Origin of the sequence: uncultured Brachyspira sp. (genome assembly GCF_949287625.1) — a bacterium.
Classification (GTDB): Bacteria; Spirochaetota; Brachyspiria; order Brachyspirales; family Brachyspiraceae; genus Brachyspira.
The window spans coordinates 1-57,671 of sequence record NZ_CASEGO010000002.1 but is presented as its reverse complement, the minus strand read 5'-3'; the positions used below and the strand labels follow the sequence as shown (position 1 = coordinate 57,671).

Genomic DNA, 57,671 nt, shown 5'->3' with positions numbered 1-57,671 from the left:
AATCTCCCTGTTGAAAATAATGTTAAAGAAACTGTGTTAAAAAATATTGAGCAAATTATAGGACAGAGAAATTGAGCAAAAATTATGATGTTAAAACTTATTTGATTGCCTTGAATCAAATTGATAAAGTAGGAGATAAAAGAATATCTGAACTTATAAATCATTATGAATCTGTAGAAAATATTTTTGATGATAAAGAAGAAAATATAAAGGAATTATTAGAAAAAAAATTTAAATCTCAAATAGGTAATTTTGATAAAAATGAGATATTAGATAAAGCAAATACAATAGTAGAAAAATCAAATAACTACGGTATAGGAATATTAAGTTTATTTGATGAAGATTATCCATTTAATTTAAAACAAATAGATAATCCGCCTTATATACTTTATTATAAGGGAGATTTAAAAAAGCTAAGAAGAAATGCTATAGCAATAGTAGGTACTAGAGAGCCTACGAATGAAAGCCGTAAATATTCTTTTGAGCTTGCTAGTAAATTATCATCTTTAAATATCACTGTAGTATCTGGAATGGCTAAAGGTGTAGACAGAGAGGCACATCTTGGGGCTATATCATCACTTGTGAATACTGCTGCTGTTTTGGGTAATGGAATAGATACGGTTTATCCTTCTGAAAACTTAAAGATATATAATAAATTAATAGAAAAGGGTGTAATAGTAAGCGAATTTGAAATAGGGAGAAAGCCAGATAGAATGAATTTTCCTAGAAGAAACAGAATAATATCAGGTCTTTCATATGCTGTTGTTATGGTAGAAGCAGCAAGCAAGTCTGGGGCTTTGATTACTGTTGATTATGCTCTTAATCAGGGAAGAGATGTTTATATAGCTCCTTATGATGAGAAAAATAATGCTTATTTTGGTAATCATAAACTATATAAAGACGGTGCTAAAATAGCTTATGGTGTACAGGATATACTAGAAGATTTTGATTCTATATTTTCAAATGATGATGATTATGTGAAAATGAAATTAAAATACTTTGAAGGCGGAGATATAAGCATTAAATCCAAAGATGAAAATAAAGATAAAAAAGAAAATAAAAAACATAAAGAGCATAAAGAACAAACTTTAGAAATTAATAAAAAACATGATAAGAAAGTTAAAGAAAAAAATAATGAACTTATCAGCAGTTTGAATGATGATGAAACTTCGCTTTACAATATAATAAAAAAATCAGATAAAATACATATAGATGATATAGTAGAAGAGAGCAATATAAAAGTGCATACAGCAGCATCTATTTTAATGCAGCTTGAGATTAAGGGTGTTATAAAGCAGTTATCTGGAAAATTTTATACTATAGAAAATAGAAATTAATTATATATAACTTTTTAGGATATTAAAGGAGATTTAACTATGTCTGATACAACAACAGAAGAAAAAGTAAAAAAAACAGCAAGCAGAAAATCTAAGGATAAAAAAGAATCTAAAAAGAAAAAACTTGTTATCGTAGAGTCTCCTGCAAAAGCTAAAACTATTAACAGATACTTAGGCTCTGATTATCTTGTAATGTCATCAATGGGGCATTTAATAGACTTGCCTAGAAGCAGACTGGCTATAGATGTTGATCATGGCTTTGAACCAGAATACATTACAATAAGAGGAAGAGCCAAAATATTAAATGATTTAAAAAAAGAAGCTAAAAAGGCAGAAGAAGTTTTACTAGCAGCCGACGATGATAGAGAAGGAGAGAGCATTGCTTGGCATATAGGAAATAAAATCAGAGGTGTTAATTCTGCTGTACCTATAAAAAGAATAGTTTTTCATGAGATAACTAAAGATGCATTAAAAGAGGCTATTGATCAGCCTAGAGATATAGATATTTCAAAGGTAAATGCCCAAAAGGCAAGAAGAGTATTAGACAGACTTATTGGTTATAATCTTAGCCCTTTGCTTTGGGAGAAGATAAAAAGAGGACTTTCAGCAGGACGTGTACAGAATGTTGCTTTACTTATCATATGCAACAGAGAAGATGAAATTGAAACTTTTGTACCAGTAGAATATTGGACATTCGGAGTATTTTTAAAGCATAAAAATAAAGAGTTTTTAGCAGACCTTCAGAAATATAAAGGTGAAAAACCAGATTTAAAAACAAAACAAGATGTTGAAGATATAATGGAACACCTTAAAGATAAAACATATACTGTTTCAAGCATAGAGGTAAAAGACAGACTAAGAAATCCAACAGCTCCGTATACAACAAGTAAACTTCAGCAGGCAGCAAGCAGTGCATTAGGATACAGTGCTTCAAAAACTATGCAGGTAGCTCAGTCGCTTTATGAAGGGGTGGATATAGCAGGAGAGGCAACAGGTTTGATAACTTATATGCGTACTGATAGTGTAAGAATATCTCCGGTAGCACAAGAACAGGCTAGAGAGTTTATTGGAAAAGAATATGGAAATAATTATTTGCCAGCAGAACCTCCTACATATTCTGTGAAAAAGAATGCTCAGGATGCACACGAAGCTATAAGACCTACTAATGTATTTTTAACTCCAGACAGCATTAAAGAATATTTAAAAACAGATCAATATAGACTCTACAAACTTATATGGGAGAGATTCGTATCTTCTCAAATGCTTCCAGCCAAAATGAAAAATACAAGGGCAATTATAACAGCAGGAGACTGCGAGTTTTCATTATCCTCATCAAAAATAGAGTTTGACGGATTTATGAAAGTTCTTACAATAGATAAAGAAGATAAAGAAAAAGCTTCAAAAATGCCTAATTTGTCAAAAGATGATGTTTGCGATTTTGTAGAAAATAATCCGCAGCAGCATTTTACAACTCCTCCTCCTAGATATACCGATGCTTCTCTTGTTAAAATATTGGAGGAATCTGGTATAGGAAGACCTTCTACTTATGCTCCTACAATAAAAACTATAATATCAAGGCACTATGTACAGAGAAAAGGCAAGCAGTTAGTACCTACAGAATTAGGTAAATTGGTTAATGAGCTTATAAGCGAAAACTTCCCAGAACTTGTTAATATCAACTTTACAGCAGATATGGAAAGTAAACTTGATAAAATAGAAGACGATAATATAGAATGGAATAATATATTAAAAGAATTCTATCCTCATTTTTTGGATACATTGAAAACAGCTACTGAAAATATTAACAATATGAAAGACTTTTTCAATGAAGAAACAGACTTTGTATGTGAGAAATGCGGTAAGAAGATGATTAAGCGTTTGGGAAGATATGGGTATTTTATTGCTTGTTCTGGATTTCCTGAATGCAAAAATACTAAAGGTATATCATTCGGTGTTTGTCCTAAATGCGGAGGCGATATAACTTTAAAACGTTCAAAAAGAGGAAGAGAATTCTACGGCTGTTCCAATTATCCTAAATGCGATTTTGTAAGCTGGGATAAACCTCTTCAAGAACCTTGTCCTAAATGCGGAGGACTTATGGTTGAGAAGAATATTAAAAACAAAGGATTGTTTAAGGTTTGTATCAAGGAAGATTGCGGTTATTCAGAGGAGATAAAAGAAGACGAAGAATAACATTAATTTTTATTTTGGTATTAATTCTATTTAATACATGCTTTTTATACAGTCAGAATAATGATAAAATAAAATTAAACAATTTAAATATAAAGCCTGAAGATTTAAAAAATGCTTTTAATCCTGCTGTAAATAAGTTTAATGAAAAAACTATATCTACTATCATAATAGATCCAGGACATGGAGGAAAAGATCCTGGTGCTATTGGTGTAAATAAATTGTTTGAAAAAGATGTAGTTTTGTCTTTTTCGCTTGAATTAAAAGAAGAGTTAGAAGAGCTGCTGCCTGATGTAAAAATAGTTTTAACGCGTACTAATGACATATATCCTACACTTGAAGAGCGTTTTAAGATAGCAAATGAGGCTGCCAAAATAAATACTGATAAATCTAAAAATGCATTATTTGTAAGTGTGCATGCCAATGCATCATTTAGTACCAGTGCCAGAGGTTTTGAGGCTTATTTTGTAAGTGCTCAGGAATCAAGCGAATATGCTAGGGCAGTATCTATGTTTGAAAATAATGCTTTGGTTAAGTTTGATAATATTGACACTTCAAGATACGAAAATGCTTCCTCGCAGATAACGCATAATTATATGCTTATAGAACAGTATCAAAAAGAAAGCCGATTATTAGCTGAATCAATTACAGATGAAGTGCTTAAAGTATCTGGAGTAGCAAGAAGAACTAAACCAGTACAGAATGCTTTATTTTATGTTTTAAAAGGTGCTATCATGCCTTCTACTTTAATAGAGTTAGGTTTTATTACCAATCCAGAAGATGCCAAACTTATGAATACTAAAGAGACAAGACTAAAAATGGTAAAAGCAACTGCTAATGGTATAAAAAAATATATAGAACTCTTTGAAAAAACTAAAGGTTTTACAAAATAAAATATTAAGACTTCTCAAACTCTTCAAGAACTTTTTTGAACCTTTCTAAATCTATAGAAAAATTATATTTGTCCCTATCCTTTATATTGTAAAAATAATGTATATTTTTAGGATTATCTTCTATATATTCAAAATACTTCATACCCTTTATAGAACATATGTATTTATGACAATCCTCATAACGAACATCTGCTACTATACCAAACAGCGAAGTTTTCTCATCACAGCATATTATGTTGGTTAATCCGCTTCCCAAAACAGATATTATTTTTTTAGCTTTATTAAATAAACAAAATTGTTCTGCTATAGAATAGTCTTCAGGATATATAACCTTATATCCTAAAGGTATAAGTATATCAAGTAATTCTTTCTCATTTATAATGTTTCTAGTTTTTACTTTTTTACGGCTTATATATATTTTATCATAAAAATCAATATTGCATTTATTTAACAATCCTTCAGTAAACTCTAAAAACTTATCACATTCCCATTTAAAAGGTTTTGAAACTTCCAAACATGGAAAAGAACTAAAAAATAAATTTTCACATTCTATCCTTTTTTCATCTGGAACATTAATAACATTTTTAATCCCAAATAATTCCAGACTTTCTTTATAAAATTTAGCTTTACAGCCTTCACTTATTATAAAGGTATCTATTTTATCAAATAATCCGGAATCTTTTAATATAAACAATCTTGACAATATATCATGAATCCAATGACCATAATAATTTTGCCATTGAGATTTCAATAGAAAAACATTTCCTTTAATTTTTAATCTTCTTCTAAATTTAGAAAACAAAAATCTTCCTGTTAATTCATTTTTATAATCTAAGACATTAGGAGGTAAATTATCTTTTATAAACTTACCTTCTTTTGTAAATATAAATCCCCAATCTGAATAAACTACAGCATTCTTTATATAACATATATAATCAATTTTATTAGATGAGCTATATTGTATAGGTATATAGCTGCTATGTTCTGAATCTTTAGCTTCAATTTCTGATTTTTTTAAATTATCATATATATTTTTTGATAATTTATTTCTTATACTAGAATGCAATAATTTATTAAATATAGGCATTATCTCTCCTAAAAATTTTATTAACACTATTTAAATTGATAAAACTACTAAAAAAATATTTTATATAATTTTCCAGATTAATAAAATATTTTACAATTAGGTATTGTATGATATGACAATTAATAATATAAGAAATTAATTTATTTAGATGCGATGCGATGCGATGCGATGCGATTAACATACAAAAATCCTATATATTAATTGTTTTTTAAGAATTAATTAATATATACATTATATTTTAGAATTTGTCAATAAAATACATTATTTTAATATTTTATTTATTTTACTTTTCTATAAAAAATTATTAAAACATATTGACAAATATATAATTAGTTATATATTATTTCACGTTTTTATTTATCAGAATAATGTTTTTTTAGAGATTATATTATGAATTCTATTAATAAAAAGAAAACACTTTTTGGAAATTTTGACTTTTATAAGTTATGCATATCTATTGCAGTACCAGTAATGCTTCAGCAGCTTACAATGGGTATGGTGTCATTAATAGATAATTTCATGGTGGCAGAACTTGGCGATATAAAAATGGCTGCTGTAAATGTATCTAATCAATTAAACTTTATATATCTTGTTATACTTAATACCTGTTATGGAGCAGGCGGTATATATATGGCTCAAAATAATGGGGCAGATAATAAAGAAGGTATGCAGCAGGCTTTTAGATTTAAAGTGATACTTCCGCTTTTTATTTCTATTATTTATATGGTACTAATGCTTATTAATCCGGAAATATTTATGCGTTTGATGACCAAGGGAAACACTTCTCAGGAAGCTATACTTGTATCAAGCACAAAATATATGAGTATAATAGCTTTTACATTTATACCAATATCTATATCTGGTGCTATAGGTTCTTCATATAGAGAAATAGGAAAACCTCATATACCGCTTATAATATCTGTAATAGCTACATTATGCAATACTCTTGGAAACTATATATTAATATACGGTAATTTTGGAGCTCCAAGGCTGGAAGAGAGAGGTGCTGCTATTGCTACACTTATAGCAAGAATAATAGAGATGATACTATTTATAGCTTATATAAAATTACATAAAGAAAAATTTTATGTGAGAACTAGAGAAATTTTAAAAGTAAAATTAAATGTATTTTATTCTATGCTCAAAAAATCTAGTTTGATATTTTTAAGTGAGATAAGCTGGGGGTTAAGCGAGATGTTTATGACAGCACTTTATAATAGTAGGGGAGGGGCTGAAACTGTAGCAGGCATGGCTTCTGGTTTTACAATAGCTAATATATTTTATCTTGTGTTTCAAGGAATATTTGTTTCTACTATGGTTATAGTAGGCGGTACACTTGGAAGAGGAGAGCTTGAAGAGGCTAAAGATAAGGCAAGATGGATTATGAATGGAGCTATTATAGCCGGTTTGATTGTAGGACTTGTGCAGATGTCATCAGCTTTACTTATACCTGTAATATTTTCAAAACTTACAGCGGATGCTCAAGTTATTACTAGAAATTTAGTAATATTAATAGCATGTTATATGCCGGTATGGACTTATCTTAATTCTCAGTTTGCGGTTTCTAGGTCCGGAGGGGATACTGTATTTGGTTTTGCTGTGGATGTACCAGTATCTTTGTTTATGTTCGCCCCTTTGGCTTTGATACTAGCTAAATTTACTTCTGTAGGTCCTGTTGCTATGTTTGGCATAGCAAAATTAACCGACTTTGCTAAAATTACAATAGGGGTAATAATGCTTAAGAAAGAAAGATGGGTTAGAAAACTTACCGAATAACAAATTTTTACTTATATTCAAAAATAATGATAAAAATATACAGTATATAGCGTTAAAAATTGATGCATACAAAGTAAATACTTAATAAACTAATTCCGATTATATAAACGATATTTTATTTTTTAGTTAATTTTATTTTTTTCATACTTTTAATATCTTAAAATTAACTTATAATATATTGTAAATTGACTTAATTGTAGAGGATTTATGAATTACAATTTTTCTCTTATAACATTAGAATTAGGAATCCCAGTTATAGCAACTATTATATCTATTGTAGGTATAATATTATATGCTTATATATATTTTCAACTCTATGAAGAAACTCAGGCTATTATATTGTCTTTAGGTTTTTTATGTTTTATATTTTCTGCTTTGGAGGCATTAAATATAATAATATCATTATATAGTCCTAATCACCCATTATCATTAAATTTTTATAAATTTGAGCAATTGGCATTATCTCTTACCATTATTCCTTGGCTTTCATATATAAGGACCCAGCTTGAATTAAGCGATAAATTCCATTTTGTATTGGATAAACTTTATGTGGCAATTGTGTTTATATTTATATTGTTGGCAGCTATAGCCTTGTTATATCCTCAGGCTTTTATATCTTCTAGTGATCCTATAACTACTTTAAATGAAACTATGAGACGCAGTATAAAAAGCAGAGGAGAATTAGGTCCTGTGTATGTTTTCAGGGATTTTATATTTACAATATATTGTTTTGTTATTATATGTTCTTTTATATATGAAATAACAGTAAATAAAAAAGTTAGGAAAAATATACATTTACTTGTATTGATATCACTAATATCTTTAGCATTTTTTGATGATTTTAACGGAGTTTCAGTATATAGGGAATATTCAAGTAATTTCTTATTTTTCCCAAGTTTAACTTTTTCAAGAATTACATTAGTATATGCTATATTTAATATTATAATGATATATTTCTCTGTAAGCAGATTTATTTCAGCAATACATAAAAAAACTACTCAGTCTTATGATTTAGAAAGCATAAAAGCTCAGGATTCTATTATTATTAATACAGCAATAAACACTTCTGAAAAATTGTCAGAACTAAAGGATAATTTTTCAGATTCTGTAAATAATTTGGTAAATAGGGTAGAAAATACATATTCAACAATAAATAATTTAAAAAATGATATTAATAAAGTAATAGAGTATACTAATGAATTTATAACTATAGAAAATTTCCAAATTAATGACGGAAAAATAAATGTGGATAAAATTAATGAATTAGTAGAAACTTATCCTAATTTGCAGGTATCTGTAGAATTACAGAAAAAGGCACTTGAAGAATCAAATTTAAAACTGCAGGAATCTGTAGAAAAAATATATAAACTTCAGTCAGAAAGCAGAGATATAGTAAGTTCATTTGAAGATTTCCAAAAAAAGTTGGAGGAAGAAAAAAATAATTTTATTAGAGAGTTCAGCAAATCAGAATCTTTTAATCAATTAAGTTTCCAAATTAATAGAATTATTTCTTTTATGATGAATATGTCTGATAAAACTAAAACTCTTGCCATAAACTCAAGTATACAGGCTTCAAAGGCAGGAGAATGGTATAATAACTTTTCGGTAGTATCTAAAGAGGTAACTGAATTGGTATCTGAGACTTCTGATGCCACAAATAATATGCAAAAACTATTGTTTCAAATAGAGGATATATTTAAAAAGTTTAATTATTCAAGCAACAATATTACAAATAATGTATCTTTGCTTATAGAAGAAATGAAAAACCATTATGACAGACTTAATAAGTTTAATAAAAATATGGAAAAACAAAATGATTACAATATGAATATAATCAAAAATACTGATAAGATGTATAGTTCTATATCAAATATGACTAATATTATAGTTAATGAAGAGAATGATTTTCTTAATATAAAAGGCAAAATAGAAGAGATTAATGATTATATAATGGATATATCTGAAAAAGCATATATAGAAAATAATGAAGTAAAAAATCTTATGAGGGATATGAATAAATTACTTGCTACTTCTAATGATTTAGAATCTGTTACGAGCAAACTTAATGAGGAAATGAAAAGATTCTTAGAATATACTAATGATTTAGAAGATAAAGTTGATGAATATTCTAAAGTAATGTAAAAGGAATAGATATGAATATATTATCAAATTTAATATTAGGATATAATATAACGATACTCAAATTGTTAGTGCCTATTATTGGTATTTCTTTAATGTCAGTATTTATTATGCTGTATCTTTTGCTTTCTATCAAAACGAAAAAGGCTATATATATTACTATTTCTGTTACACTTACATTTATACTTATTTATAATATTATATCTCTGATTATAATATTTTTTGAACTTTACGGCATTAATAAAACGGCTGCTTTAAATATGTATACTATAGACAATGTACTGATACTGATTGCTGTAATGCTTATGCCTATAAATACAAAGAGTTTTATATCTGGAAATAAAACTTTATCAAATTTGAATAATGTGGTATTTGTAATAGGTATAGTTTTATCTGTTGTATTAATAGTGTTTACGATAATATATCCAAGCAGATTTTTGTCAGTTACTATTAATTATTATGATTCTTCAAGTGTATCATATTTCTTAAGACCTAGAGGGCTGTTTTTCTTGTTAAGATCTTATATTATTTTATTCATAATTTTTGTAATGTTTATATCTGCTTTATCTGATATGATAATGAATTATAATTATAAAGTGAATATTCCTATGATTATAGCTAATTCAATATCATTAATTTTAGTAGTAAGATATTTATATGTAGACAGAACTTTAAATGGGCTTGATTTTGATAGAATAGGTCTTGCTATAATAATATCATCTTCTTTCAGATCTATATCAATATTTTCTTCATTTGCAAAAAATGCTCTTGATTCCATAAAGAAAGAAAGTGTATTAAATAATAGACTTCATCTTAATTTGAGAACTTTAAATAATATAGATAAAATATCAGAAGAATTAAATAATATAGATAAGAATTTGATGGATACATCTATGTTTGTATTTGAAATAGATAAAGAAACCAAAGATGCTTATAATATTATTAGTTCTAAGATAGATTCTATATTAGAGGCTAATGATAAATTAATAGAAGCAAAAAATAGTAAGAAGAATCTTATAAAAGACGGATTAAAATATACAAATACTATCTTTACATTTTTTGATAAGTATAAAGCCCAAATGCAGGAACATTTCAGAGTATTAAATCAGACAATATCAAATTTGAAAGAATCTGATTTTTCTAATGAACAAATAATGACTTTGAAAAATGAATTAAGACTTATAAAAGAAAGTTTAATTGAAACATCTAATAGGTTTTTAACTATTATATTAGAATCAGCAGATCAATTTAAAGATGTAAGTACAATAACAGAAGCAATATACAGCACAATAGAATATATAAAATCTATAACAAATAAAACAAATCTTTTATCTATCAATGCTGGAATACAGGCATCTAAAGCAGGTTTTTACGGAAAGAGTTTTTCTGTAGTGGCAAAAGAGATAGGTGCTTTATCTTTTGAAATATCTAAAGGCACAGAAGCAATAGAAAAAATGCTTACAGATATATTTGCAGGATTAGTAGTAATAGAGAACTCTTCATTTTATATACATGATCACTGTAAAATCATTTCAGAAGAGGTGAGCAATATTACAGCAAATATTGACAATCTCATTAATAAAATAGAAACTGATATCAGCAGCGATTCTAAAAAATTAAGTAATTTTAAATCTTTAGAGCAGTATAATGAGGTTATGTCTAATATTTTGATAAATCAAAACTTGATAGTATTATCCATAAAAGAAAATATTGCTGCTATGCTTGATGTTCAGAATAATTTAAATGCAAAAATAGAATATCAGAACCAAGATATTTATAAAATATTTAATAATTTTAACAATATAATAAAAACTAAAGATGAACTTAATGATATAACTAAAAAAATAGGAAGTTATTCTTCATTCTCTCATACTGATATAGAGGCATTATCAAATATTATAAATACACATAGGAAGAAAAGCAGCTTTACATTTGCTCCTATTATAGCTTTATTAAAGAAATCATAATGATTACTATTGATACATTATTGATTATAATATTGGCTGTATTATTTATATATGGTTTTGCAAAGGGGCTTATCTCTATTATTATACCTATTGCAGCTGTAATATTTTCTTTTATAATAGCACCTCTTATATATAATCACATGTCAAAGTATTTTGATCATTCTATTATTTTGAAGATTATATCTTTAATAGTTACTTATTCTGTTATAAGGATAATACTTTCAAAGGTAGAAAAAAGTATAAAGGATATTTTGAAAATGATATATTTATCTTGGGTTGATAGGATTATTGGTGCTGCTATAGTATTATTTGCCGCCTGTATTATTATTTATTTTTTATCTTCGATAATTATGTATTATTTTCCAGAATATTTTAACTATATAGAAAAATCAAAAGTGATTAATTTAATATTCGGATTATTTAAGAATAATTATATATCAGATTTTATCAATAATAGAGATATATTATAAAATTAAATGCTTATTTTTTATTACTAAAAAACAAGCATTTAAACATTTTTTTAATTTTCAGTATCTTTTACCTTTACAACTAAACCAGCCGCCTCAAGTAATGACACTATATATACTTTGTCATTATCTTCTATATCTATAGCCATATTGCATACGCCAAATACAGGTTCAGGTGCTGGTCTTACAACCACTTCTATTCCAGCATCAAGTAAAATTTTCTCTGCCTTAATTAAATCTCTGGGTGTTTGTAAATAACAAAAACTCTTTACCATAATTCATTTCCTAATGTATTAATTAAATATTTTAAATCTTCTTTCGTAGTATATGGGGAGAAAGAAAATCTTATAGCACCATTACTATTTTTATAAAAATTATGTGCCAAAAAAGCACAATGAAAACCATATCTGCATTCTATATTATAGTCTTCATATAGTTTATGAGCTAAATCCGACATACTTATAGAATTAGTAGTTATAGAAAATACAAATCCTTGCGTATCTTTATTTTTAGACCATACTGTTTTATATTTATTAAGATTTTCTATTTTGTTTATTGTGCTTACTAAATCTTCTATTGTAATATTCCAAACAGGTCTGTTTTTCAGTGCCGCCAAGAGTCCTATAATTCCAACAGTATTTGGAGTTCCTGCTTCATATATTTCAGGCACACTAAAAGGAGTTTCATATCCATCTCCAAAACCGCCCCCGAAATATGCGGGATTTAGTTTTTCTGGATTTTTAACATAAAAACCGCCTGTTCCAGTAGGTCCTAAAAGCCCTTTATGCCCAGTAAATGCTATAAAATCAGCATTCCACTCATCAGCTTTTACTTCATGCACTCCCACAGCTTGAGTAGCATCAACAAGCAGAGGTATATCACCTATAGCTTCTTTAATTTTAGCTATAGGCTGTATTGCCCCGCTGATATTACTCTCCATATTAACTATAACTAATGATATTTTATCTTTTTTTATTATATTTTTTAGAGCATCTATATCTATTAAACCGCCTTCTAATGAAGGTATTATTTCATATTCTACATTTTTATTTTTATTTAACTTATATACTGGTCTTAATGTAGCATTATGCTCTAAGGTTGATATCAATATTTTACAGTCATGCAAGTCCAAACCTATAAGTATATCGTTTACAGACCTAGTTGCCCCAGAAGTAAATATTATATTGGCATCATTTTTAGTACCTATGAATTTTTTAGCTAATATTTCTCGGCATTCTTCTATTTTCTGAGTTGTTTCTTTACCTCTTTGTGTATTAACTCTTCCATAGGTACCGCCTACATTCATTAAGAAATTATACATCTCTTCGGCAACTTCTTTTGGTTTAGGAAAACTAGTTGTAGAGTTATCAAAATAATAATTTTTCATAATTAAAATAAGTTTTATGCTCTTATTACAGCAGAAGCATTAGCCATAGCTTCTATAATTCCAAGCATATTAGTTTGTTCTTCTACTTTAATTCCTTCTAATTCATAAAATTTAACACAAGTACCGCAGAAAAATATTTTAATTCCTGCATCTCTTAATTCCTGAAGTAAAGTTTTATAAGGTTCATCAATACCTAGATAAACACCGCCGTTATAACAGTATAAAGCTTCAGGTTTTGGATTAGCATCTTTTAATGCTCCCAAAAATGATTTTAATAATAATTCTCCAAGTTCATCATTTCCCTGTCCCATTAGTTTTTTATCAACTACTGCTATTACAGGTCCTGATGATTTTTCTTTGCTGTTATTCAATGACAATTCTTTATTTTTTACAATTTTAAAGTTTTTACCTTCATTAGTGTATGTTATACCGTTATTTTTTAAGAAGTCTGTGATATTGTGGAAAGCCACATCATCATCTATAAGTACTTCTATTTCTTCGTTTAATGCTGCATTAGTTAGTGCAGTTTTAGTTAGAATTAATGGTTTTGGGCAAGGCACGCCTCTAGCGTCTATAGTTTTCATAGTCTTACTTCCTTAAATAATTTTGTACTATAATAATATATTAAAATCGTTTTATTGTCAATTATGTATTATAAACTTATATTATTTATTAAAAACTTTTGATGATTTTATTGAAAGTATAGCTATAAAAGTTATTATACTTATCAAAACTATAGTAGCACCTGGTTTTAATCCTTTATAGTATGAAATAAATATTCCAAGTATTGTAAAAAATAAATTAAAAAGCACAGCATAGATAATAGTTTTTTTATAGCTGTTTGCAATCTGCATAGAGCATGCAGCAGGAACCACCATCATTGAAGATACTATTAAAGATCCTATAGTTCTTGCGGATATTGATACGGCTGCCGCTGTAAGTATTGTAAATATAAAGTTTATTCTATTAACTGGAACACCTGATAATTTAGCTAATCTTTCATTAAATGTTATATAGAAAATTTCTTTATATAAAAAAATAAAAATAAGTATAGATATTGAACTTATTAATATTATTAACTTTAATTCAAAATCACTTATAGCAACTATACTTCCAAATAAAAAACTGTTAAAATTAGAATTGTTTGAAACAAATCCCGAGAGTATGCCAGCAATTCCTATCGATAAAGACATTATAATTGATATTGACATCTCTCCGTATTTTGATATTTTTTTTCTGATAAACTCAATGGATAAAGCTGCCAATATACAAAATATGATTGAAGCTGCTATAGGGTTAATATTAAATACAAGTCCAAAGGCAGCACCTGCAAGAGATGTATGAGATATAGCATCTCCTATCATAGAAAGCCTTTTTAATACAACTACTACACCTATGCATGGTATAATTACAGCAAGCATAATACCTACTATAAAAGCCTTACGCATGAAATCATACTGAAATATTTCCATATAAGTTTTCCAAAAAATAATGATAATTTAAGATATTATACTATAATTATTTAAAAATGAAAGTTTATAAAAGGGCTTATATAAGCCCTTTTATAATAAAATTATATTAGATATTTATTATTCATTGCCAAAAGAAGGTAAATACCAAGTGATACCAGTAGTAGTTTCAAAGTATACAGGTATAGAATTTCCATCTGGGGCATAATCTCCATTAACGTCCATTTCAAAGTACCATTCTAAATCTTCAACAGGTGTGATATAAAGTTCAGTGTATGCAGACCAAGCTAATGCATGAGTAAGAGAAGAACCTTTTAATCCGTCATCAATAATAGAATATCCTAAACCAGGTTCCATATACAAAGTAACTATATCGCTGCTTGCTTCTAACCCTAGAGTAGGAAGTATTGATAATTGATAAGTTTCTCTTTCAAGTAAATCAGCACCTGTATTCATAGGTATTATTACACTGTCTGAATATACTTCATAACTGCCTAAAGTTTTTCCTTTAGCACCTAAAGAAGTATCATAAGTAACTTTAATAAACGGAGTAAGAGAAACGTTTCCAACTACTGCTCCAAAGTATAGTCTAAAATCAAAACCGAATGATGAAGAATTATATTTACTTACAGCATCTCCTTTTGCTGTTGTTTCAACTGTACCGTATTTTAATGTTAATCTTAATTCTTTAAAAATATCCATACCTGTATAATATCTTATTTGAGGATCAAGACTTATTCCTTTATGTGTATAATCTTCACTTCCATATAATTTATCAGTAATGGCAATCTGTACTGGAACTACTATTCTTAAATTATTATCTAAAGCATTAACAGCCAAAACAGGAGTATGTATATCCAATTTTTTATCTACAATGGCAAAGTCTTCTGATATTCCAGCATAAGTATAATTATATCCAATACCTACACTTATTAAGCTTGATGTATAAGCTATTCCAGCAGATATAGTTGCATCCAAAGTAAAATCATTATCAGAAGAAGATAGTATTGAGCCTAAATAACCAGTATTAGCCCTAAAGCCAAATGTACCTTTAATAGTATTGTTTCCTAATGTAAATCCTAATTGATCCATTCTAGCTCTGAATTGGTTTCCATCTGTAAGAAAATCAATCCAATCATTATTATTGCCGTACATACCAAAAACTAATGCATTGCTTATAGATAGTACAGCAATTACAGTAAATAAAACTTTTTTCATAATTAAAGTCTCCTAAGAAAATTTAGGAAATTATATATATTATATACTAAAAAATCAAATTTATTTTACATTAGAATATATTTTGTTAATTAATATAAAAAAATATATAATCAAAATCAGCATGAACAAGCATCATCACTATTTGGGTGTTTATGCTTATGTGAAAGCTCTATATCTATTTGATTTTTTTCAAGCTCTATTAAAGTCCCGTCTTCAAAACAAAATATTCTATTGGATATTTTTGATATTCTTTCCACATCATGCGTAACCATTATTATAGATACATTTTCATTTTTATTTAAATTATAAAGTATCTTGTATATTAGTTCTGTAGTATCTCTGTCAACTCCGTTAGTAGGTTCATCTAGTACAAGTAAATCTGGTTTAGATATTAGGGTTCTAGCTAAAAATACTCTTTGTACCTGACCGCCTGAAAGTTTGTATATCATTCTATCTTTATAATTTTCCATACCTAAAAGTTTTAAGGCTTCTATAACTTTATTATGATGTTTTTTATTAGGAAACCTAAATAAACCTATATCAGCGAAATTATTAGACATAACAATTTCATAAACTGTAGCTGGAAAATGTACTATTTTAGAATATGCATTTTGTTCTAAATAGCCGATTTTGTTCCAATCTTTAAAATTGTTTATATCTTCTTCATACAGTTTTATACTTCCTTTATATTGATGAAGTTCTCCTAGTATAAGTTTTAATATAGTGCTCTTTCCAACTCCGTTAGAGCCTATTATAGATACAAAATCTCCTTTATTTATATCAAAACTTATACATCTTAATATATCATCTGAAGTATATCCAAAATGTACATTTTTAAACTCTATAACTTTATTCATAATATTATTCTTTTATATTAATATCTTATTGATTAAGACCATTAGTCAATGATATGAGATTTTTTTCCATCACAGAAAAATAATCTTCTCCATTTTTTATATCTTCTTCGCTTAAAGATTCTATTGGGTTGAGAGTGTATGTAAGAGCATCGGTTTCTTTAGCTATAGAATCCACCAATTTTGAACTTGAAAACTCTTCATAAAATATAGATTTTATATTATTATCTTTCATAAAGCTTATTATTTCTGACATAGCTTTAGGATCAGCCTCATCTCTTGCAATAGCCGCTTGATTTAAAGAATATTCTTTACAGAAATGTCCGAAAGCAGGGTGGGTTACTATAAGATTGGTATTTTTTACATTAGATAAATTATCTCTGAAAGTTTTATCAAGTTCATCTAAACGTACAGCATATATATTGTAATTGGAATTATAATAGTCAGCATTATCTTTATCTATTTCTGAGAGAGCATTTTTAATATTTTCCATTTGTTTTTTTGCTTTTATAGGAGAAAGCCAAAAGTGAGGGTCTAATTCTTCTTTTTCTATACCATATGAACTTTCTAAATAATTTAAATCGTTTATACTTTCTTTTACAGTATCGACCCAATGTTCCATTCCGCCGCCGTTATATACAAAAAGGTCTGCTTTGGTTAAATTACCCATATCTTTTGAAGTTATTTCAAAGTCATGCGGTTCTGAACCAGAGGACGTCATATTATAAACATCTGCTTTTTCTCCGCCTATTTTTTTGGCAAAGTCATATATAGGGTATATACTTGTATAAATCTGAAGTTTTTCAGTATTTGATTTTGGCTTATTGATTACAAGATAATCTTCCTGTGATTGACTGTTATTATCTTTTGTAGTATTATTATTACAGCTAATAATTAATATTAATATAAAAATAGTTGTTATAATTTTATTCATATGTTAAAAATCCTTTAATAAAGTAATTGATAAATATAATTTTAATATTATAATACTATAATTGTCAAATTTCAATATGTTTTACTGCACTAACATTTGGATAATATATAAAAATACATATTCAAATATAAAAACTTTTTACCGACAATAATAAAGGTATTATAAATTAAATAGGATAATTATGAAATATATTGTACAGGTTTTAGCCATATTATTAATTATATTATCTTGTTCAACTACAAAATCTGCTGCCCATACAGAAATTAATACGGATAGTCTTAACGGCAGAAAATTTAAATTGGTAAGTATATATCCAGAAATGAATATTACTATAGAGTTTACTCCAGATACTATTTTTGGATTTTCTGCTGTTAATGATTATTCATCATCATATATGCTTGACGGTGATATATTTAATGTATTATCTATAACTATGACAAAAAGAACTGGAAGCAGAGAGGAAATTGCAGCTGAAATTGAATATCTTAATATGCTTAAAAATGCCACTTCATATGAGATTAAAGGAAAAAAATTAACAATATATACATTGTTATCAAACAATAATTTAGTGTTTGAAGAAATATAATTATTATTGGGATATTTTAATGGTGAGAAATTTTGTATTAATATTTAGTTTTATTATGATAATTTTTATAAGCTCCTGTGCTTCATCAAAGAAATCAATAACCGTATCTACAAGTACGCTTAATGGAAAAACATTTCAGCTTACTAATATGTTTGAAGGAAGAGGTATTACTATATCTTTTTATAATGAAGAGTTTTACGGATACAGCGGTTTTAATACTTATTTAGGAAAGTATGAAATGAGAAGAGGCAACATGATTATATTTAAAGATATGGTTGTTACAAAAATGGGCGGAGAATCAGAAGCTATTGAGACGGAAAAACAATATATTGAGCTATTAAACAAGGCATCTTCTATAGAACTTACAAGCAATATGCTTACCATAATAACATTAGATGAGGAAAGGCTTGTATTTAAAAGAATAAAATAAAAATGAAATGAATAATAAAAAAATTATATATATATTACTTGGTATAATTATCTTTATTTTATTATGGTGCTTTATTTCTATTAAAATTAATTCTGAAATAATATTTCCAAATATATTTACAATAATAAAAAAGTTAGGCGATATTGTATTAGAAAAATCATTTTATAAGGATTTGATGTACAGTATATTTAGAGTATTTGCGGCATTTATTTTATCTTTTTTTTCTGCTTTTTTATTTGGGGTATTATCAGGTATATTTTTACCTTTAAGATATGTACTTATGCCTATAATAAATTTTATACGTACTATACCTACAATACCTCTTATATTGGTTGCGGTAATATGGTTTGATAATAATACAGTTCCTATATTTGTTTCTATGCTTGTTATATTTCCTATAATATATGATTCTATTACTAACGGCATTATAAATGTTGATAAAAATCTTATAGAAATGTCTTTATCTTATAATGTTTCTTTAAAAAATCAGATAATCAGTCTTTATATACCTTCTATAAAACCTTATGTATTAACCGCTCTATCACAGTCTATGGGTATTACTTGGAAAAGTATATTAGCAGCTGAAATATTGGCTCTTCCCAGCTTTGGTATAGGAAGCAGACTTTATGAATCGCATTTATATTTAGATACTGTAAGTTTATTTGCCTACTCTCTTATTGCTGTAATATTTAATGCTGTTTTTGAAATCATTATAAGGATTACTCATGACAGATAAAATATTTAAATTAGAAAATATAAATCTATCATATAAAGATTTAATAGTATTTAAAAATTTTAATATAGATTTTCATTTAAATAGTATAAATATAATATTAGGCTCTTCAGGTTCTGGAAAAACTTCTCTTTTAAATATAATCTCTTCAAATATCGCTAAAGATGATAAAGCATTTGTATATCAGGAACCTAGACTTCTTAATTATTTAAACTGCTATAAAAATATAGAATATGTGCTGAAAGATAAAATAAAAGAAAAAGATAAGAAAGACAAAATAGCTGAACAAATAAAATATTCTTTAGAAATGGTAGGGCTAACAAAAAATATATATTCAAGACCAAGTGAATTAAGCGGCGGAATGAAGCAGCGATTATCACTTGCAAGGGCTTTAGCTTATGATTCAAATTTTATACTTATGGACGAGCCATTGCAGGGTCAGGATATAAAAAAGAAAAAAGAGCTTATTGATATAATAAAAAAAATACAGTTAAGTACAAATAAAACTTTTTTCTACGTTACGCATGATGTATCTGAGGCTGTTATGCTTGGAGATTATTTGTATGTGCTTTCAAATAAATCAGGATATACTAAACTTATATATGAGAGAGATATAAAAAATAATGATTTAAATAGTGTATTACAGTCAGAACTAATAGAGGTTTTAATTGAGGGCTAATTTTATATATACCTAAACAAGTTTGTCAAAAAATAAATTTTTAAATTTAGTATTTGTGAAGCACACAGTCGTGCCGCACCCCAGTTCTTTTGTGACGCTGTCCGCCTTCGGTGTGCCGCAAATAAGCAAAAAGGCTATATATTATTCTAAATTTAGAAATTTATAATACATGTAATACGTAATTAGTACGATTTGATAATAATTTCAATACTTGCACTTTTTGCAACTTTTTGCGGCGGGAAAAAGTTGAATAAAAAATTGACAAACTATATTTGTTAAGGTATATACTGCAATATTTACAATAAAGAAGCCCTGCTGTAATCTGTTATATCTGTGCCTATTTTCTGTGCTAATTCTTTTACTGTAATTTTTTTGTCATATATTGCATTAAGTTCACTGTCAGTTGCTCCAATAAGCTCAACAAAAATAACTTTTCCGTTAGGTGTATCTATTTCTCCTGCTTCATCTGGTATTGTTATAAAGCCTGTTATTTGAGATTTTTGCTTTGAGTCTATTCCTTCTTTCTGCTTAGTCCATATATATTGGTACGGATTAAATATTGAGCCGCTTTCAAATACATATCCTGCTAGTTGCTGTAAAAATCCTACTGCTGATTTTATTTCATCATCTGATGCATCTTCATCTTTGGTATTATTAGCTTGTTTTTCATTCATTTTTAATTTAAAAGTAAGTTCAAAACCAAATCCGCTGTATTCTTTATTTTCTGATTCTTTTTCATAAAGCTCACTAAATCCATAAGTAACAAAATGATAGTATCCATTTCCTCTGTAAACGCTTACTCCGTCAAGTGGATCTTTTCCTCCAAGTTCATAGCTTATTATAGGTCTGTAGTGTAAAGGATCTTTTTGTTCTTTATATATTTTTTCAAAAGTTTTAGTTATGGCATCAAAACCAGAAGTGTTTATTTCTTCGTTATTTAAATCATTATTGTTTAAATTTTCTATGCTCATAATGTTCTCCGATTATTATGTTAATTATTAAAATTTAGTATAACAGAAAAGATACATATATCAAGATATTTTAATTATTACTGCTTGAAAAATTATAAAAATATTCTAATATACAAATTATAAATTGATATTCAGGATAAATGAATGATAAAAAAAGAAATACAGCAATTATTTGAATTAGGAAAAAAAGATTTTATAGAAAAAAGATATGAAGATGCTATTTATAGCTTAGAAAAGATAATTGATATTTACAATAAAGATTTAGTTTTTTATTCTGATAATGAATATATTATTTATAATGAAGATGATACTGATAATATACATGCTCTTTTGGCTAATACTTATTATAATATAGGGGCTTCCAAGCATAATCTTAAAAATTATAATGAGGCTATAGAATATTTTAATAAGACTCTAGAATTGGATTCTTCTTTTTTTGATGTTTATTACAGTAGGGGAGTAGCTGAGTATCATTTGAAATTTTATGAAAATGCCGTTTCTGATTTTACTAAGGCTTTAGAAGTTAATCCTAATTTGCAGAATGCATATTATATAAGGGCTTTATGCTATGCTAAGATAAATAAACATAAAAAGGCTATTGAAGATTTTGATATATTGCTTAACAGTTTCGATTAAATAAATTATATTTACTATTATTACAGAGGACTTTCAAAGTTTCATTTGAATTTATTTGAAGAAGCTGTAAAGGATTTTGATGTTGCTGCCTACTATTTACCTAATGAAGGATATATTTATTATGATAGGGCATTAAGTTATTCTAAATTAAATATGTTTGATAAGTCTATAAGAGATTATACAAAGGCTATAGAAATAAATAAAAATGAGATAGATGCTTATTATAATAGAGCTTCATCATACTGTGAAATAGAAGAATATGACAAGGCAATAGAAGATTATAATAAAGTTATAGAATTAAATCCTGATGATGATGAGGCTTATTATAATAGGGCTTTAACATACTCAAAAATAGAAGAATATGATAAGGCAATAAAAGATTATGATAAAGTTATAGAATTAAATACTAATGATAAAGAAGCTGTTTATAATAGAGCTTTATGCAAACAGAGCGTGAATTTATTTGAAGAGGCAATAAAAGATTTTAATGCTATAATTAATTATGATAATATATTTGTTTATTATAATTTGGGTATTTGTTATTTGGAATTAGAGAGATACGAAGAATCTGTTAATAATTTTGATATATTTATAGAAGTTAATCCTGATTTTGCTGATGCATATTATTATAGAGGAAATGCCAAGTATGGTTTAGGATATTATGATGAGTCTATTGAAGATTATAATAAAACTTTGGAATTAGATAATATACATATAGATGCTTATTATGAAAGAGCTAAGGTAAAAATTGAGCTTAGCATGTATGATGAAGCTATGAAAGATTTTGACGAAGCCTTATTTTATATAGAATCAGATTCTGATAGAGCTTATTTATATACTTTGAAAGCAGCTTTAAATGAAATATCAAAAAAATATGATGAGGCAATCGAAAATTATACTAATGCTATAGAGCTTGGATATGAATGCTATCATAGTAGGGCTTTGGTTAAACATAATATTGGGCTATTAAAAGAAGCTATTGAGGATTATGATAAGGCTATAAATTTTGATAATAATAATGATAAAATATATTATGATAAGGCACTTGCCGAACTTGATTTAAATTTGTATGAAGAGGCTGTAAAAGATTTTGATAAGTCTATTGAACTAAACTCAAATTTTGATGAGGCATATTATAATAGGGGTATTGCTAATGAGGCATTGAAAAATTATGATGAGGCTTTTAGAGATTATGAAACTACTGTGAAATTAAATCATAAACATGATTATGCTTTTAATAATTTGGGAAGCTGTTATGTAAAATTAAAAGAATATGACAAGGCATTAGAAAATTTTTATAAAGCATTAGAAATAAATTCTGAACTTGCCCTTCCTACTAACAATATAGGAGAAGTGAAATCAAGATTGGCTTTAAAAGAAAAAAACAATATAGAAAATTATAATAAATTAAATAGTGAAGCATTAGAATATTTTAATAAATCATATCAAACAGCTTTAAAAAATAATGATGAATATGAAATAAATGCAATTATGGATAACATGAAAGAATTAGCTCTTGAAAATATAGAGCCTGCAATAGAGTTTTTAAAAAATAATAATATTGATTATTAGAACATTTCTGTTAATCTTAAATCCCATATTAAAAGTATAAGCCAAGTATATATAAATCTCTTACTTGCATTATTAAACTCTATATTAATTTTTATTTTATCATTATAATTGGTTTCAGTATTGATAATTTTTGTTTTTATATAAAAATCTTGATTATTGTATGAATCTTCATAAGAATATCCGTTTATTTCGTAATAACTTTTATGTTCTGTATTCATATCATATCTTTGAGAAAATGCTTTTATTGTACCATAGCTTATTTCTATATTTTGTAATTTGTTTAATGCTTCTTCTAAATTATTTATTTGTATATTTGTAAACTGCATTATCGGCTGTGATAATTCATAGTCTTCAAGCTGTTTTTCCCATTTTGATATGATACTCTCTTCCATTTCTATGGGGCTTGATAAACTTACAAAATAATTATCATTTATATTTACTGTATTATCATCGTAGTTTGTATAACTTCCATCGCCTGAATATCTGAATGTTGTTATGAAATTATTATTTTCATCAAATAAATTCCAAACTAAATTAATAGCAAATTTATTCATTATTGGATTATCAATAAATATTTCTTTGAAAAAATTGAAATAGTACTTTTTTCCTGTTAATAATATTTTTATTAAATTTCTGCTTTGATTTTTTATAATATTTGGAATTTCTTTTTTTATGTATTTAATTTCTTCTTTTGTACTATCATCAAAATCTTTAGGTATTTGTTTTAATATTTTATTTTCTTTAATATCAAAATAATCTATAGTATAATCATTTTTCAAAATTATTTTATACTGATTATTATTTATTTCAATTATTTTCTCTCCGTTTCTATCAAATCCGAAATTTGGTATAGCTTTTAATCCAAATTCATAAACATTCAAATTATTTTCTTCTGCTATATCCTTAATTATTATTTCTGTCATATCTTTTACTTCAGATTTTTTACTTTTTCTAAATGAATTATAAAGCATGTTAATAGCATATTTACTATTTTTATTTAAAGAAAATATAATCAAACATAATTTTGAATCTTTTTCTTTTTTATAAATCTCTCTTAATGCTTCATCGCCTCCATATATTCCATAGATAATAGCTGAGGTTTCTTTGTTGGTTTTTGCGTATATTGTTTTTACTGCCTTTATAAAAGATTTTTCATCAATTAAATTTATAATACAATCTATTTGTTTTATCCTGTAGACTTCTCTTTTTAATTCTAAATATGATAAGTAAATATATTTTATTATTCTTATATCTATATTTTCGAGTTTTATATCATCTATAAATTTTACTTTTTTATCATCTTTTTTATTGTAGTTTTTATCTATATAATTATAAACTTCTTCTATACTATTAAAATTTTCAATATAGTTTGGTATTAATTCTTTTAATTCATTATAAAAATTATTTATTAAATATCTTTTAAGAAGATTAATTTTTTTATTTTTATGATTTTCTATAATTTTATATATATTTTTTACATTGTTTTTTATAAAATCATTTAAATTATTTTTTTCTTCTTTATCTAAAGTTAAAGCATATAAATAAGTCTTGAATTTAAATGTTAATTCTAATTTAGAATCTTTATTAAAATTACTCATATCCGAAAGATTATCAATATTCCAATCATCTAAATTCTGATTAAATGCTGATGTATTTGAAAACATACTTCCAGCATCTTTTAATTTTTTTGTATTCCAATTATTAATAGGCCGATTAAAATCTCTTGCAAACATAAACATGCATCTCATATTTGTAACATTGCTTACATTCCAATTATTAAGAGACTGATTAAATGCATAAGCCAATGAAAACATACCAGACATCTCTTTTACTTTAGAAGTATCCCATTTAAATAAAGGCTGATTAAATTTATGAGCAGATGAAAACATATGATTCATACTTTCTACATTACTTACATTCCAATCATTTATATTTTGATTAAAACTTTCAGCACAATGAAACATATCGCTCATACTTTGAACATTGCTTACATTCCAATTATCAAGAGGCTGATTGAAACTTTTAGCATTCATGAACATACTATTCATATTTATCACATTGCTTACGTCCCAATCATTCAAAGGCTGATTAAATTTGTCAGCCAAGAAAAACATATAAGCCGTATTTTTTACTTTAGAAACATTCCATTTACTAATATCTTTATTAAAATTCCTATTAGCAGAAAACATACCAGCCATATTTTCTACATTAGAAGTGTCCCAATTCTCTATACCGTCATAATTATCTCTATTAAAAAAATCAAATAAGTTTGCCATATCAGTTATTAAGCTGGTATCAATATCGCCTAAATAAATATTTTCATCTGTTACTAAATATTTTAATTCTTTTTTGGAAGCAGGCTTGTATTTCATATTTATTCCTAATAGTGTATTATTTTAATAATTAAATATTCTTTTTGAAGTATTGTTAATAAAGTCAATTATGTATTTATCTTGAGGCTCATTTACTTTATAATATTCTAATAATTTTTGATATTCTGTTTTTATTGTGTTTATTATTTCTTTTTTATATTTTTTATTATTTTTTAAAATATTTTCTAAGTATGATGTTGTATTTCTTATTTTTTCTGTGTCTTTATTTGAACAGGCTTTTATAAATTCGTCTATATAAATATTGAATATATTATCATTTTCTAAACTGCTGGTAGATAGAAGATACAATATAGTATAGTTTCTGTTATTAATAAATATATCAAACTCATTAAAATCAATTAAATTATTTTTATATAGATATAAAGCCATGTATATAAAAAGACTAAAGTTATTTTTTTTATTTTCTTCATTAGTTAATTTTTTATAATATTCCAATGCTGATTTTATTTCATCTGTCCAATCAAAGATTTCTTTTTTAAAATTATTTATATACAAATCAGTATCTGTATGAACTTTGAAATATAAAACTTTAACATAAGAATCTATAATATCTTTGTTTTTAAATGCTTCTTTTATATGTTTTTCTATTTTTTTGTAATTATGATTTATTAATAAAACAGCAAATAGTAGTTTATAATTTTCATCTTTTTCTAAATTGTATAAATTATATATTTCATTTAGATATTTTTCTTCTAATGATTTGTATTTATGCATCGTTGTTATTATACTTTTTTTATTTATAAAATTTTCTTCTTTTGTATTGTTATTTAATATATCATGATAGCTTTTTATTAAATCATCAATTTCAAGTTTTAGTCTTATTCCAAAAGAACCCATATTATAATTAAGAGATGTTTCCAAAGCCCAATTTTCGTAATAATCTACAAAATTATCATAACATGTTATAAAAGGCTCTTCATAAAACTCCTCATCATAATAAACAACTTTTCCTCTATTTTCTCCAGTTACTATTAATCCTATAGAAGATGAACAGCCCAAAGTACCAAACCTCAATATACCGTAATATTCAAAATCTGTATCTTCTATATCATTAGCATTTCCTTCATTTACTTTTTTTGAATATTCTCTCATCAAATCAATTCTGTTATCATATTTCAAATAATTAAAATACATATCTTCAAATTTATCCATACTGTAGCCATGACAAGCCCCACCGTTTCCTACTTCTGTTATAAACCAAAAATAATCTTCTGGCAGTTTGAATTCATATTTGTTTTCTAATTCTATAACTTTATTTTTATCTATAGGAGGATTTAATTTATATTCATGGCTTTCTGATGCAAATTGTTTGAAATTTTTATCGGTTTCTTTGCATTTTTTTAATAGATTAAGAATGTTTTGTTTTCTTTCATTATTGAGTTCTTTATTAATTATCATGTTTTATTTGTTTTCCTTTTTTCACTTATTTATATTTATTAAATATGTGGTTTTCAACTTTGACAAAGTCATATGTGGTGTAAGAAATAAGAACTTAAACATATATAAAATATATAACTATTATTTTTTATTGTACACTTATTCACATAGCATAATACCGCCTTCATATTTTAATGCCTTTGCAATAGTAAGTTCTTTTTTGTTTAGAGAGGTTTCACTGTGAAGTTTGCATTTTAAGTATTCGGCACTTGTACCTATATAGTTATTGTTTGATAAAGTTTTTTCTATGACTATTTTTAAATCTCTTCCTTCAGCATTTTTGTAGTATAAATCTTTTAATTTGCTGTTTAGAGTATTTAATATTTTAGCTCTTTTTAATTTTGTTCTGTATCCGACTTGAGAGTCCATTTTTGATGAAGGTGTGTTTTCTCTGTTAGAATATCTAAATATGTGGATTTTTATGAATTTTGACTTTTCACATAAATCATAAGTATCATTAAAGTCAGTATTTTCTTCATGAGGAAAACCCACCATTACATCGCTGCTTATTGCCATATTTGAATTAGTTTTATATAGTTTTTCTGTAACTGAGAGATAATCTTCTCTTGTGTATCTTCTATTCATGAGTTTAAGTATTTTGTTGCTTCCAGACTGAAGCGGTATATGAGCATGCGGACAGAGAACATCATCATTTTTAAACAGGCTTATAAGGCTGTCATCAAAATAAAGCGGTTCTACAGATGAAAGCCTTATTCTAATGCCGTATTTTGAAGAATGTTCTAATATTTGAGTGAGTATATTATAGAAGCTAATTTCATTATTGTAGTTGTATGAACCTAAATTAAGACCAGTGAGTACTATTTCTTTATATCCGTAATCATTAGCCATTTTAACAGCATCAAATATTTTTTGAGGTTCTACGCTCCTATGAGTACCTCTTACTCTTGAAACTATGCAGTATGTACAGAATACTTCACATCCGTCCTGTATTTTTAAATATGCTCGGCTTTGCTCCTGAGGAAAAAATATTGGATTATTTATTTTATTTTCAGAGTTATTATGCATAGTATTAAATATTATTTCGGAAGCCTCTTCTTTTTTCTCATTTGGTATAAGGATAATATTATCCTTTATAATAGAAGAATCTTTATCTTTTTTTGAAACATAGCATCCTATTAAAAATACCTTTTTTTGAGATATATCTCCAAGTTTCTCTAAATAGGCGATGAGTTTTTTATCGCTGTCATTAGTAACAGTGCATGTATTTATAGCTATTGCATCGGCATTATCTAATTCGGTGATATTTGCCCCCATATTTTTTAATTCATATGAAATTTTTTCGCTTTCATATTGATTTAGTCGGCATCCGAAAGTATGTAAATGTATGTTCATAAATTTCTCTTTTATTTTAAATAGTATTAATTCTCTATTAGTATATATTAAAATCTATAATAACTCAAATATTTTAAAAATATTTAATTAACATAATAATTTTTTGTTATAGAAGAGCAGAATATTCCGATTAACATAATAAGATATTTTTTTATTTTTGCTACTTGCAGAATTTGACAATTATGTTAATATAATTATGTTTATTAAATAAAATATGAGTATAGTATCAATTTTCTAAATTTGATAAATATATATTATAACTTTTTAGGAGTATGCAATGAATCCTAACTATCGTATAGAGTTGGCAGATAACAATAAAGGGAGAGAAAAAATGACATTTAATAATAGTCCTTCTTTGGATACAGTAATAAAAGTAATAGGAGTCGGAAACGGCGGCTGTAATGCTGTAAACAGAATGATAGAAGAGGGATTAGAAAATGTTGAATTTATTGCTATGAATACAGATGCTCAGGCACTTTCCCGTTCTAATGCTCCTACTAGAGTGGTTTTAGGTGATAGAATAACACAAGGGCTAGGTGCAGGTACTGACCCAGAAAAAGGTGCAGAGGCTGCAAGAGAAGATATTGCTAAAATAGAAGAACTTGTAAACGGTGCTAATTTGGTATTTATAGCAAGCAGTTTCGGAGGCGGTACTGGAACAGGAGCAAGCCCAGTTGTTGCGGAGGCTGCTAAAAAGGCTGGAGCTTTAACTATAGGCGTAGTTACTAAACCTTTTGATTATGAAGGTAAATTAAAAATGAATAGAGCTGAGTCTGGCATAGATAAAATGCTTACGGTAGTAGATTCTCTTATAATAATACCTAATGAAAACCTATATGATATGGTTGATATGGACAATTACAGCTATGAACAGGCTTTATCAGTTGTAGATGATATACTTCGTCAGGGAGTTCAAGGAATATCTGATATAATAACTCAGACTGGATTTATCAATGTAGACTTTGCCGATGTAAAAACTATGATATCTCTTTCTAATGGAAGGGCACATTTAGGCATAGGAGTTGGAAAAGGTGATGACAGGCTTCAAAAAGCTATTACTAATGCATTTGAAAATCCGCTTTTAGATGTTTCAAGTATAAAAAATGCAAGAGGTATACTTGCAAATATAGTATGTCCTAAAGATTTTGCTATGAAAGAATACAGAGAAGCAAGCAAAATCATTAATAATTATGCTAATGAAAATGCTAATATAAAAATAGGTGTTTGTCCTAAAGAAGAACTTAAAGATGAAATTATTGTTACTATAGTAGCTACTGGTTTTGATGCCAATAGACAAAAAGATTCTGATGAAAAGGATAATGATGAAAATGCTAATGACAGATTCAATATATTAAAAAATACATCTTCTAATAGTAATTCTTCTGTTAATAATTCTTCTATGAAAGATAATAATTCATTATCTTCTAAGTCTTCTAATAGCGAAATTGTTAATAAAAAGGAAATTGATACAGAGATTAAAAAAGAAGTTAAAGAAATTAAAGAAAATAAAATAGAAGAAAATGAAACTTCCGATAATATAGTAAATACTGATAATAGAGTAAATACATTATCACAGGAAGAAAACAAAGAAAATACTAAAAAAATAGCTGTAGAAGATAAAATTGTAGCTGAAAGTAAAATATTATCAGATAATAGAGCAGAAAATATAACTGAAATAGATAGTATTAATACAATAGTTAAAGAACCAGAGGCAGAAAAAGAAGTTGAATTAAATACTTCTAATAATAATACTCTTGAAATAAAAGAAGAGATTAAGAAAGAAGAAATTAAAGCAGATACAATAAAAGAAGAAATAGTAAAAGAACAAATAATAATAGAGGAAGAAAAACCAGAACATTATAGTTTTGAAAATAAGATAAAAACTCTTAGAAAGCCTCTTATAACTAAATCAAATAGATTTAATAATATAGAAGAGGAAGAAAATAATATTAGAGAAGAAGTTGTAAAAGAGGAGTTTAATAGGACAGTTACTGATAATACTCAAAGATACGAAAATAAAAGATCTGCTATTCATATTAAAGCAAGCGAAAAAATAGCAGAAGAAATGCGTTTTGAAGATGAGGAAAAACATAATAACCCTCATTCTGATTATAAAAGACCATTTGACATAGTATCAGATGAGTATATGGATAAACATAATAAATTGGGTTCAAAAATGGCTATATTTGGAGAGACAGCAGTAACAGATACAGATTTGGAAAAACCTGCTTTCTTAAGACGCCAAATACAGGCAAGAAATACTATGAGATAAGGTGTTATTTTTGATATGAATAAAAATATTATGAAGAAAAATAAGAAAAGATTATTAATAAATCTTTTTATTTTCTGTGTATTTAGTTTTTCAGCTTTTTCTCAAAATACTGTAGAAAATGCTTTAAAACTATACAATGAAAGAAATTATGAAGATTCTATAAATATATTAGAAGCTCTTAATGTTAAGCCGAGCGATTTAGATGCTTATTTGCTTTTGATAGATAATTATATAAAACTTAATAATTTCTCTATGGCAGAAACTCTAATAGCAGATGCAGATCGTTATCATTCAAGAAATTACAGACTCTTTGAGAGAAAACTTACCATAGAACTTATAAATAATAGAAACTCAGAAGCCAGAACTACAGTTAATACAATAAAAAATTTAGACAGTAAAAATTATCTTGCAAATTATGCGGAAGGTTTATTAAGCGAAAGAGCAGGATATTATAAAACAGCTATGAGTATGTATGAAAGGGCTAGGGTTATAGATAGAGTAAGACCTGAGGCTACAACAGCTTTAGCATATTTATACCTTGCTATAGGAAGCAATGAAACAGCTTTGAACCTATTTAATGAAAATATGACTAATAATCCTAGAATGGCAGAATCATATTATCATTTGGCTAATTACCGTTATTTAAATAAACAATATAATGCCGCTTTAGATGAAGTAAATAATGCACTATTTTATTATACAAATTATAATGACGCTAAAATATTAAAAGCTAATATATTGATTTCTTTAAATAGATACGATGAAGCTATTGCTATATTAGAATATATGCCTGATACTAGTTTTAGAAATAACTATAAATATTATTATATAGGCAGTGTTTATGAAGGAGCGGACAATTATGTAAGGGCTAAAGGGGCATATATAAATTATCTTAAAGCAAAACCAGAAGATGAGCTTGGAAGACTTGCTTATGAGAGAGTACTTCTTCATACCAATCCTACTCCAGACTATGAGAGAGACAGAGCTGCTTTATATTATGGTAATTTGGCCTCTTATTATACAAGACTTGCAGATAATGTTAGAGCTCAGGCTTATTTAAAGCATATGTTAAGATTAAATCCAGCTAATACTTATGCAAGATTAATGCTTTCTGATGTATACAGAAGAATGGGGTTGGAAGAGAAATCTTTGGAAGAATTGGAAATAGCAAAAAATGTAAATCCAGAAGAGAAATCAATAATATACAAATATGACAGCTATAAAAGAAGATTAGACAAAAACATAGTATCAAAATCTTGGGGTATAGAACAGTACAATATAGAAACATCAGGTTTTACTGTTGCTATAGCTGATACTATTACTGCTCAGAAAGACAGCCCTATGTTTTTGAATACTTCATTATATCAAACTTTATCATATGTATTGCCTCAGTTTGGAAGGTTTAAAGTTATTGATATGTATACTAATTATTATGAAACTAGGGATTTATACAGAGAATTAAATGCAAGAAATGCTGATTATTTTTTGAGAGGTTCTGCTTTTCAAAATGATGATACTTTCACTATTATGCTTGATTTAATTGATGTAAAAAGTGAAAAGTCTATTACTAATTTTACTATCACTACTAGAGGAAGAGAAAAAATGATGGGTGCGGCTGTTATGGCTGGAAGAGTTATTAATAATTCTATACCTTTCTACTCTAAAATAATAAAGATTCATAATGATAATATATATATAAATGCAGGAAAACTGCAAGGCGTAAGCAATAATATGAATATGCTTGTATATAATACAACAGAACCTAGAACTGATTTAGCAGCTAGAGGATATAACAGTTCTATAGGTATGATAAAAATTATAACAGCAGATGAAAATGTATCTTTGGCTAAACTTATAGACGGAAGGCTTTTAAATAAAATTAATTTAAATCAAATAGTTATGCCTTATATAACAAATACATCTGCTCAAAGTACTAATATGCAGTAAAATGGATAATAATAAAAATATTATAGGTGTATATGGGCTTATATGTTCCGGCAAGAGTTCTTTTTCTAAAATGCTTGCTAAAGAGATGAATGCTTTGTATATTGATGCTGATTTAATAGGTCATGAGGCATTAATAAATAATAAAGATAATATAGTAGGTGAGTTTTCATCGGATATATTAGATGGCAGCGGTAATATAGACAGAAAAAAATTAGGTGCTGTTGTATTTAATAATTTTAAAAAATTAAAAAGATTAGAAGAAATTAATTATCCCTATATAGAAAATAGAGTAAAGGAATTGATAGATTCTTCTTGCAAAGATGTTGTTATAGAAGCAGCACTTATTATGAGAAGTAAAATACGCTTTATGTGCACAAGTCTTATATATGTTAATTCTAAAACTTCTGATATCATTAATAGAATGAGAAAAAGCAGAAATATTTCTGAACATGAAGCAAGAAAACGTCTAAAAATGCAAAGAGATGTTAAAAATAATAAGTTCAATGCCGATATTCTAATAAACAACATGAAAGATTATAATAATCTAATTATAATCTCAAAAAAATTAGGAAGGCATTATGGAGTTAAATCAAAACACAGAAGAAAAAGGCTCTTCTACTAATAATATTAATCAATTTAGCAGAAGGAAAACTCTTTATATAGTCAATTTTACCCCTATAAGATTATTGGTATTTTCTATTAGTGTTGCAGCTTTGATATTATTTATTTTTGTATTAGGTTTTCATTTGGGCGGATCTAAACCTGTACAAGTAAGTAATAGTTCAAGCGATTCTATTGAAGCATTAATGAGAGGTGCAGAACAGTCTGAAAGTATGTCTGCAGATACCAGCACTGCTGATGTTCCTAATAATGATACTGCTGCTTTAAGCGAATATGACAATTCAAGCATTATAAGAGAGGGAAATACTTCTGCTGACAGATATAATGAGTATACTCAGAATTTAGCTTCAGAATTAGATGCTATTAACGAAGATATTAAAGAAAAAGAAACAGCAGGTCAGGCACCTAATACTACATATACGCCGCCTCAGCAGTTTGCAAGCATAGCTCCTGTTAAACAATCATCGAGCTCTGCTTCTACTACTAGAGTACCTTATACAAGATCATCATCTGCTGATTCTATATACTTTATACAAGTTGCAGTTGGCTATGATAAAGATAATACTTACTCAGCAAGAGATACTTTGAAATCTAAATTTCCTAAGGCTTTTATTAAAGAAGAAACTATGTCTGACGGTAAGGTTATGTATAAATTAAAAGTTGGAAGATATGATACACGCGAAGAAGCTCAGAAGGCTTTGGCAGAAATAAAAAAGATACCAGCTTATAAAGATAGTTATATTTATTCCGATAAGAAAGTAAGTTAAATAAAAATATCCTAAAAGTTATAGTGGTGCCCTTATAAGTAAATATTTATAAGGGCATTACTATTTTATACTATTTGCTGAAATACAGTATTTTTTGCATCTTCTTTATTTATATCAATATTTTCAGTTTTATATTCATTGCCATTGTTATAGTATGAGGTATTTATAGAAAGAGTATCTTTATCCTCTTTTGAGAAATATCCCATTATCATAGCTGATTTTAATACATCATCATAATTTACATTTTCAATATTATCATAAACTTCCAAATATCCAAAAGGTCCTTTATTATAATTAGGTTTTAATACAACGCAGTTTTCTCTTTTTCTTTTTTCTAATGCATCATTTTCTTTTTCATTTCTTCCTAGTATAAGTTTAAGATTTTTATTTATTCTTATATGCCTTCCTATAGCAAGATACTGCATAAGCTCTATATTTAATATTTCCTTTCCATTATTTGAAATTAAATCATTGTATCTCCTAGCATATCCTTTATCTACTATAGAACAGCCTGCTCCTGCTGGTTCAGGATAATCAGTTATACCAAACTCTTTTGCTAACTTCATCTGCATATGTCTGGATCTTCCATATATATCATATAGATTTTCTCTGTTTATAAGTCCTTCTTCTTCAGCTTTTGTTATAGGGAGCAGTTTTGCCGATAATGGTCTTAATAATCTGCCTTCAAGTCCGCTTTCTCTTATTGCATTTATAAGGTCTTGAGATTTCTGACTCATAGGTCTTTGTCCGCTTACCTCTCCAGTTGCTATAAAATCGAATCCTTCTTCCTCCATAATCTTTTTTGCAGTTTTAAGCATTAATATATGGCAGTCCAAACAAGGATTAATGGCACTTCCGTAACCATATTTAGGATTTAAAAACATATCCAGATAAACATCTTTTAATGAAACAAATCTTATTGGTATATTAAGAAAATCTGCAGCCTTTTTAGCAGGGTCTTCATTATATATATTTAAAAGCTCTTCTTTTATAACAGAATATTCCAACCCAGTAACAAATCTCAAAGCAAGAACATCAATATTTTCTCTTTTTAATATAGCACCCGCAAGCATACTGTCTAATCCGCCCGATAATAGTAAAATAGCCTTTGCTTTTTTATTCATTATATTTTCCTTTTGCATATGTTATTATTTATATATAATAATATAATAATAACTATAAAATTAAAATTGTCAAAATAATTTGAATGTTATTCTTATTGCATAACTAAACAAATTATACTTTGTCAAAAATGAATTTTTTTAATTAGATATTTGCATTGACTTACAGCCAAACAGATAAAAGTATATGTACAAAGCTGCAGTTACTAGAGGTGTAAATATCATTTAAAGCTATTATCTATAATGCTGCGGATACAAAATTGAAATAGGTTAAAAAACAAGTATAATATTTTAACTGCGTATGCTGAACTCACACCCGCAGTAATTTTGTCTGTAAAGTCCTGCATTATTCGCTATTATATTTGTTTTTTTGAATCCGTCTTTTTTCTTAAAGTCAAAGTGAAGATATTTTATTTCTTTATATTCATCTGCTAAGGAATTGCCTATCATCTCTATAACCTTACTATTTTTATGCGGGCTTACAGTCATTACAGTAGTAACATATTCAGCATTGATATTTTTAGCATATTCAAAAGCTCTTTTTATTCTATGTTTAAAACAAATACTGCATCTTGCTCCTTTTTCAGGTTCATTTTCAAATCCTTTTATATCATTATACCAATTTGAAACAGCATTATCCTCTTCTTCTACATAAGTTTTTATTCCCAAACTATCAGCATAATTGATAAACTCATCTCTTCTTCTTTTATACTCTTCTATAGGGTAGATGTTAGGATTATAAAAATAAAATATACTGTCATAATCTTCAAGTATAGTACGCGGATATGACATACAAACTCCGCAGCAAGTGTGAACTACTAATTTTTCTTTCATAAAATAATTATTCTACCTTTTATTTGCCTTTAAAGTAATAGTTTTATCATCAAAGCTGCTTATTATAATCTGATATCCCATACTTCCAGCCTTTGAATTGATATCAACAGCCAAATCTCTGCTGCTTCCTATATAAGTAACAACATATTTAGATGAAGAACCAGATACTCCTCTATTATAAACACTTTTTAAATTTCCTACATTTTTCTTCAATGCCTCTTCAAACCCTATAGAATCATTAAAATCAAGACCATTAACATATATAGTATACTCTGTTCCGTTTTGAACTTCACTCTGCCATTTTTGTACTATCTGATTAACAAAATCATCGGATATATAGTCAGCAGATTTAACTAATGCAATAGAATGAGCATCTTTATCGCTTCCTCCAACACCTCCAGCCTGATGGGTAGCACGAGCTATTGTACTGTAATCGGATATATTAATAGCGGTAATCGCAACATCGCTTCTGTAGCTTTTCATAGCAGTACCTTTAATAGAAGTAAAGAAAGAAGCACCAGCTTTTCCTAATATTACTATTTGTGCACCTGTGGCATTAGCTATTTTTTTTATGGAGTCTGAAGAGCTTGAAGTATCTTCATAGCTGATATTCTCTTTTCTCATAGCATTTTTTAGAGATGAAGCACTTACAAATTTAAATCCTTTTTCGCTCATATTTTTTTCCAGCTCTGTATTAAAAGATTCGCTTAAATTTCCAGTTTCATCTACTACAAGCGTAACTATCAAAGGCATATTTTTTCTGTCCATAAGTATGCCCATAGCCTGCAAATTGTCCTGAAGCATATCTACACCAACAGTAGCCTCTATTTTTGAATACCATACACTTCCAGATTTGGCAATATTAATAACTTTATACTCTGATATATAGCCAGTGGTATTATCATATATTTTTGAACTTATAAGTTTATTATTTTCTACTAGTGTAGTTCCCTGTACTATAGATCCCACCGCCTGTTCTACAGCATTTCTTTTAGCACTTTCTATTGATCTTTCTATGGCATCAGCTTCTCCTCTTCCGTCAGCAGAAGCGAAGCCTTCAGCAGTTATCTTTGTTGTTTTTCCGCCTTTGAAATCCGGATTTTTCCAGTTATTAACTATTCCTATTTCACCTGTATCTTCTCCTACATATACACCGCTTGATGAACTGTTTGATGTTGTAGCACAGGATATAAAAAATGATGATATAGCAATTATCAAACATATATTTATTAATTTTATTTTCATATTTCATAAGCCTCTTTTAATATAATTTTATACTTGCTACTATTTTATAATAAAGTAATATTTTTTCAAGAAAGAATTTATTATTGCTGTATGATATATTAATGAATAAAACTGAATTATTATATTATTATTGAGGGGAATTATCCCCCCAATATAAAAAATAGTTAAAAAACAGAAAAAATAATTAAATGATACTTCCATCTATAGAAATAGTATATTCTTTTATGATGATATTTTTTTGAGCTATTTCAAGAGCCTTTCTTACAACTGTTTCTACACCTCCGCAGCAAGGAACTTCCATTCTAACTATGGTTATAGAATTAATATTTTTATCAGTAAATATGCTAGCTAATTTGCTTATATATCCGTCAATATCTGAATCTAGTTTTGGACAGAACATTAGTAAAGTTTTATCTTTTAAAAATCTTGAATGAAAATTTGGATATGAAAAAGGCACACAATCAGCCACTATTAATAAATCAGCATTATCAAAATAATTAGCATTAGGATTTATCAATTTTAACTGTATAGGCCAGTTTCTTAATTCAGAATGCATTTGAATATTACTGCTGTTATTTTCTCCTCTAAACTTATTTCTTAAATCTCTCTGCATACTTCCCGGACATCCGCAGGCTTTATTTTCTTCCATATCAGGCACCTCCAAATTATTATCTTTTAAGTATTTTACAGCTTCATCAAAGAGCTTATTTTCTCCATGGTCTTTTAAATGTTTTAAATGTGCTTTTATAACATTAACTCCGCCTTTAACTATATTTACCATAACTTTACTTTCATTATATTCTTCAGCTTCTCTTTCTTCTATTTCCATAGCATTTTCAGGACATGCTTTTATGCACGCTCCCAATCCGTCACAGAATAAATCGCTTATAAGTCTCGCTTTACCGTCTATTATTTGCAAAGCTCCTTCAGGACAGTCTGGAATACATATACCGCAGCCTGTACATTTGTCTTCGTCTATCTTTATAATTCTTCTTTTCATTGAGCTTCCTTAAACTTCCTTTTAATATTGAATTTTACAGCATAATAGTAGATCATTCTAACAAAAAAATCTATTGCTATGGCAACAATAATCTGCAATTAATAATTCTATATAAAATTATTAATTGTATTACATTAAATACATATTAATGGTTATTTATATCAAAATGATACTATTGATATTATACTAAATATAAGTATAATATTACAAATTTAAAAAATGGAAATATAATGTTTTTTGGTGATTTTAAATTTATAGTTTTATATGTATTAATACCACTGCTTATAATATTATTTGTTATATCAAGAATGAGAGTGCATAAGGTATTATCTTTATTTACAAGAAATTTAAATTTTCAAAATGATAAAGCTTATAAAAGAATATCAAATTTGAGAATATTTTCTATAATATTTATGATACTTGCTTCTGCTGTACTAATATTTGCATTGATGCAGCCTAAATGGGGTATAATAGAGCAAAAAATAAAAACCGATAATTACATGATAACAATAGCATTAGATTTATCTAGATCAATGGATGCTGATGATGTGTGGCCTTCAAGACTTGAAAGGGCAAAATTAGAAATAGAAAAATTTGTAAAAAATACTGATAATTTGGCTGTTTCATTAGTAGGTTTTGCAGGAACTAGTTTTATAGCTTGTCCTTTTACTCAGGATATGGAAACTTTTTCTTATATACTTGATAATTTGAGTACAAAGTCTGTCACTCTTCAGGGTACTAGAATAGCAGATGCTTTGGTTACTGCCAAAAATACTTTTAATGTAGATGCTGTAAGCAAAAAATCTATAGTACTAATAACTGACGGAGAGGATCATGGCGGTTATTTTGATGAGGTATTAAAAGAACTTAAAGATATGAATATAAGTGTATATACTATAGGGGTTGGAACTTCTCAGGGGGCTGCTATAAGTACAGATTTGGGTGTGAGAGAAAAATCTGTTATTTCAAAAAGAGATGATAATACATTAAAATTAATAGCAGATTCTACACTTGGAAAAAGCTATATTGCAGAAAATGTTTCATTAGAAAGCATATTTGACGATATGAAAAAAAATATGGATAGTGTTTCTGCTGTGAGAAATAATAGAAGCTATAAAGAGAGATTTCAAATATTTTTGGGTATTTCTGTGCTTTTTATAATGATATCGAGCATACTTAATATATTAACACAGATAAGAATAAAACCTGAAAAAATTAGTGATAAAAAAGCAAAGTTATATCAGTAGTATTTTATTATTATTTTTTATTATATTTTTTAATTAGGATTTGTATAATGAGAAAACATGCACTATTAATTTTTATTATATCTGTAAGCTATGCATATTCATTTTCATTAAATGAATTAACAGCAAAGTTTGATGTAGACAGAGCAAACAGACTTATGAGAAAAGGAGATTATGATGGAGCTGTAAGTTTGTATGAAAAGGCTTTAAGCAAAGTACCTAATTCTCCAGAAATATTTTATAATATGGGTACTACTATGTCTTCTATTGGTGAATTGGACAGTGCCTTACAATTATTTGATATGGCTAAAAAAAGTGCCACAGAAAATACAAGCAAAGATATAAAAAGTGCCATTTATTATAATTCTGGAATAACAAAGATAGAAGGACAGGATTATCAAGGTGCTATAGATGAATTAGTAGAATCGCTTGTTAATACTCCCAATGATAACAATGCAAAAAGAGCTTTAGAATATGCTTATAAAAAATTAGAAGAACAGCAAAATCAAAATAATACTGGTCCCAGCAGTCAGCAGAATAATGAGCAAAATCAAAGCGGTCAGAGTGATGATAATAATGGAAGCTCTGGCAATAATGATGAGAGTAATCAAAACAATAATAATCAGGGAAATCAAAACAATCAGGATAATAATCAGAATAATCAGAATGATCAAAACAATCAGGATAATCAAAATAATCAGAACAATCAAAATAATAATGATAATCAAGACAATCAAAGCAGCAATAATAATCAGGATAATCAGAATAATAATAACAACAGCAATAATGATAACGAGGAAAGCAAATCCGATATTGACAGGCTGCTTGAATCTTTAAGACAGCTTAGAAAAGATAAAGATAATGGAGATCAGTACTATGGCGGAGGAAGAATTGATAAAGATTGGTAATAATATTTATAAATATATATTTGTAATATTTTTTATTATATGCCTGCCTCTTTTTCCGCAGACTAGTATTACAGCGAAATTCTCCGATGAAAAAATAGGTGTTGGAGAAGTATTTAGTTTGTCTGTAACTATTAACAATAATTCTGGAAGAGTTACAGTGCCTGATATAGATGGTTTTACATTGAGGGGTACATCTCAGAGCGTTAATATGATGTATTCTTCAGGATCATTTAAAACTATAAAAACATATAGTTATACATATGTGGCAAATAAAGAAGGGGTTTATAATATAGATAATATAAGAGTGAGAGTAAATAATAATACTTATGTTGCAAATCCTGTAAAAATAGAAGTAGTTGACGGACCTATAAGAAACAGAGATGATAATTATACTCCTAATGGAAATCAATTTGAAGATTTCATGAATTACGGAGATGATATATATGTTGATAATAATATAAATAAAAAAGAAGTTTATTTGTATGAGCCTATATATATAATACAGAAAGCATATGTTCATGTTCCTGTAAATGTTTTAGGATTTTCAAAAATACCAGATAGAACCGATTTTATTTCATATTCTGAAACTTCAGAGTATAACTCTTTTACTGAAATAATAGACGGAAAAAGAGTAACTGCTATACCTTTGAAAACTGAAGTGTTATATCCTGTTAAAACGGGTGATAAAAGAATATTAACCACTCCTTTTGTTTTTGAAAAAGAGGGCAGATTTGTTTTCAATGAACGTGTAGAATACGGAGAAGATGAGTTTATTATTAAAGTGCTTCCGCTTCCTGAAAGAAATGGCTTCGATAATTTTTCTGGTGCTGTAGGTGATTTTAATTTTAATACCAAAGTAAATAAAACCAATATTTCAGTAGGAGAAGAGGTATTAATAACAATGGAGGTAACTGGTGAGGGTAATACTTCTATAATCACTATGCCTAAAATTAATGATAATATAACTAATTATTTTTCTGTATATCAGCCTAAAGTTTATGAAACAAATTGGTTTGACGGTAAAAAAATGATGGGAAGAAAAGTTAAAGAATATGTATTAGTTGCTAAAGACGAAGGAAGTTCTGTAATATCAAATATTAATTTTTGTTATTTCTCTCCTAATGATAAAACTTATACCAATATATATTCAAAGCCTATTAATCTTACAATATCAGGTACAAAACAAAATTTAAACTCATTTATTAATAATAATGGAGAAGAGATTAATGTTATACCTATAAAAAATGCTTTAGTTAAAGAGGATAAAGTATTTAAAATATTTAATATGAAAATTGTGTATTTATATATAATAATATTAATAGCTTTATCTGTTATAATTTATAATCATAATAAATTTGATAAGTTAAAACTTCTATTTGCTAATATTAAAAAAGATAAGCATTCTGAAACAGATGATATTCTTAAATACTATAATGAAAACAACAGAAAAGAATACTGCAGACTTATAGAAAATAGTTTAATTAATACTATAAAAAATAAATTTAATATAGATTATGATAATAATATATATGATAAATTAAATGATTATATTGAAACAGAAAAAATTGATGAAATAAAAGATATAATAAGTAAATGCAGATACGAGCTTTATTCTGGAAAATCATCTGATAATGAAGATTATCATACTAAAGCTATGGAATTAATAAAATATATAAAAGAATTAAAGATAAAAAAATAAATACGGGTAATATAATAAATATGAAAAAAATAATTATAATGTTTTTTATATTCCAGTCATGTTTTTTATATAGTCAGATAACTTCAAACACTGATTTGGAAAAAATAAATAATTTATTTGAAAGTGCTAATGAACTTTATAATGAAGGCAAATATTTAGAGGCTAATTATTTATATAGAGACATAGCATCATCAAATGTTATTTCAAAAGATTTATATTATAATTTGGCTTCTTCTTATGCGGCTATAGGAAGTAATGGTTATGCTGTTCTTTATTATGAAAAGGCACTTAATATTTCTCCTTTTGATAAAGAAATAAAATCAATGATAAGTTCAATTAACGGAAAATATGATTATGATTCTATGCTTATTATATCTATGTATTTGCTATTAATATTGTTTTTAATATTTTTTACAATGCTTATAGTACTATTTATTAAAAAAAAGAAAATCAATAAATTTTTAATATTGCTTTCAATAGTGTTTTTTATACCATTAATAATATTAAGCAGTTATGCAAGCTCTGATTATATTGTAACTATTGATAATGCTGATTTATACAGCGGAAGCAGTACAAAATCGGATATAGTTTCTCAAATATCTGAAGGAGAGAAATTAAGAGTAATTGAAGAGCATGATAATTGGTATTATGCAGAGGGTAATTTTAAGGGCTGGATAAATAAAAGCTCTGCTGAAAAAATATAGAGAAATATATATAGAACAGTTGTAATTTTGTATTTTTATACAGTTAATATTAATAATATATACTGAAAATTTTTAAGTTTGTCAATTTTTTGTTGTTCTTTTTCCCGCCGCAAAAAGAACCAAAAAGTGCAAGTATTGAAGTTATTATTAAATCTTACTAATTATGTTTTATATGTAGGATAAATTGCTAAATTTAGCATAAAATACAGCCTTTTTGGTTCTTTGTGTCACGCCGCGGGCGGACAGCGTACAAAAGAACTGGGCTTTTGCGTAAGCACGCAGAGCTGGGGCAAAGCCCCAATTATTAAAATTATAAATACTATTTTTAATTATTATATAATAATACAACTATATACATATATAAAATTGCAACAGTTCTAATAAAAATATAATAAAGGAAATATTATATGCAGAAAATAGCAGTTGGTATGAGTGCAGGAGTGGATTCTACTACTACAGCAAAGATATTAAAAGAAAAAGGAAATGAAGTATTCGGAGTTACTATGCTTCTTTGGAATGGAGATAAGAGAGCTCCTTTAAGCGGTTCATGCTACAGTCCTTCGCAGTCAAAGATGGTTGAAGAGTGCAGAAAATATGCTCAGGATATAGGTATAGACTACTATGCTTTTGATGTGAGCGATATGTTTCAAAAAAAAGTTATAGATTATGTTGCTGAGTCTTACAAAAAAGGACTTACTCCTAATCCTTGTATTATGTGTAATAGTCAGATTAAGTTTATGGCTTTATTTGAGGCTATAGAAAAACAGGGATTGGAATTTGATAAATTCGCTACTGGGCATTATGCTGGAATAAAATATGATGAGAAAACTAAAAGATATTTATTATTAAGAGGAAAAAATTTGATAAAAGATCAGTCATATTTTTTATACAGGCTCACTCAAAGTCAATTATCAAAGATAATGTTTCCAATGCATGAAAATACAAAAGAAGATACTAGAAAAATGGCAAGAGAGTATAATTTGGAAGCGGCAGAAAAAAGCGAGAGTCAGGATTTTTTTGCAGGCGAGTACAGCAGACTATTTGATGAAGATAGAGAAGGCGATATAATAAATATAGATACTAATGAAATATTAGGACATCATAAAGGAATATGGCATTATACAGTAGGACAAAGAAAAGGTCTTGGTATAGCATATAAAGAGCCTTTATTTGTGGTATCATTAGACAGCAAAACAAATACTGTTTATGTAGGAAATAAAAATCATACCTTTGTTTCTGAAGTTACTATATATGATGTTAATTGGATAGCAGAACCTAGAGATAAAGAGTTTGAGGCTTTGGTCAAAACAAGAAGTGCTCATAAAGGAAGTATGGCAAGAGTAATACCAATAGAGGAAAATGTAATCAATATAAAATTTTTTGAACCTACTGGAATAGTTGCTAAGGGGCAGTCATGCGTATGTTATGATGAAGATGTAACTCTATGCGGAGGAGTTGTTTATTAAACATATATTATCATTAATAAAATAATCATTTCATAATTAACCATTGATATATACTGAAAATTTTTAAGTTTGTCAAAAGTTAGTTTTTTAAATTTATTGTTTGTGGTGGCTTTGCCCTACGAAGTACACAGTCGTGCCCACTCTGCGTGCCGTAGGCAAGGCACCTACTCGGTGGTGACCCATACGAAGTACGCCTGCGGCGAGAAGCAGGCACAGCCCGCTGTCTCGAAGGACTGCATTTTTTTACTAAAATATAGTCATTACAATAAATTTAAAACATATTTTATTAATATTAATAATACTTTATACTATTTACAAATAATAATTGCATTTACAAATAACTAAAAATTGACAAACTATAGTTGTTTAGGTATATATCAAATAATAATAAATAAAAATATTTAAGTATATTTACAGTTTTCCGACAAATTAACATAATATCTAAAAAATAATTATAAGGGGAATGAAATGAGTTCTGATATTAAAATGTTTTCTGTTAATTACTTGCCAAGCAATTATAATTATGAGCCATTAGGTTTAGTAAAAGGAAATGTATCTTTGGCAAAACATGTAGGTAAAGATTTGCTTGCAGGATTAAAAAACATAGTGGGCGGAGAGGTAGAAAGTTATACAGAAATGCTTAATGAGGCTAGAGAAATAGCGACAAAAAGAATGATAGAAGAAGCTAAAAAATTAGGAGCTAATGCTATTATAGGAATAAGCTATTCATCATCATCTGTACTTCCGGGTACAGTAGAAGTTGTTGCTTATGGAACAGCTATTAATTTAAAATAATAAAATATTTCAAAAAGGATGATAAAATGGATATAAAATTATTTACTTCTGATTATTTGCCAAGCAGCTATAATTATGAATTATTAGGTTTAGTAAAAGGAAATATAGCTCAGGCTAAACATATAGGTAAGGATTTGCTTGCAGGATTAAAAAATATAGTTGGCGGAGAAGTAGAAGGCTATACAGAGATGATTAATGAGGCTAGAGAAATAGCGACAAAAAGAATGATAGAAGAAGCTAAAAAATTAGGAGCTAATGCCATTATAGGAATAAGTTATTCATCATCATCTGTTATGGAAGGAACTACAGAAGTTATAGCTTATGGAACCGCTGTAATAATAAAATAAAATATAGCGGAGAATATATGAGAAGAGAAACTTATTATGAACTTCAGAATTCTGATATGCCTAATGAATCTTGGCGTATATTCAGAATAATGGGAGAATTTGTAGAGGGTTTTGAAACTATGTCTTATTATAAGAATGCAGTTTCAATGTTTGGAAGTGCAAGAACTTCTGAAGATCATCCTCATTATAAATTAGCTTATGAAACTGCCAAATTATTGGGTGAAAATAAATATGATATAATAACAGGAGGCGGACCAGGTATTATGGAGGCTGGAAATAGGGGAGCTTTTGATGCTGGTTCTGGTTCTATAGGATTATGCATAGAACTTCCTTTTGAGCAGAAAACTAATCCTTATGTAAAGGAAGAACTTAAATTCAGATATTTTTTTGCAAGAAAGGTTATGTTTTTAAAATATGCTAAAGCCGTTATAATATTTCCGGGCGGATTCGGTACTATGGACGAATGGTTTGAAACTTTAACTTTGATACAGACTAAAGTTCTTCAGAGAATGCCTCTTATTGTTATGAATAAAAATTATTATTCTGATCTTATAGAGTGGATTAAAAAGAATATGGTTAAAGAAAGCTATATAGATATTTCTGATTTGGATTTAATGCAGTATGCTGAAAAACCAGAGGAAGTATTGGATATTATTAACAGCTTTTATAAAAACGATAAATAGAAATGAGATATATAATAGTAATTTTATTAATAAGTGCTAATATCATGTTTGCTCAACTGCCTGAACTTTTTGACCTTAACGGTTATAAAGATTTAAGATTTGGTATGAGTATTGATGAGGCTAATAATAAAATTACTAATTATAATTTAAATGTATATGCTGATTTTTTAGAATCATTTGAACTTAAAAATAATAGAGTTATTAATATATATAAAAATGATACTGAAAAATTAGCATATTACTTATATTTTTATAATAATGAACTTTACAGAATAGAAATATGCAATCATATAGGGGATATTTATAATAATCCTTCGTTTTATAATCCTGCCTCTTTGGCTGAAATTGATGATATAAAAGAAAAACTCAAATTTAAATATGGTGAAATAACAAAAACAGATGTAAAATATTATTCATTCAATAAAAAACCTTTTGAAGAATATACCATATGGTGGTCATCAGATTTGGTCAGTGTGTCTTTGTATGTAAAACCCGATTTGGATAGTTTGGATAGAGTTATTAAACTTTATTCTTACAGAATATCTTTTTATGATGAAATAAGATTAAAAGAGATATATTCAGCAAATTAAATTTTTTATAAATTTGAATTTATTATATATTTTTTATTATACCTAAACAAATATATTTTGTCAAAATTAGTTTTTATATTTTTTATTATTTTCGTGGACAGCCCTAGGAAGTACACAGTTGTGCCGGTTCTGCGTGCCGACGAAGTCCGACTGTGGTGTTGGCAGCAACTTTTGCGAAGCCCGTCTGTGGCGTGTGCGGCAAAAAAAGTTGATAATTCTATATAATGTACATCAGTTGACAAAATGAAATCGTTCCAGTATATTATAATTTAATTATAAAATAAAAAACGCACATTTAAAAAATTTTTTAAATGCACGTTTTTTTGAGCTACTATGAACGAAAAAATTATATATGAACTAAAAATTATAATTGAACTTTTTTAATTAAACTAGTAGAAAGTTCTGGTATATATATAACATTATTAACTAAATCTATATCAGCAACACCGCTTAAAGAACCTTCTATTTTTTCTAATTGCTCTTTAGTATTCAAATCAAATACATATATGCAGGCATTGTTATTAGCTCCGTCTGCACCCCAGTCAGAAACATATAATTTACCATCAGCAATAGCTATACCATCTAAAGCACCTGCACCTAATACTGAAGCTGTCCATTTAGTTAATCCAGTACCATCTGTATTTAATGTGTATATATCACCGCCATTAGGGTCTCCGCCAAATGTACTTCCAGCTATATATAATACTCCGTTATCTAAGAATATTCCATTAGCACCAACTACTCCTGTTACTGATGAAGTTATAGATAAAGAAGAATTATTATCAACTTTTACAAAATGAACTGTAGAAGCACCTGTATCAGTAAGAGCTACAGTTGTAGGATCTATTACTACTGTATCATTTAAGAATTTAGAACCTTCTATAGGAAGTTTAGTAATTATTTTATTTTCTTTGATATTAGCTAATACTAAATTTCCAGTTAAAGAACTGTCATTAACTTGGTCTGGTATGATAATAATATCATCAGTTAAGAAAGAAAAACCTTTAGGGCTGTCTAATTGACCTTCAAATAATTTTTGAGGATTAGATCCGTCTTCATTAGCTACAATTATAAATCCGTCAGCTGGAGCATTAGGATCTCCCAAATTAGCTATATATAATTTTCCATTTCTTAATTTTACACTTTCTGGTGCAGCTGCCCCTTCAATATTTATAGTAACAGCTTCTTTTTTAGCAGCAGTATTTGAAGCAGTGTTATTATTTGTTTTACCAGCATTATTTGAGCATGATACAGCAAATATGAAAGCAGATAAAACTATTGCATAGTAAACCTTATTCATTTTTAAGTTCTCCTTATTAGTAATTTTTTTTATTTAGATATATAATTCTATATGTTTTTTTAGATTTAGCAACTAAAAAGTAAAAAAACATTGTTACTAAAGTTGTAACAATTGTTTATTTTATTTAGTTATTGACTATAAATAATTTTTATTTTATTATTATCCTACTATGAAGATTAATACGAAATTATCAATAGCTACTCATATAGTTTTATGTATAGCATTTTTTGAAAATGAAGGCACTACATCAAATTTGCTTGCCAAAAGTGTAAGGACTAACCCTTCTGTTATAAGGAGAATACTATTAAAACTTCAGGCTTCGGGAATAGTTGAAACAGATAAAAAGGGAAGCAGACTTATAAAAGATGAAAAGGATATAACTCTGCTTTCTATATATGAAGCAGTATTTACAGAGGAGGAAAGGGGACTTTTTAATTTTCATGAGCCTAATCATGTATGCCCAGTAGGCTGTGCTATGTTTGATGTTTTAGGAGAAGAGTTTAATAGTGTAAGGCTTGATTTTGAGAAATCTATGTCAAAAATAACTATAAAAAAAATAGCCGATGAAGTTAGAAAGAGAAAAAAACATATTGATTTTATGAATAAATAATGCCTTTATTTATAATTTTATAATAGTTATTTTGCTGCCGTCTAGTTTTATGATATTTTCTTTTGATAATCTATTTAATTCTCTTGATAATGCACTTCTGTCAGCTGATATAAACTCAGCAAGTTTGTCTCTGTTATAGGGTATTACAATATTTTTGCTTTTCTGTATATTCGACATATATTTTAAATATAATGTAATTTTGCTTCTTAAACTTTTTTGGCTTAGAATATCATTTTTAAAGGCTAAAAATTTGTTTTTATCAGATATTACCATTAATAAATTTTGTAAAAATATGTTTTTATCATTGTTATTTGTATTGAATATATTTTTTATATTTATTTTTAATATTTCTGTTTTATCTAAAGATATTGCCTGTATAGGTGATATCTTATTAGTAGAAAAAGCTAAGGCTTCTGCAAATATATCTCCGTAAGTTAATATATTTACTATATTTTTTCTAGTATCATCATATTCTTTTGAAATTTCTACTCTTCCATTTAAGATAATATATATACTGTCAGTTTTATCTCCTGCATCTATTATAATATTATCTTTATCAAAATACTTTTTTTCAGATTTGAAATCTTCTAACAGAACTATTATCTGTTTATCATTCATATTGCAAAATAGATTTGATTTTTTTATGATGTCTATATATTTTTCCATGTTAAAAACTAATATTTTTTTGATACATAATAATAGTAATAGTTTTTTATAAAAAATCAATATGCATATTAAATTTCTGTATTATGCAGGTATTTTTTATATTAATATTATTACATGTTATTACTTAAAGTATTTTAGCATATATTTTTAGTGATAAATTTCATTTTTTTTATGATGAATTGTAATAAATTGTAATATTTTATCTTTTTCAATTGACAATATAAATTTATTTGACTATAATATAATTGTTCACGTGAACAATTATATTATAGGAGTACAATTATGAGTAATACATCTTGGCATTGGTTTGATTGGGTAGTTATTTTACTCTATTTTGTGGCTATGTTCTTAATAGGTGTCTTCTTCTCTAAAAGAACAAAATCCACAGATGATTACTTTAAAGCGGGCGGAAGAGTTCCTGCTTTGGTAACCGCTATGAGTATTTATGCTACTGCTTTATCTTCTATTTCATTTATTGCTATACCTGCTTCGGTTTATAATAACAGCTGGTTATTGGGTATGGCACCTTTAGGAATTATTTTAATGGTATTATGGGCGGCCTATGTATTCGTACCTTTCTTCAGAAGAGTTAATGTTACTACAGCTTATGAATATTTAGGAAGAAGATTTGATAATTCTTTTAGGCTTTTAAGCAGTTTAGTTTTTATACTTTTTCATTTAGTAAGAATGGCTATAGTTATTTATCTTCCTACATTGGCTATACAGCAGGTATTGCCTGATCTCAATCCTGTGCTTATAACTATTTTGGTATCTATATTCTGTGTGGCTTATACTTCTATGGGAGGTATAGAAGCGGTACTTTGGTCGGATGCTATACAAACAGTGGTTCTTCTTTTGGGAGCTTTATTAATAATTATAGTAGGCTTTGCTTCTGCTCCTGAAGGAATAGGTCAAGGCTTTAAGCTTTTAGCTGATGACGGTAAAATAATAAGCCCTGATTTCTTTTCTTTTGATTTAGCTAAATCTAGTATTTGGGTTATGGTTGTAGGCGGTTTTATTAATTCTATATATTCTTATGTGGGAAGTCAAGATATAGTTCAAAGATATAATACCACTCCGAATGAACATGAAGCTAAAAAAAGTTTATTTATGAATGTTCCTTTGCTTTGCACCAGCATAGTGATATTTATAGGTATGGGTTCAGCTTTATATATATTTTTTCATACTAAAGAAGTATTGCCTGAAGGAATTAACGGAAATGCTATACTTCCTTATTTTGTAGTTAATTATTTGCCTGTTGGAATATCCGGTTTAGTAATAGCGGCTATATTTGCTGCGGCACAATCAACGGTATCTTCAAGTTTGAATTCTGCTGCTACTTGTATTACTGCAGATATATTGGAATATTTGAAACCTAATATGACAGATAAAGCCAAATTGAGTTTTGCAAGATGGTCCAGCTGGATAATAGGAATATTAAGCACTGCACTTGCAGTTTATTTTTTATATCATGGACAAGGAGATATGTTTTTATATTTCCAAGCGGTAACTGGACTTTTGGGCGGACCTATAGCTACTATATTTTTAGTCGGCATATTCTTTGACAGAGTGGAATCCAAGGCTGTTTGGATAGGATTTATACTTTCTGTTATAGTGGCATTCTATATAAGCGATCCTGCTGGAATGCTTACTAAATTTATACCAGGATATGCTAAACCAAAAATCTTTGAGTTTATGATTTCATTTATAATTATAGGCGTTGGTGTAATAGGTTCTTTCTTAGCTTCTTTTGCTTTCGGAAAACCATCTGCAGAAAAAATCAAAGGATTAACTTATTCTACTACTGTAAAAAATCAAAAATAAGTGCGGTTTGTAATTAAGGAATAAAATATGAAAAAAATATGTTTAATTTTATCTATTATATTTGTTATAAGCTGTTCTGGAACTAACACAGCTAATAATAATACTAATGTACTAGATTCAAAAACTGATAAAAAAATAGTTTGGGAAATGGGAGGACATTTACCTGCTCAAACTGGAATGGATAAAAATATCGGTACAGCTGGAGTTTTGTATGGCTCTTTAGGAGGTAAATATATAGTTGTAGGCGGAGGAGCTAACTTTCCTGAAGAATCTGTATTAAACGGCGGAGCTAAAAAAACTTATTCTGATATTTATATGCTTGAAGATAAAAACGGCGTATTAGAAGTAGTTGAGCATATTAATTGGGAAAATGAATTGGGATATGGTTCTTCTATAACTACTGCTGATGGTATATATTATATTGGCGGCTCTTCAAACCCTGAAGCTGATGATGATATATTATTTATTACATTAAAAGATAATAAATTAAATGTTGAAAAAATAGGTGATTTGCCTTTCACATTACAAAATGGTGCAGCTGTTTATAAAGATAATAAATTATATGTAATTACTGGTAAACAAGCAGGTAAAGGCAGTAATAAACTTTATGAGTATGACTTAGTAGCTAAAGAAGTTAAAGAATTAGCCCCGGTACCTGGAGAGGAAAGCAGAACTCAGGCAGTTGCTCAATTATTAAATGGTAATATATATGTATTCAGCGGCGGGGATGTGGTAGCTTACACTGACGGATACAAATATGATTTTGCTAATAATACTTGGGAGAGAGTTGCTGATGTAGTTCTTAATGGTGAAGGTATATCTTTACTCGGTGCTGTATCTGTTAAACTTAATGAAAGCGAAATGCTTGTTATAGGAGGCTTTAATAAAGCTATTTATGATGATGCTGTTTATAATTTAGGTAATCTTCAGGGTGCTGAATTAGCCAATTTCAGGGCTGTATATTTCGGAGCTGATCCTTATGAGTTTAATTGGAACAGCAATATATTAATTTATAATTGTGATTCTAATACTTGGAGAACAATAGGAGAGATTCCATTTGATGCTCCTTGCGGAGAAGGTTTGATATTAATAGGAAATAAAATATATTCTATTAATGGAGAGATTAAACCTGGAATTAGAACAGATAAAATGTATGTTGGTACAATTATGGCTAAATAAGATAAATAATAATAAAGACATATCCAACTAAAAAGTTTTCCATAAATAAGGGCTTATTTCTATAAACGGAATAAGCCTTTATTATTTATTTGTTTATTTATCTTATATAAAAAGTTATTGAAATTTTAATAAATTTATATTATATTATAAGTAAATTATTTTATTATAGAAAATATTTTATAAGGCTGATGTTATGGAAGATTTTATATCTAAAGAATTTGAATGCCGAAATAGTTTGGCGTCTGATAATAAAATTGTTAATTCTATTGTTGATTTTTTAAGGACTATAGATGATAAAATAGAAATAGAAAATCAAAATGGAAAAAGAGTTAATGCCAAATCTTTTATAAAAATGATGGGGCTTGATATAAAATACGGATTTAGATTTAAATTATATGTTTATGGTAATGATAAAGAAAATAACCTTAAAAGAATAGAGGATATACTTGAAAAAAAAGAGTTCTATACTTTAGAAAAAATTGAGGAATTAGAAAAAGAACAGGAATCTGAAGATAATAAACTTATAGAAGAAGAAATATTGGCTTTAACTCCTAAAGATAGAAAAGAAATTATCAAAAATGATATAGAAAAAAAGATAAAACTTTTAAAAGAAAAAAGAGATACTATTCATTTAGAGTCTTTGAATTTAGATAATAATATTTTATATATAAAAAAAGATGATGATAAAAGAGAAATTTTTAATGTTATAGATAATAATATACCAGGTATAATAAAAAAATTATCCTCTCATTATGAAATACCAGTTTATGAAAATGATATTGAAAATTATTTAAGTAATTTAAAAGACATAGTTAAAGCTAAAGATATTAAATACTTTTATATTTATTTATTTTTTAATAATATAAAAAAATATTTTTATACTCAGTTTGACAATTTATTTATAAAAAAGATTGTAGGAATTGAAGATTTGCATGCTGAATATAATATTGACATTAGTAAAAGTTTTGTAGATGATGCTGTTAAAACTTTTGATTTTATATTAGAAGATAAGAGAAAGTCGGCAGATTATTCTATTAATATTTATATGATTGGAAGTATATCTAAAAGCAGCATGGATATTTATAGAATTATTAATATTGTTCAAAATATAGGAAAGATTTATGAGATAAAAAACAGTATTATAGATAATATAGCCGATAGGATAAGAGGAAGTTATGAAGTAAAATCTTATATTAATAATGATTTTGAAGAGTATTTAGAAAATATAAAAGAGTTTAAGGACTTATTACAAAAAGAATTTGAAAATATTTATACTGCTAAGGTATTGGAAAATGACGCTAGTAATTTGAATATAGATTATCATAATATATTAAGACTTGCAAGGAGGCTTTAAAAATGAAAATAGCTGTTGTAGGTGATTTACATGGAAAAGACTGTTGGAAGAGACTTCTCGAAGGAAGATTTTCTGAATTTGATAAGATAATATTTATGGGTGATTACAGTGATGACAGCTGGGTTCGATTCTGTGATGAAGATATAATTAATAATCTTGAAGATGTAATAGAGTTCAAAAAAAATCATAATGATAATGTTGAGCTCCTTATAGGTAATCATGATTTTCAGTATATAGTGGGGTATCCTACAGCAAGCAGATACAGAGAAAGCTATGCTAAAGAAATGAATGAGATATTTAATGATAATACCGACTTATTTAAGCCTATACATATAGAAAACAATTATATATTTACACATGCTGGAATAACAAACGGCTGGATTGATTATATAAAAAATAAATATGATATAGATAATATAGATATTGATAACATTGAAAGCATTGTAAATATAATATATAAAAATGATAGAGATGACTGTAATATAGCCTCTTTCAGACGAGGCGGATTAAGCAGATTTGCAGGTATTTTATGGGCTGACACAGAGGATTTGTTTTACGATTCTTGGGTTGGGTATAATCAGGTAGTAGGACATAATAGGGTAAAGCCGTATAGTATTATAAAAAAAGATGATTCTATTATTTATATGTCAGATCATTTTGACAGCGAACAAAATAAATTATTAGTATTAGATATATAGTTTAAGGAGTTGTTAATATATGTTTCCAGATAAACCGCCTTTTTTTTATAAATGCACAAAATGCGGATATCATTTTAGTTCGGACAAAAACTTGCATGCCCCTTCTATTTTTTCTGATATTTCTTTGGATTTTGAAAATACTCAAACTGATGAAGACGGAAATGTAATAACAGAAATTACCACAGATGATAATAATAAAGATCATAAAAAAGATTCTTTTTTTACAAAAATTATGAAAAATATAACTTATCCTAAATGTCCTAAATGCAAAGAACATGCTGTTGTAAGTATTGACAGTATGATTGAAAAGTAGGATTTTTATATAATTGACTTTTATTAATATTTAGATTATCATAAAAAGTAAATATTATTTAGTTAGTTTTTATGAAAAGAATAATTATTTTTGTATTTTTATTTATTGTAATTATTGTATTTTCTTTTACCTTTATTAAGGTTAAAGAAAATTATGGAATTAGTTTTGAATATGCAGATGATAATAATAATTATACATCTGAAAAAACTATAACATCAAAAAAAACTAATGATGTATTTTATTTAGCAGATATTAATTCTCCTAATATATCAGAACCTATATTGGATAATATTACAAAACCAATAGAAAGCAGTAATTTTATAAGCATCATAATAGATGATAGCGGTAATACTCTTGATTATACAGATAGGTATTTTCAATTGGCATATAAATACGGCATAACATTTGCTGTACTTCCAGATTCTCCTCACAGCATCGATTTTTCTTATTTAGCATACAGTAATAATATTAGTGTCATTTTGCATATGCCTATGGAGGGCAGCGGTTATTTCGGAGAGAAAACTATAATAAGAACTGGAATGAATAAAGATGAAGTTTTTAATTTGCTAGATTATTCATTTTCAAAAGTCCCTTATGCTAATGGAATGAATAATCATACTGGTTCTCTTGCTTGTAAAGATATTAATATAGTTTCATATATGATTGACTATGCTAAAAACAACAATAAATATTTTGTAGATTCCTATACTTCTGCAGAGAGTGTGATATATGATTTGGCATTAGAAAATGATGTAGGAACGGCAAAGAGAAATGTATTTTTGGACAATGATAGAGATTATGACAGCATAATGAAGCAGTGGAGAGAGTTAATTAAATTATCAAAAGAGTATGGAATTGCTGTTGGTATAGGGCATTATCAAAGTGAGGAAACATTAAAGGTTTTGGAAAATAATCTGCCTCTTCTTTATGAAGATGATATAGTAAGCGTGAATATAACAGAAGTTTTAACTAAAAAACTTAAATAATATAAAAATGATAAAAAATAATTAATAATTAATAAAAAATAGGAGCGGTATAATGATAGGTTATAAAAATAATATATTAATGTGTGAAGATATTGATATAAGAGAGCTTACAAAAGTTTATGGAAGTCCTTTTTATCTTTATTCAAAAAATGATATTTTGCAGAAAATAAGATTTTTAAAAGATATATTTTCATCTTTGGACGATGTATTAATAGCATATGCTGTTAAGGCTGAAAATAATTTATCTATATTAAAAATGATGGTGGAAGAAGGAATTGGGGCAGATGTTGTTTCTATAGGCGAGAGCTTGAAATATATAAAAGCTGGAGGAGATGCTAGAAATATTGTATTTTCTGGTGTGGCAAAAACAGAAGAGGAGATAAAAAAATCTATTGAACTTAATATCAAACGTTTTAATATAGAATCAATCCCTGAAGCTGTAAGAATTAATAATATAGCTAAAGAACTCAAAAAGAAAGTAAAATGTTCTATAAGAGTTAATCCAAATGTAGATGCTCATACTCATGAGAAGATCACTACAGGTGTAAATGGCAACAAATTTGGAGTATGTATTAAAACCATAATAGAAAATTCTAATCTTTTAAAATCATTAGATAATATAGAGATAGAGTCATTATCAATGCATATAGGCTCTCAAATGACAGATGCTGAGCCTTTTTACAGAGCTATTTTGGTAATGAAAGACTTAATAGGCGAAGTTAATAGTATGGGATTTAATATAACCGATATTGATATAGGCGGCGGTTATGGGGTAAGGTATAATAAAGATCATTCTGGTTTTGATTTTGATAAGTTCAAAAATGAGAGTATAAATCTATTAAAAGAAATGAATCTTAAAGTAACAACTGAACCAGGAAGATATTTTGTAGCAGAATCTGGTGCTTTGATAATGAGAGTAGAATATGTAAAAGAGGAACTTGGAAGAAAGTATGTTATATTAGACGGCGGTATGAATGATTATGTAAGGGTAGCTATGTATGATGCTTATAATGAGATATATCCTTTAGTAAAAAGAGAAAGCGTATCAAATTATGATTTTGTAGGACCTATATGTGAAAGTTCTGACTTTTTTGCCTATGACAGAGAGTGTTCTGTAGTAGAAGAGGGCGATTATGTTGCATTACTTGATGCTGGTGCTTACGGATTTAGTATGTCAAGCAATTATAATTCAAGACCTCTTATAGCACAGATTATGGCAGATAAAGATAAGCATTACATTATACGAAAAAGACAGACTTTTGATGAGATGATAGAAAGTGAGATTATATAATAATTAATATAAATTTATTGCGTCAGAATTATGTTTAATAAAAAAATAATTCTGACGGTTTTTTATTCATTTTATAAAATTATTTTTAATATGAAATATAGTTTAAAACATAAAAACTTTAATATGAACTATTAGTTTTTATTGGCATTATTAAATATATTTTCTTTTTTGCAGTATCCGCAAAGAAACTCTTTAAACTTATGCACAGTATCTCTGCTCATAGCATGTTCTATTAAACAGGCTTCTTCATCTGCTATTTTTTCATCTACATTTAATACATTTGTAAGAAAGTAATAGAATATAGCATGCCTTTCAGCAATATCTTTTCCAATAGCTCTTCCAGATTCTGTAAGTTCTATGTCTCCGTAATGTTCATGCTTTATGTGTCCGAGTTTTGACAAAGTTTTTATAGCTGTATTAACACTTGCTTTGGAACGCCTTACAACATCAGCTATATCTGTTATTCTAATAGCTTCTTTAAAATTTTTTTCTACTTCTAGGTTGTAGATAGTTTCTAAATAATTTTCTAATATAGGTGTCATATCTTGTTTCATGAGGATAATTTTAATATTAAATATATTATAAGTCAACATTTAAATTTAATATTTTTTGTTTAAGAGCCATAGATATTGCACAGTTTTAGTTTAAAAAAAGGAGGTATTCCTTATAATTTAAATTATCACAACAAACAAAAAGGAA

The 57,671-nt window shown here is 27.3% G+C and carries 54 protein-coding genes (1 of these 54 running past the window's edge); 35 read left to right on the top strand and 19 right to left on the bottom strand.

Going from position 1 to position 57,671, the window contains the following annotated elements; genetic code table 11:
* The 4 genes in view from Q1X91_RS01250 to Q1X91_RS01235 are tightly spaced (at most 39 nt apart) and all read left to right on the top strand, a layout consistent with a single transcriptional unit that may run on beyond the window.
* A protein-coding gene (locus tag Q1X91_RS01250) for a tetratricopeptide repeat protein (RefSeq protein ID WP_300752565.1) crosses the window boundary here: on the top strand, nucleotides 1–75 show its end. 642 nt of this gene lie to the left of the window's left edge; only the last 75 of its 717 coding nucleotides appear in the window; its start codon lies off the left edge, out of view; the stop codon is at nucleotides 73–75.
* Nucleotides 72–1,337, top strand: a complete 1,266-nt coding sequence (gene dprA, locus Q1X91_RS01245) for a DNA-processing protein DprA (protein ID WP_300752564.1) — start codon at nucleotides 72–74, stop codon at nucleotides 1,335–1,337. The genes Q1X91_RS01250 and dprA overlap by 4 nt, the downstream gene beginning before the upstream one ends.
* A gap of 39 nt (nucleotides 1,338–1,376) precedes the next feature.
* Nucleotides 1,377–3,530, top strand: coding sequence for a type I DNA topoisomerase (gene topA, locus Q1X91_RS01240; RefSeq protein WP_300752563.1), 2,154 nt, complete (start codon nucleotides 1,377–1,379; stop codon nucleotides 3,528–3,530).
* Entirely contained in the window at nucleotides 3,476–4,420 is a 945-nt protein-coding gene (locus Q1X91_RS01235; RefSeq protein ID WP_366945479.1) for an N-acetylmuramoyl-L-alanine amidase, read from the top strand. Before topA ends, Q1X91_RS01235 begins: the two co-directional genes overlap by 55 nt.
* A 4-nt stretch (nucleotides 4,421–4,424) precedes the next feature.
* On the opposite strand, the gene Q1X91_RS01230 is transcribed toward Q1X91_RS01235, so the two are convergent.
* Complete coding sequence (locus Q1X91_RS01230; protein WP_300752559.1) at nucleotides 4,425–5,507, bottom strand: glycosyltransferase family 61 protein; 1,083 nt, start codon at nucleotides 5,505–5,507, stop codon at nucleotides 4,425–4,427.
* Nucleotides 5,508–5,897: 390 nt separating this feature from the next.
* Here Q1X91_RS01230 and Q1X91_RS01225 point away from each other — a divergent pair, with 390 nt between their 5' ends.
* From Q1X91_RS01225 to Q1X91_RS01210, 4 genes are all read left to right on the top strand, one after another.
* Nucleotides 5,898–7,283 carry an MATE family efflux transporter gene (locus Q1X91_RS01225; protein ID WP_300752557.1) on the top strand — a complete coding sequence of 462 codons (1,386 nt, stop codon included), beginning with the start codon at nucleotides 5,898–5,900 and terminating at the stop codon, nucleotides 7,281–7,283.
* A 207-nt stretch (nucleotides 7,284–7,490) separates the two neighbouring features.
* Nucleotides 7,491–9,425 (top strand): methyl-accepting chemotaxis protein, encoded by a 1,935-nt coding sequence (locus tag Q1X91_RS01220; protein WP_300752555.1) that lies wholly within the window; start codon nucleotides 7,491–7,493, stop codon nucleotides 9,423–9,425.
* Nucleotides 9,426–9,436: 11 nt separating this feature from the next.
* On the top strand, nucleotides 9,437–11,389 hold the full coding sequence (locus Q1X91_RS01215; RefSeq protein WP_300752553.1) for a methyl-accepting chemotaxis protein: 1,953 nt from the start codon (nucleotides 9,437–9,439) through the stop codon (nucleotides 11,387–11,389).
* Nucleotides 11,386–11,859, top strand: coding sequence for a CvpA family protein (locus tag Q1X91_RS01210; RefSeq protein ID WP_300752575.1), 474 nt, complete (start codon nucleotides 11,386–11,388; stop codon nucleotides 11,857–11,859). Before Q1X91_RS01215 ends, Q1X91_RS01210 begins: the two co-directional genes overlap by 4 nt.
* 50 nt (nucleotides 11,860–11,909) lie before the next feature.
* On the opposite strand, the gene Q1X91_RS01205 is transcribed toward Q1X91_RS01210, so the two are convergent.
* The 7 genes from Q1X91_RS01205 to Q1X91_RS01175 all read right to left on the bottom strand — a co-directional run bounded on the left by Q1X91_RS01205 (nucleotide 11,910) and on the right by Q1X91_RS01175 (nucleotide 17,718).
* Nucleotides 11,910–12,131, bottom strand: coding sequence for a putative Se/S carrier-like protein (locus Q1X91_RS01205; RefSeq protein WP_013114837.1), 222 nt, complete (start codon nucleotides 12,129–12,131; stop codon nucleotides 11,910–11,912).
* Complete coding sequence (locus Q1X91_RS01200) at nucleotides 12,125–13,243, bottom strand: aminotransferase class V-fold PLP-dependent enzyme (RefSeq protein ID WP_300752550.1); 1,119 nt, start codon at nucleotides 13,241–13,243, stop codon at nucleotides 12,125–12,127. The genes Q1X91_RS01205 and Q1X91_RS01200 overlap by 7 nt, the downstream gene beginning before the upstream one ends.
* A 14-nt stretch (nucleotides 13,244–13,257) precedes the next feature.
* Nucleotides 13,258–13,827 (bottom strand): sulfurtransferase-like selenium metabolism protein YedF, encoded by a 570-nt coding sequence (gene yedF, locus Q1X91_RS01195; protein WP_020004549.1) that lies wholly within the window; start codon nucleotides 13,825–13,827, stop codon nucleotides 13,258–13,260.
* Nucleotides 13,828–13,908: 81 nt separating this feature from the next.
* The gene (locus Q1X91_RS01190; RefSeq protein WP_300752545.1) at nucleotides 13,909–14,715 is read right to left on the bottom strand and encodes a metal ABC transporter permease; all 807 of its coding nucleotides are present in this window, start codon (nucleotides 14,713–14,715) and stop codon (nucleotides 13,909–13,911) included.
* Between the two features lie 117 nt (nucleotides 14,716–14,832).
* Nucleotides 14,833–15,930, bottom strand: a complete 1,098-nt coding sequence (locus tag Q1X91_RS01185; RefSeq protein ID WP_300752543.1) for a cell surface protein — start codon at nucleotides 15,928–15,930, stop codon at nucleotides 14,833–14,835.
* 116 nt (nucleotides 15,931–16,046) lie between these two features.
* Entirely contained in the window at nucleotides 16,047–16,787 is a 741-nt protein-coding gene (locus tag Q1X91_RS01180) for a metal ABC transporter ATP-binding protein (protein WP_300752541.1), read from the bottom strand.
* 25 nt (nucleotides 16,788–16,812) lie between these two features.
* The gene (locus Q1X91_RS01175; RefSeq protein ID WP_300752540.1) at nucleotides 16,813–17,718 is read right to left on the bottom strand and encodes a zinc ABC transporter substrate-binding protein; all 906 of its coding nucleotides are present in this window, start codon (nucleotides 17,716–17,718) and stop codon (nucleotides 16,813–16,815) included.
* Between the two features lie 181 nt (nucleotides 17,719–17,899).
* Here Q1X91_RS01175 and Q1X91_RS01170 point away from each other — a divergent pair, with 181 nt between their 5' ends.
* From Q1X91_RS01170 to Q1X91_RS01155, 4 genes are read left to right on the top strand one after another with little or no spacing between them, the layout of a single operon-like run.
* Nucleotides 17,900–18,304 (top strand): META domain-containing protein, encoded by a 405-nt coding sequence (locus tag Q1X91_RS01170; protein WP_300752539.1) that lies wholly within the window; start codon nucleotides 17,900–17,902, stop codon nucleotides 18,302–18,304.
* A 19-nt stretch (nucleotides 18,305–18,323) separates the two neighbouring features.
* Nucleotides 18,324–18,734: an META domain-containing protein gene (locus Q1X91_RS01165; RefSeq protein WP_300752537.1), complete on the top strand. Its 411-nt coding sequence runs from the start codon at nucleotides 18,324–18,326 to the stop codon at nucleotides 18,732–18,734.
* A 7-nt stretch (nucleotides 18,735–18,741) separates the two neighbouring features.
* Nucleotides 18,742–19,470: an ABC transporter permease gene (locus tag Q1X91_RS01160; protein ID WP_300752535.1), complete on the top strand. Its 729-nt coding sequence runs from the start codon at nucleotides 18,742–18,744 to the stop codon at nucleotides 19,468–19,470.
* Complete coding sequence (locus Q1X91_RS01155; protein ID WP_300752533.1) at nucleotides 19,460–20,146, top strand: ATP-binding cassette domain-containing protein; 687 nt, start codon at nucleotides 19,460–19,462, stop codon at nucleotides 20,144–20,146. Before Q1X91_RS01160 ends, Q1X91_RS01155 begins: the two co-directional genes overlap by 11 nt.
* 296 nt (nucleotides 20,147–20,442) lie before the next feature.
* Here Q1X91_RS01155 and Q1X91_RS01150 read toward each other — a convergent pair whose 3' ends face one another.
* Nucleotides 20,443–21,117, bottom strand: coding sequence for a suppressor of fused domain protein (locus tag Q1X91_RS01150; RefSeq protein WP_300752531.1), 675 nt, complete (start codon nucleotides 21,115–21,117; stop codon nucleotides 20,443–20,445).
* A 144-nt stretch (nucleotides 21,118–21,261) separates the two neighbouring features.
* Here Q1X91_RS01150 and Q1X91_RS01145 point away from each other — a divergent pair, with 144 nt between their 5' ends.
* Both Q1X91_RS01145 and Q1X91_RS01140 read left to right on the top strand, forming a co-directional pair.
* Nucleotides 21,262–21,753, top strand: a complete 492-nt coding sequence (locus Q1X91_RS01145; protein ID WP_300752529.1) for a tetratricopeptide repeat protein — start codon at nucleotides 21,262–21,264, stop codon at nucleotides 21,751–21,753.
* A 45-nt stretch (nucleotides 21,754–21,798) separates the two neighbouring features.
* The gene (locus Q1X91_RS01140) at nucleotides 21,799–23,325 is read left to right on the top strand and encodes a tetratricopeptide repeat protein (protein ID WP_300752527.1); all 1,527 of its coding nucleotides are present in this window, start codon (nucleotides 21,799–21,801) and stop codon (nucleotides 23,323–23,325) included.
* On the opposite strand, the gene Q1X91_RS01135 is transcribed toward Q1X91_RS01140, so the two are convergent.
* From Q1X91_RS01135 to mtaB, 3 genes are all read right to left on the bottom strand, one after another.
* On the bottom strand, nucleotides 23,322–25,697 hold the full coding sequence (locus tag Q1X91_RS01135; RefSeq protein ID WP_300752525.1) for a BspA family leucine-rich repeat surface protein: 2,376 nt from the start codon (nucleotides 25,695–25,697) through the stop codon (nucleotides 23,322–23,324). The genes Q1X91_RS01140 and Q1X91_RS01135 overlap by 4 nt on opposite strands.
* 24 nt (nucleotides 25,698–25,721) lie before the next feature.
* Nucleotides 25,722–27,116 carry an SMI1/KNR4 family protein gene (locus tag Q1X91_RS01130; RefSeq protein ID WP_300752523.1) on the bottom strand — a complete coding sequence of 465 codons (1,395 nt, stop codon included), beginning with the start codon at nucleotides 27,114–27,116 and terminating at the stop codon, nucleotides 25,722–25,724.
* Nucleotides 27,117–27,254: 138 nt separating this feature from the next.
* On the bottom strand, nucleotides 27,255–28,508 hold the full coding sequence (gene mtaB / locus Q1X91_RS01125; RefSeq protein ID WP_300752522.1) for a tRNA (N(6)-L-threonylcarbamoyladenosine(37)-C(2))-methylthiotransferase MtaB: 1,254 nt from the start codon (nucleotides 28,506–28,508) through the stop codon (nucleotides 27,255–27,257).
* 277 nt (nucleotides 28,509–28,785) lie between these two features.
* Between mtaB and ftsZ the strand changes: the two genes are divergently transcribed.
* From ftsZ to Q1X91_RS01105, 4 genes are read left to right on the top strand one after another with little or no spacing between them, the layout of a single operon-like run.
* Nucleotides 28,786–30,780, top strand: coding sequence for a cell division protein FtsZ (ftsZ, locus tag Q1X91_RS01120; protein WP_300752520.1), 1,995 nt, complete (start codon nucleotides 28,786–28,788; stop codon nucleotides 30,778–30,780).
* 30 nt (nucleotides 30,781–30,810) lie between these two features.
* The gene (locus Q1X91_RS01115; protein WP_366945480.1) at nucleotides 30,811–32,727 is read left to right on the top strand and encodes a hypothetical protein; all 1,917 of its coding nucleotides are present in this window, start codon (nucleotides 30,811–30,813) and stop codon (nucleotides 32,725–32,727) included.
* A 1-nt stretch (nucleotide 32,728) separates the two neighbouring features.
* Nucleotides 32,729–33,349: a dephospho-CoA kinase gene (gene coaE / locus Q1X91_RS01110; RefSeq protein ID WP_300752516.1), complete on the top strand. Its 621-nt coding sequence runs from the start codon at nucleotides 32,729–32,731 to the stop codon at nucleotides 33,347–33,349.
* Nucleotides 33,306–34,115, top strand: a complete 810-nt coding sequence (locus Q1X91_RS01105) for an SPOR domain-containing protein (RefSeq protein ID WP_300752514.1) — start codon at nucleotides 33,306–33,308, stop codon at nucleotides 34,113–34,115. Before coaE ends, Q1X91_RS01105 begins: the two co-directional genes overlap by 44 nt.
* A 65-nt stretch (nucleotides 34,116–34,180) precedes the next feature.
* Here Q1X91_RS01105 and Q1X91_RS01100 read toward each other — a convergent pair whose 3' ends face one another.
* The 4 genes from Q1X91_RS01100 to Q1X91_RS01085 form a co-directional block, all read right to left on the bottom strand.
* Nucleotides 34,181–35,239 (bottom strand): thiamine biosynthesis protein, encoded by a 1,059-nt coding sequence (locus Q1X91_RS01100; protein ID WP_300752512.1) that lies wholly within the window; start codon nucleotides 35,237–35,239, stop codon nucleotides 34,181–34,183.
* Nucleotides 35,240–35,527: 288 nt separating this feature from the next.
* Nucleotides 35,528–36,070, bottom strand: a complete 543-nt coding sequence (locus Q1X91_RS01095; protein ID WP_300752511.1) for an epoxyqueuosine reductase QueH — start codon at nucleotides 36,068–36,070, stop codon at nucleotides 35,528–35,530.
* A 12-nt stretch (nucleotides 36,071–36,082) separates the two neighbouring features.
* Entirely contained in the window at nucleotides 36,083–37,315 is a 1,233-nt protein-coding gene (locus tag Q1X91_RS01090) for a DUF6175 family protein (RefSeq protein ID WP_300752510.1), read from the bottom strand.
* Between the two features lie 184 nt (nucleotides 37,316–37,499).
* Nucleotides 37,500–38,315, bottom strand: coding sequence for a 4Fe-4S binding protein (locus tag Q1X91_RS01085; RefSeq protein WP_300752509.1), 816 nt, complete (start codon nucleotides 38,313–38,315; stop codon nucleotides 37,500–37,502).
* A 230-nt stretch (nucleotides 38,316–38,545) separates the two neighbouring features.
* On the opposite strand from Q1X91_RS01085, the gene Q1X91_RS01080 reads away from it, so the two are divergent.
* The 9 genes from Q1X91_RS01080 to Q1X91_RS01040 all read left to right on the top strand — a co-directional run bounded on the left by Q1X91_RS01080 (nucleotide 38,546) and on the right by Q1X91_RS01040 (nucleotide 46,751).
* Complete coding sequence (locus Q1X91_RS01080) at nucleotides 38,546–39,562, top strand: VWA domain-containing protein (RefSeq protein WP_300752508.1); 1,017 nt, start codon at nucleotides 38,546–38,548, stop codon at nucleotides 39,560–39,562.
* A gap of 47 nt (nucleotides 39,563–39,609) precedes the next feature.
* Nucleotides 39,610–40,467, top strand: coding sequence for a tetratricopeptide repeat protein (locus Q1X91_RS01075; RefSeq protein WP_300752506.1), 858 nt, complete (start codon nucleotides 39,610–39,612; stop codon nucleotides 40,465–40,467).
* Entirely contained in the window at nucleotides 40,436–42,166 is a 1,731-nt protein-coding gene (locus tag Q1X91_RS01070) for a BatD family protein (RefSeq protein WP_300752504.1), read from the top strand. The genes Q1X91_RS01075 and Q1X91_RS01070 overlap by 32 nt, the downstream gene beginning before the upstream one ends.
* A gap of 20 nt (nucleotides 42,167–42,186) precedes the next feature.
* The gene (locus Q1X91_RS01065; protein ID WP_300752502.1) at nucleotides 42,187–42,870 is read left to right on the top strand and encodes an SH3 domain-containing protein; all 684 of its coding nucleotides are present in this window, start codon (nucleotides 42,187–42,189) and stop codon (nucleotides 42,868–42,870) included.
* Between the two features lie 407 nt (nucleotides 42,871–43,277).
* Entirely contained in the window at nucleotides 43,278–44,336 is a 1,059-nt protein-coding gene (mnmA, locus tag Q1X91_RS01060) for a tRNA 2-thiouridine(34) synthase MnmA (protein WP_300752500.1), read from the top strand.
* A 468-nt stretch (nucleotides 44,337–44,804) separates the two neighbouring features.
* On the top strand, nucleotides 44,805–45,131 hold the full coding sequence (locus Q1X91_RS01055) for a YbjQ family protein (protein ID WP_300752499.1): 327 nt from the start codon (nucleotides 44,805–44,807) through the stop codon (nucleotides 45,129–45,131).
* A 26-nt stretch (nucleotides 45,132–45,157) separates the two neighbouring features.
* A complete protein-coding gene (locus tag Q1X91_RS01050) occupies nucleotides 45,158–45,478 on the top strand; it encodes a YbjQ family protein (RefSeq protein WP_300752497.1) in 321 nt (106 codons plus the stop codon).
* Between the two features lie 17 nt (nucleotides 45,479–45,495).
* Nucleotides 45,496–46,161, top strand: a complete 666-nt coding sequence (locus Q1X91_RS01045; protein ID WP_300752495.1) for a TIGR00730 family Rossman fold protein — start codon at nucleotides 45,496–45,498, stop codon at nucleotides 46,159–46,161.
* 2 nt (nucleotides 46,162–46,163) lie between these two features.
* The gene (locus tag Q1X91_RS01040; protein ID WP_300752494.1) at nucleotides 46,164–46,751 is read left to right on the top strand and encodes a hypothetical protein; all 588 of its coding nucleotides are present in this window, start codon (nucleotides 46,164–46,166) and stop codon (nucleotides 46,749–46,751) included.
* Nucleotides 46,752–47,115: 364 nt separating this feature from the next.
* Here Q1X91_RS01040 and Q1X91_RS01035 read toward each other — a convergent pair whose 3' ends face one another.
* Nucleotides 47,116–48,051 carry an ATP-binding protein gene (locus tag Q1X91_RS01035; RefSeq protein ID WP_300752493.1) on the bottom strand — a complete coding sequence of 312 codons (936 nt, stop codon included), beginning with the start codon at nucleotides 48,049–48,051 and terminating at the stop codon, nucleotides 47,116–47,118.
* Nucleotides 48,052–48,220: 169 nt separating this feature from the next.
* Here Q1X91_RS01035 and Q1X91_RS01030 point away from each other — a divergent pair, with 169 nt between their 5' ends.
* Entirely contained in the window at nucleotides 48,221–48,661 is a 441-nt protein-coding gene (locus Q1X91_RS01030) for an Rrf2 family transcriptional regulator (RefSeq protein ID WP_300752491.1), read from the top strand.
* Between the two features lie 9 nt (nucleotides 48,662–48,670).
* On the opposite strand, the gene Q1X91_RS01025 is transcribed toward Q1X91_RS01030, so the two are convergent.
* Entirely contained in the window at nucleotides 48,671–49,327 is a 657-nt protein-coding gene (locus Q1X91_RS01025; protein WP_300752489.1) for a Crp/Fnr family transcriptional regulator, read from the bottom strand.
* A 342-nt stretch (nucleotides 49,328–49,669) separates the two neighbouring features.
* Here Q1X91_RS01025 and Q1X91_RS01020 point away from each other — a divergent pair, with 342 nt between their 5' ends.
* The 7 genes from Q1X91_RS01020 (at nucleotide 49,670) to lysA (ending at nucleotide 56,972) form a co-directional block, all read left to right on the top strand.
* Nucleotides 49,670–51,151 carry a sodium:solute symporter gene (locus Q1X91_RS01020; RefSeq protein ID WP_300752573.1) on the top strand — a complete coding sequence of 494 codons (1,482 nt, stop codon included), beginning with the start codon at nucleotides 49,670–49,672 and terminating at the stop codon, nucleotides 51,149–51,151.
* Between the two features lie 27 nt (nucleotides 51,152–51,178).
* A complete protein-coding gene (locus Q1X91_RS01015; protein ID WP_300752487.1) occupies nucleotides 51,179–52,330 on the top strand; it encodes a cyclically-permuted mutarotase family protein in 1,152 nt (383 codons plus the stop codon).
* Between the two features lie 193 nt (nucleotides 52,331–52,523).
* Nucleotides 52,524–53,684, top strand: coding sequence for an HPr family phosphocarrier protein (locus Q1X91_RS01010; RefSeq protein ID WP_300752484.1), 1,161 nt, complete (start codon nucleotides 52,524–52,526; stop codon nucleotides 53,682–53,684).
* Between the two features lie 2 nt (nucleotides 53,685–53,686).
* On the top strand, nucleotides 53,687–54,382 hold the full coding sequence (locus Q1X91_RS01005) for a metallophosphoesterase (protein ID WP_300752482.1): 696 nt from the start codon (nucleotides 53,687–53,689) through the stop codon (nucleotides 54,380–54,382).
* 19 nt (nucleotides 54,383–54,401) lie between these two features.
* Nucleotides 54,402–54,695: a hypothetical protein gene (locus tag Q1X91_RS01000; protein ID WP_300752480.1), complete on the top strand. Its 294-nt coding sequence runs from the start codon at nucleotides 54,402–54,404 to the stop codon at nucleotides 54,693–54,695.
* A 71-nt stretch (nucleotides 54,696–54,766) separates the two neighbouring features.
* Nucleotides 54,767–55,681 (top strand): divergent polysaccharide deacetylase family protein, encoded by a 915-nt coding sequence (locus Q1X91_RS00995; protein WP_300752478.1) that lies wholly within the window; start codon nucleotides 54,767–54,769, stop codon nucleotides 55,679–55,681.
* Nucleotides 55,682–55,733: 52 nt separating this feature from the next.
* Nucleotides 55,734–56,972, top strand: coding sequence for a diaminopimelate decarboxylase (gene lysA / locus Q1X91_RS00990; protein WP_300752476.1), 1,239 nt, complete (start codon nucleotides 55,734–55,736; stop codon nucleotides 56,970–56,972).
* Nucleotides 56,973–57,103: 131 nt separating this feature from the next.
* On the opposite strand, the gene Q1X91_RS00985 is transcribed toward lysA, so the two are convergent.
* Nucleotides 57,104–57,526 carry a metal-dependent transcriptional regulator gene (locus Q1X91_RS00985; protein ID WP_026364448.1) on the bottom strand — a complete coding sequence of 141 codons (423 nt, stop codon included), beginning with the start codon at nucleotides 57,524–57,526 and terminating at the stop codon, nucleotides 57,104–57,106.
* Nucleotides 57,527–57,671: the final 145 nt, after the last annotated feature.

What these genes read in the sequence shown, in the direction of transcription:
- topA (WP_300752563.1), top strand. Translation starts at nt 1,377, where the DNA reads ATGTCTGATACAACAACAGAAGAAAAAGTAAAAAAAACAGCAAGCAGA.
- Q1X91_RS01230 (WP_300752559.1), bottom strand. Translation starts at nt 5,507, where the DNA reads ATGCCTATATTTAATAAATTATTGCATTCTAGTATAAGAAATAAATTA.
- Q1X91_RS01225 (WP_300752557.1), top strand. Translation starts at nt 5,898, where the DNA reads ATGAATTCTATTAATAAAAAGAAAACACTTTTTGGAAATTTTGACTTT.
- Q1X91_RS01220 (WP_300752555.1), top strand. Translation starts at nt 7,491, where the DNA reads ATGAATTACAATTTTTCTCTTATAACATTAGAATTAGGAATCCCAGTT.
- Q1X91_RS01215 (WP_300752553.1), top strand. Translation starts at nt 9,437, where the DNA reads ATGAATATATTATCAAATTTAATATTAGGATATAATATAACGATACTC.
- Q1X91_RS01205 (WP_013114837.1), bottom strand. Translation starts at nt 12,131, where the DNA reads ATGGTAAAGAGTTTTTGTTATTTACAAACACCCAGAGATTTAATTAAG.
- Q1X91_RS01200 (WP_300752550.1), bottom strand. Translation starts at nt 13,243, where the DNA reads ATGAAAAATTATTATTTTGATAACTCTACAACTAGTTTTCCTAAACCA.
- yedF (WP_020004549.1), bottom strand. Translation starts at nt 13,827, where the DNA reads ATGAAAACTATAGACGCTAGAGGCGTGCCTTGCCCAAAACCATTAATT.
- Q1X91_RS01190 (WP_300752545.1), bottom strand. Translation starts at nt 14,715, where the DNA reads ATGGAAATATTTCAGTATGATTTCATGCGTAAGGCTTTTATAGTAGGT.
- Q1X91_RS01185 (WP_300752543.1), bottom strand. Translation starts at nt 15,930, where the DNA reads ATGAAAAAAGTTTTATTTACTGTAATTGCTGTACTATCTATAAGCAAT.
- Q1X91_RS01180 (WP_300752541.1), bottom strand. Translation starts at nt 16,787, where the DNA reads ATGAATAAAGTTATAGAGTTTAAAAATGTACATTTTGGATATACTTCA.
- Q1X91_RS01175 (WP_300752540.1), bottom strand. Translation starts at nt 17,718, where the DNA reads ATGAATAAAATTATAACAACTATTTTTATATTAATATTAATTATTAGC.
- Q1X91_RS01170 (WP_300752539.1), top strand. Translation starts at nt 17,900, where the DNA reads ATGAAATATATTGTACAGGTTTTAGCCATATTATTAATTATATTATCT.
- Q1X91_RS01165 (WP_300752537.1), top strand. Translation starts at nt 18,324, where the DNA reads ATGGTGAGAAATTTTGTATTAATATTTAGTTTTATTATGATAATTTTT.
- Q1X91_RS01160 (WP_300752535.1), top strand. Translation starts at nt 18,742, where the DNA reads ATGAATAATAAAAAAATTATATATATATTACTTGGTATAATTATCTTT.
- Q1X91_RS01155 (WP_300752533.1), top strand. Translation starts at nt 19,460, where the DNA reads ATGACAGATAAAATATTTAAATTAGAAAATATAAATCTATCATATAAA.
- Q1X91_RS01150 (WP_300752531.1), bottom strand. Translation starts at nt 21,117, where the DNA reads ATGAGCATAGAAAATTTAAACAATAATGATTTAAATAACGAAGAAATA.
- Q1X91_RS01145 (WP_300752529.1), top strand. Translation starts at nt 21,262, where the DNA reads ATGATAAAAAAAGAAATACAGCAATTATTTGAATTAGGAAAAAAAGAT.
- Q1X91_RS01135 (WP_300752525.1), bottom strand. Translation starts at nt 25,697, where the DNA reads ATGAAATACAAGCCTGCTTCCAAAAAAGAATTAAAATATTTAGTAACA.
- Q1X91_RS01130 (WP_300752523.1), bottom strand. Translation starts at nt 27,116, where the DNA reads ATGATAATTAATAAAGAACTCAATAATGAAAGAAAACAAAACATTCTT.
- mtaB (WP_300752522.1), bottom strand. Translation starts at nt 28,508, where the DNA reads ATGAACATACATTTACATACTTTCGGATGCCGACTAAATCAATATGAA.
- ftsZ (WP_300752520.1), top strand. Translation starts at nt 28,786, where the DNA reads ATGAATCCTAACTATCGTATAGAGTTGGCAGATAACAATAAAGGGAGA.
- Q1X91_RS01115 (WP_366945480.1), top strand. Translation starts at nt 30,811, where the DNA reads ATGAAGAAAAATAAGAAAAGATTATTAATAAATCTTTTTATTTTCTGT.
- coaE (WP_300752516.1), top strand. Translation starts at nt 32,729, where the DNA reads ATGGATAATAATAAAAATATTATAGGTGTATATGGGCTTATATGTTCC.
- Q1X91_RS01105 (WP_300752514.1), top strand. Translation starts at nt 33,306, where the DNA reads ATGGAGTTAAATCAAAACACAGAAGAAAAAGGCTCTTCTACTAATAAT.
- Q1X91_RS01100 (WP_300752512.1), bottom strand. Translation starts at nt 35,239, where the DNA reads ATGAATAAAAAAGCAAAGGCTATTTTACTATTATCGGGCGGATTAGAC.
- Q1X91_RS01095 (WP_300752511.1), bottom strand. Translation starts at nt 36,070, where the DNA reads ATGAAAGAAAAATTAGTAGTTCACACTTGCTGCGGAGTTTGTATGTCA.
- Q1X91_RS01090 (WP_300752510.1), bottom strand. Translation starts at nt 37,315, where the DNA reads ATGAAAATAAAATTAATAAATATATGTTTGATAATTGCTATATCATCA.
- Q1X91_RS01085 (WP_300752509.1), bottom strand. Translation starts at nt 38,315, where the DNA reads ATGAAAAGAAGAATTATAAAGATAGACGAAGACAAATGTACAGGCTGC.
- Q1X91_RS01080 (WP_300752508.1), top strand. Translation starts at nt 38,546, where the DNA reads ATGTTTTTTGGTGATTTTAAATTTATAGTTTTATATGTATTAATACCA.
- Q1X91_RS01075 (WP_300752506.1), top strand. Translation starts at nt 39,610, where the DNA reads ATGAGAAAACATGCACTATTAATTTTTATTATATCTGTAAGCTATGCA.
- Q1X91_RS01070 (WP_300752504.1), top strand. Translation starts at nt 40,436, where the DNA reads ATGGCGGAGGAAGAATTGATAAAGATTGGTAATAATATTTATAAATAT.
- Q1X91_RS01065 (WP_300752502.1), top strand. Translation starts at nt 42,187, where the DNA reads ATGAAAAAAATAATTATAATGTTTTTTATATTCCAGTCATGTTTTTTA.
- mnmA (WP_300752500.1), top strand. Translation starts at nt 43,278, where the DNA reads ATGCAGAAAATAGCAGTTGGTATGAGTGCAGGAGTGGATTCTACTACT.
- Q1X91_RS01055 (WP_300752499.1), top strand. Translation starts at nt 44,805, where the DNA reads ATGAGTTCTGATATTAAAATGTTTTCTGTTAATTACTTGCCAAGCAAT.
- Q1X91_RS01050 (WP_300752497.1), top strand. Translation starts at nt 45,158, where the DNA reads ATGGATATAAAATTATTTACTTCTGATTATTTGCCAAGCAGCTATAAT.
- Q1X91_RS01045 (WP_300752495.1), top strand. Translation starts at nt 45,496, where the DNA reads ATGAGAAGAGAAACTTATTATGAACTTCAGAATTCTGATATGCCTAAT.
- Q1X91_RS01040 (WP_300752494.1), top strand. Translation starts at nt 46,164, where the DNA reads ATGAGATATATAATAGTAATTTTATTAATAAGTGCTAATATCATGTTT.
- Q1X91_RS01035 (WP_300752493.1), bottom strand. Translation starts at nt 48,051, where the DNA reads ATGAATAAGGTTTACTATGCAATAGTTTTATCTGCTTTCATATTTGCT.
- Q1X91_RS01030 (WP_300752491.1), top strand. Translation starts at nt 48,221, where the DNA reads ATGAAGATTAATACGAAATTATCAATAGCTACTCATATAGTTTTATGT.
- Q1X91_RS01025 (WP_300752489.1), bottom strand. Translation starts at nt 49,327, where the DNA reads ATGGAAAAATATATAGACATCATAAAAAAATCAAATCTATTTTGCAAT.
- Q1X91_RS01020 (WP_300752573.1), top strand. Translation starts at nt 49,670, where the DNA reads ATGTTCTTAATAGGTGTCTTCTTCTCTAAAAGAACAAAATCCACAGAT.
- Q1X91_RS01015 (WP_300752487.1), top strand. Translation starts at nt 51,179, where the DNA reads ATGAAAAAAATATGTTTAATTTTATCTATTATATTTGTTATAAGCTGT.
- Q1X91_RS01010 (WP_300752484.1), top strand. Translation starts at nt 52,524, where the DNA reads ATGGAAGATTTTATATCTAAAGAATTTGAATGCCGAAATAGTTTGGCG.
- Q1X91_RS01005 (WP_300752482.1), top strand. Translation starts at nt 53,687, where the DNA reads ATGAAAATAGCTGTTGTAGGTGATTTACATGGAAAAGACTGTTGGAAG.
- Q1X91_RS01000 (WP_300752480.1), top strand. Translation starts at nt 54,402, where the DNA reads ATGTTTCCAGATAAACCGCCTTTTTTTTATAAATGCACAAAATGCGGA.
- Q1X91_RS00995 (WP_300752478.1), top strand. Translation starts at nt 54,767, where the DNA reads ATGAAAAGAATAATTATTTTTGTATTTTTATTTATTGTAATTATTGTA.
- lysA (WP_300752476.1), top strand. Translation starts at nt 55,734, where the DNA reads ATGATAGGTTATAAAAATAATATATTAATGTGTGAAGATATTGATATA.
- Q1X91_RS00985 (WP_026364448.1), bottom strand. Translation starts at nt 57,526, where the DNA reads ATGAAACAAGATATGACACCTATATTAGAAAATTATTTAGAAACTATC.